Origin of the sequence: Photobacterium sp., assembly GCF_033720175.1 — a bacterium.
GTDB lineage: Bacteria > Pseudomonadota > Gammaproteobacteria > Enterobacterales > Vibrionaceae > Photobacterium.
The window spans coordinates 115,343-173,013 of record NZ_JAWWDA010000001.1 but is presented as its reverse complement, the minus strand read 5'-3'; the positions used below and the strand labels follow the sequence as shown (position 1 = coordinate 173,013).

The window sequence follows — 57,671 nt, the reverse complement described above, 5'->3', positions numbered from 1 at the left end:
ATGATTACAACGTTAATTTGAAGGCGTTCCTTTACAGGTCAACTCAAAATTCTGTTTTATTTATACGCATCAATCAAACCAGAGTACTCATGATTGCCGCCACAATACCGTACATAATCATAGGAACAACGGTACGCTTGATAATGAAGCCTTCTTTGTTGGCAATGCCCAGGATGGTTGAAACCGCAATGATATTATTGATACACACCATATTACCCATCGCGCCACCGACAGACTGAAGGGCAAGGATTGTCGTTTGTGGTAAGCCAACATTGATAGCAATGGTCTGCTGGATTGCTCCAAAGGTCAAGTTTGATACCGTTGCAGAACCAGAGAAGAAGGCGCCTAATGCACCCAGATAGGCCGCGACATACTGCCAGCTGGTGCCCATTAAATCAGAGAAGGCTTGTCCAGTGGTCATAATTGGCGAGTTTTCACCGCCGGTCATCATTAATTTCACCATGATCAATGCACCAACCAGCGCAATGAATGGCATTTTTATGCGGCTTCCAGTTTCGGCAAACATCTGCTTTACAAGATTGCCCCGTAATTTAAACAGCGGGATTGAGATCAGTACAACCAGCAAGAACGGGATCAGCGCCGGAACATAAAGGGTTTTATAAGCCCAAGTAACATCAGTACCCAAAATATGGCTTAGCTTAAGGATCAGTGCCTGGCTGATACTGAACTCGCCAAGCGGCCCCAGCGAGACACTGAACATTTCAGTACCATCGGTAAGCATCGCCTTAATACCAAATTGCTTAATGCGGGTGATAATCAAAATAGCGATAAGCAAAATGGTTGGGGTCATCGCTTTGAATATTTCAAATCCAGTCACCTTTTCGTCAGCAGAAGCAGAAGCTGTTGATGGCTTATCCTGGGTATTACTCACCGCCATGTTAAAGGCTTGATTATCAGCCAGCAGTGCTGCTTCGCCAGCAACTGCGGTTTGTCTTATGGCGACTGGGTCTTTCTTAGTCAGGCCAAGGTTAAGGCGGGCAAATACCACTGATAATGTCAGTCCAATAGCACCGCCGACAAGGGCTGGGAACTCATAATTCACTTGCGCTAAAAGGAAATAAGGCACAGTACATGAGAGAGTACTAAGTAATACGAATAAGTAGTTACGGCGGATATCTCCCCAGCTGACAATAAAGCGTAAGGCCATAGGAGGAATAATAAATGCTGCGACAAAGTGAATTAAAGCGGTAATTCTACCCGTTTCGAGCAGTGTTGCGTTATCCAGCCCGAGGTTAGAAAAACCGAACCAGGTTGGTGTACCAACAGCGCCGAATGAAACCGGCACCGAGTTCATCACTAACGCCAGCATTGCAACTTTGAGTGGATTAAAGCCTAAGCCAACCAGAATCGGGGCTGCAATGGCGGCAGGAGTACCAAAACCGGAAGCACCTTCAAGCATGAATGCAAATGCCCAACCGATAATCATCAGCTGGGAAACCTGGTTGCGGCTGATCCCTTCCAGCCAGCGGCGAATAACATCTTCGGCACCAGAAAGGTAAGTCATACGGTTAAGTAAAATAGCACCGGCAACGATTGAAATTGGGGTGATAGCAGAGAGGATGCCGGCTACGATATTGGCGTTAATTAAGGTGATATCAGTATTGAAATAAAACAGTTGTAATACACCGACCATCAGAGCGGTGATCGGTAAAGCAATATGTGATGGCACGCCGTTTTTTTTCGTCATCATCCAAATGAGGATGATAATCGGCGTTACAGATACAAATAGGGACGTCATTGGTATACCCACTCCGTGTGTTGAGGCCTGCTTCCAGATCACCATCAAGTGCAATGAACTTGTTGGGTTAAGCGGCCTTGCTATCGTTATTGTCGTTTTAGTTACATCGTCAGAAACTGAAGTTGTTTACTGACAAGCTGTTTTCTGTGGGGAAGACATTCTAAAGCGCAATTTCTATAAGGCTATTCCTCTTCAGAGGCCGAAGATTTAAAAAGATGTTGTAATTGTTGTGTTAACACAGATGTTAAATTTTGCCGTTTTCAATAACTTTATATAAAACATATAAATAGAGGTTTGTGTGATGAGGGGGCGTGTTTGGATTGGGTGACGAATGGAAACAGTTATTTTCACAATAGAAGCCAATGGGGTGGGTGGAATATGACCAATCTTCGGCCGTAAACGGCTTGGTTTAGAGTACTGTGAAAGATATGCGGCAATAACGTGAGGTAATATAACTACATTTTTCGACATGTTTCTATTTTTATGCTTTTTTGTGTTATTTACTTACAAGGTAGTGGGCAAGGAGATAATGCTGAAAGAGAGAGCCAGCAGAGATAATGAAGGTGAATAAAAGAGAGACGAAATTTAATCAATGTTACCGGTTTGTTTTATTGTATTTGAAAAAAATGTAGATGATTAGTGTGAAAATCTGCGAGTACCTCGTCATAAGGGGTTTACTGTATAACGAGGTACTCTGGTGGTCTTTGCAATAAGTAACGGGCGGTTTTATTTACCGCAACACTTCTTGAATTTTTTACCGCTACCACAAGAGCAAGGATCGTTGCGGTTTGGTGTTTTATCAAACGTCGTCGTTTTAGGCTTATTCAGAAGCGCTTCCAGATCGACGATATTTTCTTCCACATCAGCATTGACTTCGATGTTAGCAAAAATGCTGTTCTCTTCCAGAATCGCTTCAACTTCAGCTTTTCGTTCTTCACTAGCAACGATCAGAGATAATGGAAAGTCTTCAGAACCAGGCTTAGCAGCACGGTTAGTGTTGAAGCCATAGCTTGAGTGTTTTGGCTTCTTCTCGATACGACCTTTGAAGAAAAATTTAGACATGACGAGTTCCTGTATACCTTGAAGGGACCTAAACGCTTAACATCAAACGAGTTGGGTCACTGAAGTAAGGTGTTAATAGAAAAAGCCTGCGTTGTGGGCAGGCTTTTATAAATTAGGGGAATGAAGCACAGTATCCACTAAATGACATTATAATAGTGGCGCTGTATTTTGCTCATTACCAGAATTGTGCTGAATGGTAGCGGTAACGCCTGTTTCTAGCAAGTGTTTGGTTGCACCTCGACAGTCTTAGCTCGTTTACTGATACAGGTGTAATCAGGCGAGCTAAGAGGCACATTCATAAGCTTTAAAATGGAATTGATAAAACCTTGCAGAGCGCGCAGTGGAAGAGAATAAATCCCTTTAATCATTAAAGCTGTTTCAATAGCAGTATCCGTATACTGAAACCCACGACCACGCTTCCGTGATGTTCGGTGCATATCCAAGAGTCGATAGCAGAGTCATCAACCCAGAATGTAATTGAACCGAGTTGCTCCAGTGCCTTGTTGTACTGCTTCCAGTTTGTGATTTTGTTCTTTAACTTGCCCACTGCTGACACCTGAAACATCTGTGATAGATGATCTGATCACTGATAGCAAAAGAGTTCACTGATTTAGTCAACAACGCTTGTTGAACCTACTGACTAGCTAACAGGTTGTGAAAAACAAAAAGGGTGCCGATGAATGTGTTTTATCGGCATTCTTTTAAGTGGTTTCAATGTTGTTTGTCATACGATATTGGGAAGTTAGCAGTATGGAACGCGATTTCGAAACTGAAATCGTAGGTGTAGAGGAACAACTGAGAGTGGCAATGCTCCACTCAGATATGAATGCACTGAGCAATTTATTGGCGGAAGGATTGGTTTTTATCAGATTGGACCAGCCAATAGAGGCCCACCAGCAACTTCACCTCCCTAGAAATCTGACTGGCCCTGAATAAGGTCACCAGTACACAACCCCACCACCAAGAACCATATGTCTGCAGATTTGTTCCATCAGTCTCCTACCAGATGTCGTTGGAATCGATAAAGTGTGCTGTGTTGCGTCTTGTCCATTCAAAAGATTGCGATAATCTTGTTTGTGGTGGTGCTCATTAAGCAGTCAGCCTGAATTTGGGTCGTTTAAAAAAGAGCAAACCATTCGAAGCCGATCTGTTGTTAAAAGTGGTTTAACTTGAGTGCGGCTTAAAGAGAGCAGATGCAGCATATGATTGAAATTAAATCAGTTATTTCACGCAGACCAATTAAGTTTTAGTTGAAATATGAGGGAATCATTCAGGTTTGGATGTGGATTTGTGTAATAAACTAGCGCTCGCAAAAATTGTTTATTTGAAAATAGTTTCAAAGTAAAAGTTTCTAGCTGCGCATAATGTAATTAAATATTCTTTCAATTTTCTTGGTGAATGAACTCTTGAGTTGTATTGATTACGTTATGGGTTTATCAGGTTTTTTCAGGACGTAAATGTATGACTATGGCAAAAAAAACAGCTCTTCGACAGAAGCTAAGAAAGCTAGACTTTCAGGCACTTGAGGTATTCTACAATATGTACACTTATCAAAGTGTTACTGAGGTTTCAGAGGTCTTGTCACTAAGCCAGTCAACTATCAGTTATAGCCTGAATCGTTTAAGGACGGCTTTTGATGACCAGCTCTTTGTTAGTTCAAGAGTTGGAATGAAGCCGACCTATAAAGCCACTCTTTTAATAGAGAGTATAGGTGAGATTTTAGATAAGATTTCTACCTGTGGCGCCGAAAATCAATCATTTTCACCACACGAAACCAATACGGTATTTACTATTTTTTCTCCAGAGTATTTCGAAATACTCGTAATTCCAATGCTGTTAAAAAAAATCAATGACGAAGACCTTAAAATAAGTATTGAAGTCATTCGGCCAGAAGATAAAGTGCCGTTTGAATCAATAGCAGATCAAAAGATTGATGTTGGAGTTGTCCTTAGTCAGGGTTATTACCCGCATAGCCTCCAACACCAGACAGTTCTCAATGATAAACTGGTGGCTGTTTTTGATGGAAAGGAAAAGGAAAGCGGCAGTTCGGTATTGTCGCTGGAAGAGTTCTCAGAGAGAAAACAGATTTTCCCTTCTCCTTGGCTTAACAGCAACTGCATGATCGACACTTGGCTAAACAAGCAAGACCTTCAGAGAACCATTGCGGTTAAAGCTAACGGTTACTATTCGGGCATAAAAATGCTGACGGGCTCGAAAATGATGATGATGCTGCCAGAGAAAGTTTATAAAAAACTATCGCAGCAACACACTACCTTGCATGCAAGGCAAGCCCCGAAGGGCTTGCCAGGTTTTAGCCTAGATATTATTTGGAGTCCTTCTTCTTCGGATACCCTTGCAAATATCTGGCTACGAGAGCAAATCATGATTGCCTGTAAAGAGATCAATCAGGAGCAAGTGTCCACGTTTTTAAAGTGAATTTCGTATTCCGCGGGTTTGAATCTGATTGCCATAAAGATCATCAGCGCGGCGACAGAAGCTAGAATCGCCCATGCATTAGCAAAACTTGATGAGCTGTCTTTTATGTAACCAGCCACTAGAGGTGACATGGCGGCTATCATATAGCCAATACCTTGTACGAATGAGGTTAGTTTGCCTGCCTGAGACGGATTGTCGACATGATCCATGGTTACAATGAGGCTCATAGGGAAAAGGCCACCAATGCCCAAACCTAGGAGTGTCGCCCATACTAGGGCCAAAGATTTTGGCAGAGTGATTAACCCGCAGAACCCGACGATAATGCAAACGAGCAAAAAGATTAATATACCGCGTCGGTCTATGTTTCTGCTCGCGATGGCAGGAATCAATAGGCCAGCAACAACTTCAATAGATGTTAAAAAGGCGAGGATCAGGCCTGATTCTTTGTTTTCCCAACCAAGGTCAAAATAGTATGGAGGTAGCCAAGCAAGAACACAGGTATAGGCAGAAGTGCCTAGTCCGAAAAATATGCCTAGCAGCCATGCCCTTGGCGTTTTATGAATAGCCTCCTGATTCTTTGTATCTACATCCTGGCCAACTTGATCTTCTGTGTAGGCTCTGACTCCAAACCAAGAAATGAAAGCAACAATCGCTAATCCACCCCAAATAGAAAGCCCGAATCGCCAATTGCTGCTGAACTCTACGATATAGGGTGACGCAGAAGCTGATAGAGCTGCACCGCCCATGATGGCCGTAACATAAACGCCCATAAACAGTTCAATAGAGTTGGAGAAGTGGGTTTTGATGATTTTTGGAATCAAAGCTTGTATCAATGCGATCCCGATACCGGCAACAGTTGCGGTAATCAGTAAGTCAGCTGGATTTTGAGCGTAGTAGCGGTACGACGTAGCAACAGAGATAAGCAGCAAAGAGTATGCAATTAAACGATGTTCCCCTACTTTTTTCCCAAGCCTGATCCCGACAAACATTGCTAGACCCATGGTAAAGACCGGTAACATGGTCAGTAAAGACACCATGGTGAACGACAATGGAATGTCAGAACGAATGGAGCTAAGCACAGGGCCTATAGAGGCCATTGAAGGTCTGAGGTTTAACCCCACCAATATTAGTGCTACTAATATTAGTAACCTGCCTTTGTTTGTTATTTTAGTCAAAATCTTATCTTCCTTATTATAAAAGCCAGCTGCATTAAACCTCATCTTAAGATTAAAGGGTATTTAATTATTAGATAAGCACTTTTAAAATTTGATTTGCGAATTCCATAATTTAAATCAGATAATTCCACTGATTTAATAAGGAATGTTAAGCATGAATTTTCAATTGAACCTTCAGAGCTTATTTTTTGATAGTATGAAGAAAAACAAGGAAAGCTTTGTAGTATATAAAATCGCTTCCAGATATAGCTATGACGAATTAAAAGAACGAGTAACAAGATTGTCATCTTCACTTACTACAATAGGTGTTAAAAAAGGCGATGTTGTAGCAATAGCAGACTGGGATAGCCATAGATACTTAGAGCTCTACTTTTTTGTACCTATGATTGGAGCAACCCTGATGATGTGTAATATCAGTCTTTCCAAGGAAAACATTGAATACACCCTTAATCATAGTTAAGCGAAGTTTTTATTTGTGAATTCGGATTTTAATGAATCCATCGAGAATTCAAGGGAAATATTTTCAAATCTAAAAGACTATATTCTAATTGATGAATTTAACCACAACGCAGGCTTTTATAAATTAGGGGAATGAAGCACAGTATCCACTAAATGACATTATAATAGTGGCGCTGTATTTTGCTCATTACCAGAATTGTGCTGAATGGTAGCGGTAACGCCTGTTACTAGCAAGTATTTGGTTGCTGCTGTTTTCCTGGCGTTAGAATAGAAGATAAGCTCAAGGCATTCATTAAGAAGTCACTAGGGCCTGCTTATTAGACTCATGAACAAAAATCCCATCGCGACCTGCTTTTTTAACCTCAAATAATGCCTTATCGGCACAGCGAAGCAGCTGAGCAAAATCGTATGAAGTATCAGAATTTACGACTCCGATACTTATAGTGACCGATAAATCCTCTGCAATTCGACTGTAGTCTTGCTCTTTAACTAATAAGTTGATTTTTTCACATAAAGAGTACACGTGATGTGGCTGCCAACCAATAATACCCATTACGAACTCTTCTCCTCCCCAACGGGCAATAAAACAGTCATTTTGACTGAACTGCGCAAGCCTCTTACCAACGGTTCGTAAAACCTGATCACCGGCCAGGTGAGTATAGGTATCATTGATTTTCTTAAAGTGGTCGATATCTAACATCACGACTGATAGCGGCTTATTTTGCAAAGGTGATGAAGCAATCTGGTCTATCCACTCATCAAAAGCACGACGATTATACAAACCGGTTAATTGATCTTCCCTTGCCTGTTTTTCAAAAGCCGATGCTTGAACCTGAAGTGCTTGGGTTTTTTGCTCAACCTCATATTTTAGTTTTAATTCAGATTGTCTGAGACGGCGTGTCCGCCACCTGAAGGACTGGGCAAAAGTAAAGAAGACCAACAACGCGATTCCAAGCTGGATGCTCTTTCTTTGCCACCAGTGGGGAAGAATACGAAATGAAAAGCTGGCCTGGTTTATTTCATTCGGGTGGTAAGGGTAATAGGCATTAACCACAAAGCGATAATGCCCGGGGGCAAGGTTTGTATATTCGGCAAAGCCTTGCGTACCTCGTTCAATCCATTCTGATTCTAGCCCTTCTAACTTCGTACGGTAACGTATGTGCTGAGAAGAGATATAACCCAGCCCGACAAAATCAAATGTCATTCGCTGGCTTCCTGCGGGTAAAACAGTGGGCTGCTCATTTGCTAAGTTCAGCCATGTTTGATCACCGCGTACTCGTTCTATGATCGTCGGGAATTTTGGGGACACGAGTTGTTTGAAACGCAGCGGGTGAGTGGATGCGATGCCTTTCGCGGTCGCAAACCATAACTGACCTGAAGCATCGATGGCTGCGGTCGGGTTCGAACCACCATTCAGCTGGGCTGTTGCCATTCCGTCGAGTTCATTATAATGATCGAAATTGATCCGAAATTCCGTACCATCGGCAATGGCATTGGCTTCATCTGTCGATACCCGCCAGAGACCACGATTAGAGGTGAGCCAAAGAGAGCCATTTCGATCAGGGATAACCTGAAATAGCTTATCAATCGGAAGACCATTTTTCTGTCCGATAATGCTTAGTTTTTGGTCGGAAAAGCGGTAACGGATAAGCCCCCTGTCGGTGGCCATCCACATGTACTTTTTTTGGGCATAAAAGCCGAATACGAACTCAGCTTTTTCAAGTGGTTGAAGATTTAGGGTTCTGATCTGGTTTTGATTAATGACAGCGACACCACCCCCGGTTCCAACCCAGACTTGCCCCTGTTCATCCAATGTCAGTGCCATAATGAAATTACTCGGAAGACCATCATTCGTCGTAAAAAGTTGGTGTGTTGTGCCATCACTGGAATACCGGATCAGCCCGGCCATTGTACCGATCCACAGCTGTCCCTGACTGTCTTCCGCAATGGCACGAACAACATTGGATGGTAACCCTTGAAGATCAACATGCCTTAGCGTTTGGTTATCGAAGCTGAACAGGCCGTGATTATAGGAACCGACCCATACACCACCTTTTTGCCGGGGACCTAAGCTCATTACCGAGAGCGTTTCAGGTGTCAAACCGCCTGATGTTGGAGGGGAATAATTACGGAGTTGTTTGTTGTGAATAACACTCAATCCTTTGCTGCTTCCCGCGATGATTTCGCCGGAATCCAAAGCGAGAACGGTTCGGATATAATCGCCTGCCAGTCCTCTGGTTGTCCCCCAGTTACTAAAAGATGCCTGACGTAAGCGGAGAAGTCCGGTGTGGGTACCCACCCAGATTGAATTTTCACGATCCTGATAGAGGGATAAAATCTGGTCATGGGCAACCCCATTGAACTCAGTGAGTGAAGAGACGTTGTTCGCGTAAAAACGATAAATACCCTGGTTAAACGTGCCAAACCAGTAATTATCCTGCTTATCAATAAGGATGTTGGAAACAAAAATATTATTTAAATTGTCATGAAGACGAGAAAGTCGACCTTTTTCATAGCGCCAGACACCGTTTTCGCCACCAAAGATAATTCGTCCCTGTTTATCTTCTACGGCAGAATAAACAGAGAGGTTCTTTAGCCCATTTGACTGGCTGATATTGTCAATATTGCCGGACGAAATGAGGTACAAACCTAGGCTCGTTGATGCCAGCAAATCACCATTTTGACGCAAAGAAAGGTTGTATACTGTCAGTCCAGGTAAAACGACCTGGTCTGCAGCGTGGTCGTGAGCACGAAAAATAAGGCCTTCTCCTCGTAAACCGAGCCAGATACCGCCGTCAGGTTGGCGGATAACGGCGTTGACAAGGCTTTTGACCTGGGGGAGGGGGTGCCAGTTGTAAGGTGTTCTGTAAATCAGGCCCCCTCGGGCATCACCAGCAAGCAACCCGCCATCAGGATCAGCGTAAAGGGCTTGAACACCTGAATCGATCAGCGCGCTTTCAGCGCCTCTGGTAAAGAGTTTAAATTCTCGGCCATTAAAGCGGGCAATACCTTCCCAGGTTGCAAACCACAGATAGCCATCTTGTGTTTGGCTTATCGCATTAATGCTGTTGTGCGGCAGGCCGTTTCGGCTGGTCCACGTTTCGACAAGGTATTCATCCTGCAGGGAAGCGAATGAAGAAGATATCCCTCCCAAATATAGCCCGATCACTAAAAAAGTGTTGATGAGTTTGGCTAATGAAGAATTTTGCAGCATGTCTGTTGGTCCGTTACGACATTATCCCTGCGGATAACAAAGCGAAAAATATTAGCATACTCAATCAATTGAGCATATTTCTGCTCTAATGAAAAATCAAAATATGTGCTGTTTTTACCGAATTTTTTACTCAAGACAACCAAAGAGAGCAAAATATCAGCAAATTCTGTCGATGAAATTTCACGGGCATCCATTGTGATAAGGAGAGAGGCCTTTATTGTTTGGCGTTTGTCGAATCGTGATTACTGTCCTATCGTAGAATAATGAAAAGTAAAAAGAATTTGATATTCAGGGTTACGGGGAAAGGAGTGGGAGATGATTATGCGACGGAATTGGGCATTTGTATTTTGTTTTATGTTAACAAGCGTTCAGCTTGCTGCTTCTGAAGTGATTGAATCTACACACCTTGTCGGATTTGGTGAGGCAAAATACCCCAGTGATTTCTCCCATTTTGACTATGTAAACCCGGACGCACCGAAAGGGGGGATGGTCACTTACGCCCAGGTTGGTACCTACGATAGTTTTAACCGTTACGCGACCCGCGGTGTTTCCGCAGCACGTGCAGAAGCAATGTATGACACGCTGTTTGTTGCGGCGGCTGATGAAATAGACAGCTATTATCCGCTCATTGCACAAAAGGTCCGTTATTCAGATGACTACTCCTGGATGGAAATTGATATTCATCCCAAGGCCCGTTTTCACGATGGGCATCCAATTACCGCAGAAGATGTAGCGTTTTCCTTCAGTAAGTTCATGGCGCAAGGGGTGCCACAATACAAGGTTTACTATAAAGATGTGAAATCGGTGACAGCAGTATCCGCCGGTACTGCTCGGGTCGAGATGGCAAAGCCGAACCGCGAAGTGTTGCTTTCTCTGGTACAGAACCTGACCGTGTTACCCGCTCATTACTGGAAAGATAAAGATCTGGGGGAGCCGCTGAGTGAACCGCCGCTGGGTAGCAGCAGCTATAAAGTGGCTGATTACAAACCAGGACAAAGTGTGACGTATGCGCGGGTGAAGGACTACTGGGCCGAGAACTTACCCGTTAACGTTGGCCGGAATAACTTCGATACCATTCGCTATGACTATTACCGTGATGAAACGGTCACACTGGAAGCGTTTAAAGCCGGCGAGTATGACGTTCGTGAGGAAAACGTAGCGAAGTTCTGGGCGACCATGTATGAAGGGCCAAATTTCGACAAAGGGTATATTCGTAAAGAAGAGATCCCCCATCAGATCCCTCAGGCGATGCAGGCTTTTGTTTTTAATACCGAGAGTCCAGTTTTTAGTGATTCAAGGGTGCGCGAGGCGTTGAACTACGCCCTGGATTTCAAATGGATGAATAAAACCTTGTTCTATGATCAGTACCAGCGTACGCGAAGTTTTTTCCAGAATACCGATTATGAAGCCCACGGGTTACCGTCAGAAGCTGAACTGGCTGTGCTGGAACCGATTAAGGACATAATACCGCCGCGTGTTTTTACCCGTGATTATCAGCCGCCGATGACCGATGGTTCCGGCCGTATTCGGGCCCAGATCCGCAAAGCGTTGCCGCTGCTGAAAGAGGCTGGCTGGGAGCTTAAAGATAAGGTGATGGCCAATGTGAAGACCGGCGAGCCGTTTACATTTGAGCTGCTGATTTATAGCCCGAGTACGGAACGTCTGGCGATCCCGCTACAGAAAAATATGCAGCAGATGGGGATCGAAATGAAAATCCGCACGGTGGATACCACACAATATATTAAGCGGGTGCGCGATCGTGACTTTGATATGGTCTCCGCCGGATATGGTGCCAATCCATACCCCAGCCCAAACCTGTTAATTGCCTGGAATAGCAAATTTATCGACAGTACTTATAACACTGCCGGTGTGCGGGATCCGGCGATTGATTACCTGACCGAAAAAATTGCCGACAACCAGCAAAATCCGGATGCGTTGCTGGCGTATGGGCGGGCCTTGGATCGGGTGCTGCAATGGAACTTCTTTGTCATTCCTCAGTGGCATATCAGTAAGTTCAGGGTTGCAAGCTGGGATAAGTTCTCTCGTCCAGCGATCAGGCCCAAGTATCAACTCGGGCAGGATACCTGGTGGATTGATCAGGAAAAAGCCCTGAAGCTGCCAGAAAAAAGGCGTTAGTTATCATTATTGATACCCATCATGCGTTGGAAATACAGCCTGTAATTTCAAGCATGAAGGGTATATAGCCCTTAAGATTGTGAATATGACAGCATATATTTTTCGTCGTCTGTTACTGGTTATTCCTACGTTGTGGGCGATCATCACGATTAACTTCTTTGTTATTCAGGTCGCGCCTGGCGGGCCGGTCGAGCAGGCCGTAGCACGGCTTGAAGGACACTCGTCCGGCATAATGGAACGCTTTGCCGGCGGTGGTAAGGAAGTTCAGCTTACAGAGCCCGGTGATGCGAGCTCCGGTTATCGCGGATCGCGGGGTCTGGATCCGGAAGTCGTTGAGGCGATCAGGAAGCAGTTTGGATTTGATAAACCTCTGCTGGAGCGCTACCTCGACATGTTGAAAAACTACGCCACCTTCGATTTCGGCGAAAGCTTATTTAAGGGCGGAAACGTGATTGACCTGATCGTAGAACGCTTGCCGGTCTCTGTTTCCCTTGGCTTGTGGAGCACGCTGATCATCTACTTTATCTCGATTCCGCTCGGGATAGCCAAAGCGATAAAGCACGGCTCGCGTTTCGATGTCTGGAGTAGCGCGCTCATTATTGTCGGGTATGCCATACCGGGGTTTCTGTTTGCAATTTTACTCATCATTGTCTTTTCCAGTGGCAATTATTTCAGCTGGTTCCCGCTGCGGGGACTGGTATCACCAGATTTTGCCCAGATGACATGGTATCAGCAGATAGCGGACTATTTCTGGCACATGACATTACCCATTCTGGCGATGGTAGTCGGTGGCTTCGCGACCCTGACCATGCTGACCAAAAACTCCTTTCTGGATGAAATTAATAAGCAATATATCGTCACTGCCCGTGCCAAGGGGCTGGACGAACGCAGCATTCTGTATCGCCATGCATTCCGCAATGCGATGCTGATCATCATCGCCGGTTTTCCCAGCGCATTTATCAGTATTTTCTTCACCGGCGCGATGTTGATCGAGGTAATGTTCTCGTTAGAGGGGATAGGTCTGCTTGGGTTTGAATCAACCATTCAGCGTGATTATCCGGTAGTTTTCAGCTCCCTCTATATCATGACGTTGTTAGGCTTGCTGCTGAATATTATTTCAGATCTCACTTATACCCTAGTCGATCCACGCATTGATTTTGAGGGGCGCTAGCGATGAACCCGATAACAAGGGAAAGATGGTCACGGTTTCGGGCCCATAAGCGGGGTTACTGGTCGCTGTGGATTTTCTCTGTTCTGTTTGTGATCTGCCTGTTTGCTGAGGTGGTTGCCAATGACAAGCCGCTGGTGATTAATTTTAAATCAGACTGGTATTTCCCAATCGTTCAGCAGTACGCCGAGACCGATTTTGGCGGCGAGTTTGAAGCAGAAGCGGACTTTACGGATCCCTATGTGGTCGAGCTGATTGAAGCGGACGGATACATGATTTGGCCATTGATCCCGTTTCATTATGACACCATCAACTACAACTTGTCGGGACCGGCGCCTTCGGCTCCAGACCGGGTAAATTGGCTGGGAACCGATGATAAGGGACGAGATGTGCTGGCCCGCATTATTTACGGTTTCAGGGTATCGGTCCTGTTCGGGTTTGCTTTGACCATTATTTCCACCTTGATTGGTGTCGTTGTGGGCGCTTGTCAGGGCTATTACGGCGGCTGGCTTGATCTGTTTGGCCAGCGGTTTATCGAAGTCTGGTCGGGGATGCCAACCTTATTTTTACTGATTATTCTGTCGAGTTTTGTTGAACCTAACTTCTGGTGGTTGCTCAGCATTATGGTGTTGTTCAGCTGGATGACGCTGGTGGGGGTGGTGCGGGCTGAGTTTCTTCGGTGCCGTAATCTTGATTACGTACGGGCGGCGCAGGCGTTGGGGGTGAGTGATAGCCGGATCATGTTGCGCCATATGTTGCCAAACGCCATGGTCGCGTCACTGACAATGATGCCTTTTATTCTCAGTGGCTCGGTTACCACATTAACATCGCTCGATTTCCTTGGGTTTGGCCTTCCTGCCGGTTCACCCTCACTGGGTGAATTACTGGCTCAGGGCAAAACCAATTTGCAGGCACCCTGGCTAGGGCTCTCAGCCTTTGTGGTGCTGTCGATAATGCTAAGCTTGCTCGTCTTTGTTGGTGAAGCGGTTCGTGATGCCTTTGATCCGCATCATCAAAAATAATACCAGAGAGGTGCTATGACAGACGCATTGTTATCCATTGAAAACTTAGCGGTAGGATTTAAGGGTGGGCAACAGGTTACCCAGGTCATTGATGAGGTAAACCTGACGATTTACCGTGGTGAAACCCTGGCCTTGGTGGGAGAAAGTGGTTCCGGTAAGTCGGTGACAGCCAATGCGATCCTGCGCCTGTTGCCTAAATCGACCACCCGCTACCTTAGCGGCAGTATAAAATATGACAATATTGATATGCTGACGTGCAGTGAGCGGCAGATGCGGGGGCTGCGGGGAAACCGTATCGGCATGATCTTTCAAGAACCGATGATGTCACTGAATCCGCTTCATAGAATTGGGCGGCAGCTATGTGAAACGCTGTCGATTCACCGCGGAACGCGCCAGCGTCAGGCAGAAGAAATTGCGCTGAACTGGTTGAAGAAAGTCGGGATTCGCAATCCCGAAAGCCGCATTAACGCATTCCCGCATGAACTGTCAGGAGGGGAACGTCAGCGGGTCATGATCGCCATGGCACTGATCAATGAGCCTGAATTGCTGATTGCGGATGAACCGACAACCGCACTCGATGTGTCGGTGCAGGCGCAAATTCTAGCCTTGCTGAAAGATCTGCAACAGGAGCTCGGTATGGCGATGCTGTTTATCACTCACGATTTGAGCATTGTTCGCAGCATTGCTGATCGTGTCTCAGTCATGCAGCTCGGCAGCGTGGTAGAGACAAACACAAAAGAGATTATTTTATCGACGCCGAGCCATCCCTATACCCGTCTGCTTATTGAATCCGATCCGAAAGGTGAACCGATTCCGGTTGAGCCAGATTCACCTGTTTTGTTTGAGGCAAACGATCTGCGAGTCTGGTTTCCGGTTAAAGGCGGAATTCTAAAACGGTTAAAAGGGCACATCAAGGCTGTTACCGATATCACTTTTCAGCTTCGTAAGGGCCATAGTGTCGGTCTGGTTGGCGAAAGTGGTTCAGGTAAATCGACCACCGGAATGGCAATATTACGATTACTGAACAGTGAGGGCAGTATTGTTTTTGACGGCAAGGATATCTCCACCTTTGATCGAAAAAAGATGCTGCCATTGCGTCGGCGTATGCAGGTAGTTTTCCAGGACCCATTTTCAGCGCTTAACCCTCGGATGTCTGCAGCACAGATCATCGGAGAGGGGCTGAAAGTTCACGAACCCATGACCCCGGAGCAAGAAGATCAGGCTATTTGTCTGGCAATGGAAGAGGTGGGATTGGATACGGAAACGCGTCATCGTTACCCGAATGAGTTTTCCGGCGGACAACGGCAGCGTATTGCGATTGCAAGGGCCCTGGTGCTTAAACCGGACTTTATTTTGCTTGATGAACCGACATCATCATTGGATCGCACGGTTCAGTTTCAGGTGCTCGATTTACTCAAATCATTACAACAAAAGCACGGCTTGAGTTACCTGTTTATCAGTCATGATCTAAATGTCGTTAAATCGCTGTGCCATTACACCTTAGTACTCAAAGACGGCCAGGTTGTAGAGCAGGGAGATACTGCAACATTGTTCAGCCAGCCGCAAGAGAGCTATACAAAACAGTTAGTTAACTTGTCCAGTCTTTGAATGTTAAATCTGCAGATGACTCTTTTTATCGTCGGTGATAAGTATCGGTAATATCCAGGTAGTATGAATAGCGATGTACCACCCTGGTTAAGTTTTAATCATTAGTTGTTATCGGTATGTTGCCATACCGTGCCCGCGGTCACGTCCTCAGAAGTTAAAAAGACAAAGTGATTAACAAATCGATTACATTCCGACTATTATGCTGCCTGACATTAACCAATAATGTATTCAAGACAGGGAGATTTTAATGCAGTCGTTTGTTGATTTTTTAAATGGAATAATATGGAGCCCGGTGCTGATATATCTTTGTTTAGGCGCGGGTTTGTTTTACTCCGTGACTACTCGTTTTGTTCAGATCAGGCATTTTAGCGAGATGTGGAGGCTTTTACTCTCAGGTAAGAGTTCCGATAAAGGTATTTCCTCTTTTCAAGCTTTAGCAGTTTCTTTATCGGGACGTGTAGGTACAGGTAATATTGCAGGTGTTGCAGCGGCTATCGGTTTTGGTGGTCCTGGTGCAGTGTTCTGGATGTGGGTTGTTGCTTTCCTGGGGGCTGCGACAGCGTACACAGAATCCGCGCTTGCGCAGATCTACAAAGAAGAAGATGAAGACGGTCAGTTTCGTGGTGGTCCGGCTTATTACATCGAAAAAGCGATGGGCCAGAAGTGGTATGCATGGATTTTTGCCATAGCAACGATCTTCGCCTGTGGTGTACTTTTGCCTGGTGTACAGTCAAACAGTATTGGTAATGCGATAGAAGCTGCATTCGGCACCGGTGAAATGATCGAAACAGCCGTTGGCACGTTTAGTTTTGCCAAGATCGCGACCGGGACGATGATTTCAATTATTCTGGGCTTTATCATTTTCGGTGGTGTTAAGCGTATTGCGAACTTCACCCAGATTGTTGTTCCTTTCATGGCGCTGGCTTATATCATTGTTGCTTTCGTTATTATCCTGCTGAACATCAGTCAGGTTCCGACTGTTTTTGCCCTGATTGTGGGTGATGCCTTTACGCCTATGGCTGGTATGGGAGCTGCCATAGGTTGGGGGGTTAAACGTGGCATTTACTCTAACGAAGCGGGTCAGGGTACGGGTCCTCACGCAGCAGCAGCGGCAGATGTACAACATCCTGCTCAGCAAGGTCTGGTACAGTCGTTCTCAATCTACATTGATACACTGTTGGTGTGTTCGGCAACTGCGTTCATGATTATTATCACTGGCGCTTACAATGTTCATGGCGGTACGGAAGGTGTCTTCCTGGTGCAAAACCTTGCTTCAGAAATCAGTGCCAATGGTCCGCTATTTACCCAGATGGCGATTGAAAGCACGATGCCGGGTATCGGCAAGCCGTTCATTGCATTTGCACTGTTCTTCTTTGCCTTCACTACTATTCTGGCGTATTACTACATTGCGGAAACCAACATTGCTTATATCCGCCGTACGTTTAAAGTGCCGGGCATAATGTTTATCCTGAAAATTGTACTGATGGTGGCTGTTTTCTACGGCACCGTTAAAACCGCAAATCTGGCGTGGGCGATGGGTGATGTTGGTGTTGGCCTGATGGCATGGTTGAACATCGTCGGTATCGTTATTATCTTCTTCATGTCAAAACCGGCACTGATAACGCTGAAAGATTATGAAGCACAGCAAAAAGCCGGTGTGACTGAGTTTACCTTTAATCCTGTTAAGTTAGGGATTAAAAATGCTGACTTTTGGGAGAAGAAATATAACGCTCATGAGAGGCCACAAGCTGGTGACGTCGTTGAAGGTGAGCCGGTTAAGTCGCCAGTTTAACCATGTAATCAACACACTTAGGATCTAACAGTTCAAAGAAAGGGTTAGCCGATGGTTAACCCTTTTTTCAGGCCGCAGAAACGCTGGCTGTTTACGGCAAACGCAGCCGCTATTTGGCCTTTTATAGACAATGAAGAATAGATACGGGTAAAATACGTCCCACTGAAATAGAGTGAAAGCGACAAGTGGGTTATATCGCAATGAAAAACAAATTTGAATTATTGGCACCTGGTGGCGATATTGAGTCTATAAAAGCCGCAATTGTAGCAGGAGCTGATGCGATATACTGTGGTCTGGATAATTTTAACGCCAGAAATCGAGCAACAAATATAACATTTGATAATTTAAATGGCATCGTGAGACTGGCCCATAAAAATAACTGTAAAATTTTCCTAACATTAAACATCATTATATTAGAAAGTGAAATCCCAGCGATTATACGATTACTTAATAAGCTGGTAAATACAAAGATAGATGGTGTAATCGTTCAGGATTTAGGTCTTTTTTATCTGTTAAAAAAACATTTCAAAGATCTGGATGTACATGCATCAACACAGGCTAACACTCATAATGAAGGACAAATTTTCTTTTTAAATAAGCTGACTGCAAGCCGAGTGAATTTATCAAGAGAGTTAAATATTAATGAAATAAAACACTTAGCTCAAGTTGGACATGAAAACAATGTCTTAATGGAAGTATTCGTTCATGGTTCCTATTGCATCGGCTTTTCTGGGCTTTGCTACATAAGCTCTGTCCGTAACGGTAATTCAGGCAATCGTGGTCGTTGTAGCCAGCCGTGTAGGGATAAGTATTTAACGACATCGGTAGGTAAAGACTATCCGCTTAACCTTAAAGATAACTCGGCTTTTTCTGATCTAAAAGAACTTGCTGACGCTGGTGTTTACTCCTTGAAAGTAGAAGGAAGAATTAAAAAATCTCACTATGTCTATACAGTCGTGGATAACTGGAGAAAACAGATCCAAAGCTTCTGTGATAATAATGAGTTACTTAGTGATAACACTGAACTATATAAAGTGTTCAACCGGGACTTTTCAAACTCGTATTTAAAAGGGGATATTAATAAAAACATGTTTATTGATAACCCTCGTGATCATTCAGTGAAGCATTTCTCTGAAGTCTATGGTTGTTCGACAGATGAAAGTGTTCAAGAAGTAAAACAAAAACTTTATGACGACAAAACCGAGATCATCACCACGGTTGCGGAAAAAATAAAAGATTTAAATATCGATAAAATTCCATTGACAATTGGTGTTTCTGGAAAGGTTAATAGTCATCTGAAAATATCGGTGAAGACACCAGACTATTCATTTGATGTGGAATCTGAAAGCAAACTGATCGACGCTGATAAATACACTATAGATTATAACAGTATAGAAAAGAGGCTTAAGACCTTAAGCGATGCTGAATATTGTGTTGTTGCATTAGATATTGAAAATCTTCAGAGTGATCTTTTTGTTCCATTTAAAGAGCTGACGAAAATAAAAGACAGAATTGCATTTCTTCTCAATGGATCAAAAGAACGTGTGGCCCCGGTTGAAATGCCGGTCTTAAAGAAACCAGCATTGCCGAAACCGGATCAGTTAAAGGCCAAGCCGACTCTTTCGGTACTCATTTCTGCTAAAAAAGATGTCGAGCTTTGTAATGCCACGTCAGCGAATATCTATTACCAGCTTCCTGAATCTATTCGCGGTGAATATTCTCAGCTTGTAGAACTTTTTTCAAACAATGAGAGTCTAATTCCTTGGTTCCCTTCGATTTTAATCGGAGAAAACTATACCGCGGCGATAGAATTTCTTGAACAGGTAAAACCAAAGCTCATTGTAACGAACAATACCGGAATCGCTTACAAAGCCTATCAAAATGGAATTAACTGGATAGCCGGGCCATACCTTAACATTACAAACTCTTTCAGTCTTTTATGCATGAAGGAAGAGTTTAACTGTTGTGGTTCATTTATCTCCAATGAAATAAATAAAAAGCAAATAAAACAGATTGTGAGCCCAGCTAACTTCACGCTGCACTACAGTATCTATCACCCGATTTTACTGATGACCAGCAGGCAGTGCTTTTTCCATCAGACGACAGGATGTAAAAAGAAGCATTTTGATGCAAAATGCCTTAAAAAGTGTAAAAAATCCGCATCAATTATTAATTTGAAAGAAGCTTCTTTTGTCATCGATAAGCAAAAGGGTGATCACAATTGCATCTATAGCGATAATAACTTCCTAAACACTGAGATTCTCACAGATTTGCCGGAGATGTTTACGAGTTTCTTTATTGATTTAAGGGATATAACAACTGAAACGTATATCGGGAAAGATAAAGCAAGTGTTATAAGGCTTTTTCAGAACCTCTTAGACGGAAAGTCTGGTTCAAAATCAGAACTTGAGCAAGTTGTTTATCCAACAACGAATGGTCAATATATAAAGGGATTATAATCGGATCCAACAGATAAGCATGTAGCGAAGCGGCCGAAAAAGGCCGCATTTGATGGTATGGCCACAATCAACAAGCAGAGAATCTTGGCATGAACACATTTATCAGCTAACTGTCGACGTGTTTACGCTTTTCCTGTGGCGCTTACTGAAAGTGATTTCACTTTTTACATCTCCCTATCGCGGCAACGCATTTCTTCATCAGGGGTCTTCGCGGTTAATCAACCATCTGGTACAAGCGGCGGGGTCTACCGCCGGTATTGTAGTTTAACACGAGGCGGATTGTCCCTTCCGACTCTATAAACTCTAGATAGCGTCTTGCCGTAATACGGCTGACGTTCATGCGTTCACCAATTTCATCGGCAGAGAAGTTATGTAATTTCTCTGTATGCAAAATTGCTTTCAATGACGCGAGGGTGGTGACATCAATGCCTTTCGGTGTCTGGCGTAATTGTTTTGCAGGCGCTTTACGTAAGATTTGATCGATCTCTCCCTGATCAACGGTAGCAGCACGAGAGAGTTGCTGTTTGTATTGTCTGTAATCGTTCAACGCCTGCTTAACACGAGACATACGAATTGGTTTGACTAAATAGTCGATCACACCCAACTGAACGGCTTTTTCGACCGTGGCCGTTTCTCGTTCAGCCGTTGTCATAATGAAATCACAATCTGCGTGTTGTTCACGTAGATGGCGAATAACATCAATGCCACTGCCATCAGGCAATGTTATATCGACAAAGATTAATGCCGGTTTGTATGCCTCGAATTGTGACAAGGCTTCTGAGCAGGTTTCACTGACGGCCACTACCGTAAAGTCAGGGTGTTGATTGATAGTCGATTCGAGGGTATAGCTTGCCCGAAGATCATCCTCAAGCAGCATTACAGTGGTTTTAGTCATAATTAGCGATTTCATTTTTGTCTAAGTAAATGCTGAACAGCGTAGTGTGTTGCTCTGTCCGTTCCCAATCAACACTTCCGTGAAAGTAATTAACCAGTTGTTTGACCAAGTACAAGCCGATGCCGCTTTGCTCGTCGTTATGCTTTGAGCTTACTCCGAACTCTAAAATGTGTTCTGAAATATCTTCGGGTATGCCTGCACCGCTGTCTTGAATCTCTAAAATGATGTGATGACTGCGATCGCTGAGGTACACATGTACTTCGGGATCGGCTTTATCCCGGTTTTGCCATGCTGCGAGCAGGGCATTATCGATCAGGTTACCCAGCATAGTAACGAGTTTTTCCGAGATATTCTTCTCATAACTTGATAGGTTGGTATCTACATCAATAGTGTACTTTACGCCAATCTCTGATGCCTTATTGAATTTTGCCAGCAATAAACCGGCGACGGCACTGTCTGCTACTGACAGCACGATGTTACGGATAATGGATTGATAGCGGTCAGTTTCTTGTTGGATAAAATCAACCGCTTCATCGTACTTACCGATTTGCAGCATGCCTGAAAGTACATTGAGCTTATTGGAATACTCGTGTGTTTTGCTGCGAAGCAACTCCGCGTAATTTTTCAGGTAGGTGACTTCGTGTTCAAGCTCGCTGTGAGCAAGATCGGGGTATAAGACGATAGCATGCCCCAGCAGACCTTTAGCGGTGTTGATTGGATAGACGTTGGCTTTGTATTTCAACTTGCCAATACTGAGTTCTCCTTGGTGGAATACCCCCTGATTAGTGAGAACCAGATGACTTAACTGTGTTGAATAGCGTGACAGTGGGTGATTCACATAGTCGTAGCGGTCGAGTATTCCCATAGAAAGCATCTTGATTGCACTGTTATTAATCGTGGCTATATTCATGTGACTATCGACCGCAATAATGGCGTCACGAATACTGTCAAGTACCATTTCATGTTCGCGGAACTTGTTCACGATAAACTCCGGCTCATAGTCGAGGAAGGTGCGTTTCATCTTGAACACGAACGAGACTGTGGTACCGATACCAAGCAGATAGACGATGCCGATAAGCAGACCGATGTGACCATATTGCTGTAATAAAATATCGAATGTTTTCTCGGATAAATAACCAATACAGATTGCGCCGATGACTTTCCCGTCTAAATAAATAGGGGAAAAGTTACGGATAGCTTTGCCCAGCGATCCTGATGCGACACTACTGTATTCGTTACCGCTCTCCAGCGCCGGATAAATGTCATCACCGATAAAATGCTTGCCGAGTTTATCGAGAGTCGGGTGGCTTAAACGCATGGCATTTTTATCGACGACCACAATAAAGGAGGCATCGGTACGGGCCCGGATATCTTCCATATAGTTTTGCAGGTCGTAATTTTGTTGCTTATTTTTGGCATCAACAGCACGGATAACCATCGGGTCGTGGGCGATCACGCGCGCCAGCTCCAACCCCCTTGCCGCAATGCCTTTCTGATACGAGTTTTGCAGTAAAAAAAAGATAGCGGTGGTTACAACGATAACAATAGCAGAGGTGGTAGCAACGGTGATTAAGGCCAGATAGCTCTTAAGTTTCATGACAGGCCTCAGAATAGCAGCGCTCGTGAAGAGGCAGTATAGCGGGCTCGCTGCCGGAAGTAATGTGTGCTGAATCAGAAATAATGACGTTCAGACCACTTAATGTACGGTACGCCTGATCAAGCTGCCGTGTACAAAAGTTACAAAAGCCAAAGATAGTTACATTAATGGGGCTCTCAATAATCCCATCAATAAGTGTTGTTAGACTGCAGGCATAATTTTAATGCCCCTACGCCTAATAGAGGAATAGTGTCTGTACTGGCTGTTATTTTTGTAATTATGATTTTAAGGATGAAAAAATGTTTTATATTCATATGATGCTGCTGCTCGCTGTCATATTTATCGGAATCCGACACGGCGGCATAGCTTTTGGGCTTCTCGGTGGATTGGGAGTCTCGGTCTTAGCGTTCGTTTTTGGTGTTGCACCTGGCACGCCCCCCATCGGTGTGATGTTGATTATCTTAGCCGTAGTCTCAGCTTCTGCCACCTTGGAAGCGACGGGCGGTTTAAAGCTTTTGGTCAAATACGCAGAAAAAATGCTGCGTAAGCACCCTAATAAAATTGTTTTTCTTGGTCCGCTTAGCACTTATGCATTAACGGTTCTTGTTGGTACAGGCCACTCTGTTTATCCTCTTCTTCCTGTTATTTACGATGTAGCCTACAAAAAAGGGATCCGCCCGGAACGCCCGATGGCGATGGCATCGGTTGCATCACAGATGGGGATTACAGCCAGTCCAATTGCTGCGGCCGCAGCAGTGGTTATGGCCACTGCCGTTGATAATAATCTTGATATAGGCTTGCTCGATGTACTTACGGTGACGATTCCTGCCACTTTGGCCGGTTTGCTCGTTGCCTGTACCTGGAGCCTTCGTCGAGGCAAAGATCTCGACAAAGATCCCGAGTTCAAAGAGCGCTGTCAAGACGAGGAGTTCCGAAAGGAGCTAATCGATAACGATGCGGAAACGGAAGAGGGTTCAACCGAAGATAAAAAGGCGAAAACCGGATTAACTGTCTTCGTTCTGGGTATTGTCTCGGTTATTTTTGTCGCGATGTTTGGTAAAGATCTCGGCTTGCTTCCTGACGGCGTTAAAATGTCTGTCGCCATACAGTTCTTAATGCTGTCGGTTGGCGCAATCATTTTGTTAATTACGAAAGTCCAGCCCAAGAAAATTGTCACCAGTCACGTGTTTATTGCGGGTATGACTGCCGTTATTATCATCTTTGGTATTGCCTGGATGAGTGACACGATTATTAGCTATCACAAGCCTTACTTAATAGAGATGGTACGCGATATCGTTAACCTTCACCCGTGGACATTTGCCATCGCGATGTTCGTGGTCTCTATTTTCTTGAAGAGCCAGGCTGCAGTACTGACCATCATGCTGCCACTGGGCTTTTCTCTCGGGATACCCGCTGAAGTTATCATCGGTGTATTGCCGGCGTGCTACGCCTATTTCTTCTTCCCGTTCTACCCAAGTGATCTGGCGGCAATTACCTTCGACCGCTCGGGCACAACCAGAATCGGTAAGTATATTTTGAATCACAGCTTTATTATTCCAGGCTTTATCGGGGTAACGACGGCTACAGTTGTCGGCTACTTCCTGTCAATCGCGATTAATTAATCGTGGATAAACCTATGCCGTGAATGACGAAGCGGCCTTCATTTGAAGGCCGCTTTTTTTATACTCGCATCCAGAAACTCGCTTCTGGAATCTTACTCTTAAGCCATTTTCTCTGTCGGCTTCCAGCGTGCAAGTTCGGCCGGCAGTCTGATGCCTTGTGAAGCCAGCAGGTTGATCCGTGCAAGATAGGCGGCACCGTGCATCAGGTGCTTGGCGAGATCGACGGCACGACGATCCTGATAGTTATCAAGGTAACTGCCTTTTGCCCAGGCGTTGAATGCGCCCAGTGCAGGGCCGGCCCAGATTTGATAATCCATCTCGCGGCCTGCTTCACCGGTGTTTGACCAGCGGCTTGAAAGGCCAAGATACCAGCGGAAGATCAATGCCATCTTACGTTTTGGATTGCCTTCGGCACGAGCGATTTGCTTTGGATCGCGCTCGTTAAAGTGAGCCACCGTACCGGCCCAGATCTCATCAAGGGTCGAGCGGAAAACCTGAGTTTCCAGCTTATGGCGCTCATCGGCAGGGATCGCTTCGATAGAATCGTAACGGGTGTAGATGTCATACAGCTTGTTGGCACGCATCGGGAATAAGGTGCCGCGTTTAACCACCTGCAGCTTCACGCCCATTTCGAACATATCGGCAGCCGGTGCCATGGCGACATCGGCCATTTCTGTTGTCGCAAGCAGTTTACGCGTGTGCTCACTCGCGCCCGCTTCGATACAAGCCTGGTTGATAGAGCCTGTGACGATATAAGCAGCCCCCATGTTAAACGCTGCCAGTGCCGCATCAGGGGTACCGATACCGCCACCCGAACCCACGCGTAGCGGAGTTTTAAACTGGTATTGAGCCTGGATTTCTTCTTTCAGAGCCAGGATCGTCGGCAGAAGCGTTACCAGCGGGCGGTTATCGGTATGACCGCCTGAATCGGCTTCAGCGGTTATATCGTCAGCCATTGGTACGAGCTGAGCCAGTTCCATTTGTTCAGCAGTAATACGGCCTTCATTGACCAGAGCCTGAAGGAGCTTCGCCGGAGCCGGTTCCATAAATTTACGGGCAACTTCGGTACGGCTGACTTTCGCAATCACCTTGTTGGCAATTTGGATTTCACCTTTTGCATCACGGCTCAGACCTGCGGCACGGTATTGCACGATTTGCGGGGTAAGACCTAAGAAGGCAGATGCTTCAACAGTACGTACTTTATGTTTCAGGAACAGCTCAACACTGCCACGCTCCAGTGCGGGCTCGCTCGGGCTGTGGATCAGGTTAAAGGCATAAGGGCCGTTCGGCAGTGCAGCCTGAATACGGTTAATTGCTTGTTCCACCCGTGACGGGATCAGGCCTGCAGCACCAAATGAACAGAGGATCCCCGCCTGGCCCAGCGCAATAACCAGTTCTTCTGAAGATATCCCATTGGCCATCGCACCGGCATAGTAAGCGTATTTCACGCCATGAACACGGCGGAAGTCACTGTCACCTAAGCTTTGGGTGCCAAGGGCCGGCGCAAAAGCGCTGACCGGATGGGTGTTAGCAGCACTGGCGCTTTCGCCAGAAACCAGTTCGGCCTGCTGACTGATCCCCAGACCTTGTTCCGGGTGATTAACCAGATAGCAGCCCCGGCTAAGATCTTTCAATATCTTCGCGATTGAGCCTGTGTCGAAGTGAATAGCATTTTCTCCAACCTGCCACGGCCACGGTGATAGCTTTTCGTTATTTATGGTTGTTTGCATTGTCATATTGTTTATTCCTAACTCAAGCTTCTTCAATACAGATAGCGATGTCTTTCACTTCGTAAATACGCAGGCCGTCTTTACTTAGGTTGGCGTCACCAATGATGATCTTCTTACCGTCTTCATCTTTAATCGCGGTGATATGGACATCCAGTGACATTTGCTTGTTAAGCGGGTTGATCTGACCGCGATATTTCCATTTCACTTCTGACTGGATCTGGCCAAATTTCGGTGAACGGAATCCGGCACCCAAATCTTTGTTCAGGGCGTAGGTTTGCATCAGCTCGATAATCGCTTCAACACCTAATGATCCCGGCATAACCGGATCTTGATGGAAGTGGAACTGGAAGAACCAGTCACTCGGGTCGATAGTACGCTCGGCATACAAGTAACCTAAGCTAGCTTTACCGCCATCGCTGGTGATATCCACTTTGTCGATGAAGTTCAGGCGACCGCCGGCTAGCTGGTAGTGTGGTTGTACTTCGCCAGCAGCTGAAAGCGGCGCGTTGAAGTAACGGCTTTCTTTATCCAGCAGGTTGATGCTCACATCTGGCGTACGGTTGTTTTCGATGTGCCATGGTTGCGTCACTTTACCGTTATCCAGCCCCAGTTGATCTTTCAGTGCTGCGCCTTTGAAGTAACCAAATACCGCTTTACCTTCATAGAAAGGTATACCGTCAGTACTTAGCTCAAAGCTGAAGCTTTGCACGATGTTGGTACCCATCATGACCGTTGAAAGCAGGCGAGAGTCGTTAACGATAGTTTTGCCGCGTAAGTCGACATTGCGCAGCATTTTGCCGCTGCCATCCAGGTTACGGAAAAACAGCTCTTGTCCCGGGAAGCCCAAGGTCGTGCCCATGTAGCCAGAAATGAAGCCGTTTGGCTGCAGTGAGATCTCCATTAATACCGAGTAAGGCATCAGTGCCTGATGGCTGTTTTCGTCAAAGTACCAGGCATTTTCAGGGACTTCGTATTCAGCAATACATGACGATGGTGTTTTGAAATCACCACGGGTACCGTTCACTTCAATGACACGGGTAGTCAGCTGCAGATCACCACACGGGGTACGTGGCGGGATCATGCCGCGATAGATTGAGAAGTCAGGGCCGAAACATTTTTCGATGTCACCGGTTGCAAACTCAAACATGTGGTACGGCGTGAACGGTACCGTGTCTGGCGTGCGGTTCGGGTAATCAGGTGTCATTGGTGCTTCAACGTGCTGAAGCGGAATAACACCTTTGTTCGGTGCTGTGTTCAAATCTGCAATTTGTGCCATCAGCGGCGCATTGGCAGAAGCTTGTTGCTGAACGGCTGGCTTTTGACGAATTTCTTGAGTAACAGCGTCTTGAACAACTGCTGTTTGAACAGGCGCAAAAGTCGTTTGCTGTACATCAGCCTCGGTGGCTTCAATGTAGCGGGTACATTCTGTTTCTTCTTTGATCATTACACCCAGGTTCTGGAAATCAACCACGACTTTGCCATTAAGCAAGATATCGATATTTGCTTTCGCGTAAGGACGCGGGCTCAGACCAATTTCAGTTACTTCCATACGGTAGATCAGTACAGCAGATTGTGGCAGAACCTGACCGCGGCAACGTACTTGCTGTGGTGCATTTTCAAGCGGCTGGAAACGGCCATTCTGTACTTGTGTATGCATACCCAGGTACATCATGTAGAACTGAAGCAACTGGCCACAGCCTTCCGCCATCAATGAGCCAGCCATTACTGAGTCATCTTTGAAGTGGCAAGGGAAGTACCAGTGATCCGCTTCTAGTTGCTTGTGACCTTCAATCAGACCAAGCCCCCATGTACCACCTTGCGGATCTACATGACTGACTTGCTCGATCATCATGAATTTTTCTGAGCTGAAACACAGTGAAGGCTGTGCACGATCTGAAACATGACTGTCACCGAAGCAACCCGCAATATTGGCGCTAAGCAGATTATGCAGTGTCTGGTAATCGAACTGGGTCTTCTGGCAGTGCAGAAGGGGGTTAAAGCGCTGCTTAACCGCCAGGTTTCTGGCTTTAATTTCGTCTTCGGTGCGGATGACACCTTTACCGTCGGCAAGCTCTTCGTCAGTAAAGAAGCCAGCACAACCGTTGTCCATTTTCAGGATCATCTTATCGCCGACGAAGCATTCGTAAGAGAAGAAGAACAGTAAGGTATCGCCGTTGCGGGCAAAGTTGTTGATCGAAATATCGTAGCGCAATGTATCGCCACCACGAGGCAGGTCGCCCAGGAAGGTGAGGGTACAATCAAGCAGACGGTAAACACGCTCGCCTTTGTTTTCAAAGTCGATACCCAGATAGCTGATCAGCATCAGGTCGCACTGGCCTGATTCTACAGCAACGGCCCACGGGATCTGACCGTCTACCAGGTACGGTGCATCGACAGGAATATCGTATTCTGTGGTCATGGTACTTGGTTTGTACTCAAGCATGGTGGCATCAAGCTTGGTGACGCGCGATACCAGCAAGTAGTCTGTGGTTGGCAGCCTTACACGACGAGAGTAGTTATCGATAATCGCGTAATCCGGACCAAACACATTGGCGATATCGCCTTCAGCGTATTCCACTAGGTCGTCGTAATCCCAGATACAAGGCTTACGTACAGGTTTAGCGATCGGCGTTGCCATTACATTCTGTGATGGTGTCGCGACTGCTGGCTGGTGATGAATGACCTGACCGGTTGCCGCGCCCATTTGCGCGGTGACTTCGTTAAGCTGCGCCTTTAGCAGGGCATCAGCCATCTTCAGCCCTTGCTCTCGGTTTTGCAGAAAGGCTTGATGTACCTGTTGTGCCAGCAGCTGATTTTCAGCAAATGAAGGGCTCTGGAATGAAGTTAAATCATGCTGGTTTTTAGCGGATAGGACCTTTGTCATATTGCGTTGAATACCTGTAATCGGCGTCTGGTCTGATGTTGCCAGAATCGGGGATACTGATGGAGTTGCAGCGGCTTGCGCGATTGTTTTAGCCTGTGTCTGTACACGCGGCTTCGCGTTAGCGACTTTCTGCTGGATCTGCTGAAGTTCAGGCAGATCCGTTGCCACGATATGTTGATAGATATCACGGCCACCGAGGGTAACTTGCTTGATCAGCTGACGCTTTGAATCTGCCGGCAGTTCACTCTCAAGACGTACTTGAAGCGACGATCTCTCTGTGGCGGACTGCGTTAGCAACAGTTGTGAACACTGATTTTCACTGACGTTGGCGACAATGGCGGCTTTGCTATCAAAGTCAGATGCTGTCTGATTAAGGCTTAACAAGCCATGAAGCATGCTCGCCATACCTGATGCGGCATAACAGTGTCCTAAACGTTGATTCGCCTGAGTTTGCGAAGCACGAGCCAGCGGGAACTGCACAGTGTCTGTGCTTTCTGGTGCCTGGTTTAGCTCCAATAAACTAACGTTATTGGCAGCAATACCAGTCTGCGACAGTAAGCGATCAGTGACTAAACGACTTTTACTGGTTGCACTAAAGCCTAGTGCACTGATTTCGCCATAGCTTGCACTATTGCTTGTGTTTTGGCTCCGCTGCGTTTCTTTGTCGACCAGAACAATGGCACCGGCACCTTCACCCACGTTCCAGCCACTATCTTGCGAGTTAGCAGCAACGGGTGTGATGCTGTTTTTCAGAATAACCTGTTCAGCACTGCCGCTCAGATCGACGGCGGCAATAACCACCGCATCCAGTGATTCCTGCGCCATCATATTCTGTGCGACATCGATACAACGTGCGACCGATTGTTCAGCGGCAGAAATCGTAAAGGCCGGACCGTTGAAGTCCCACAGCGAGGCAATGCGAGATGCCATGATATTACCGATGAAGCTGGTGTACTGGTTCAGCTTGGCAGCATCAAGCACACTGTCCATTGCAATGGCTTCAAGTGCCTGGTATTCGCTATCACTCAACGCTACACCCATGTTGCTCAGACTGTCGGCAAGTTGGGTATGTAAGTTAACGCGGCCACGGAACTGGTGCATTTCAAGCTCGGTTTCCATTGCAACCAGAACGGCAACTTTCTGCCCTACTTCAAGCTTGGCATCCCGGATCGCTTCATCTGCGACTTTCATCAGTAAAAGCTGCTGAGAAATCAGGCGGTCATCTTCATTCGGCGGTACTTTAAAGCGTAAGAAATCCAGCTCGAACTGATCAATGTACGCACCGTGCGGCACGGTATGTAAGCCAAATTGGCTCAGTAGTTCCGGGTGTTGATCTAAGCCCTTCCAGCGTTTCTTCGGCAGTGCAACGAAAGCATCAGCCCCGGTTTCAATCGCATGATTAAGCGCATTGATGGTTTTTAACGAACCAAAGTGGGACGCTAAACCGGTGATTTTCAGATGAGGCGGTGATGCCGGTTCGCCAGAGGCTTGAGCGACTGGTTTTGCGGGCGAATCTTTCCATGCTTCTAACAACAGGTGAGCGTTACAGCCTCCGAAACCAAATACCGACACACCAGCGCGTCGCTCAGGGTTACCTGCTTTATCCGGCCATGGCTGAACCTGGGTTGGCAACGTGTGCGAACCGAACAAGCCGTCAGGTGAAGAGAGCGGGGTTGAGAGGTTGATACTCGGTGGCAGTACACCTTCTTTCATTGCGAAGATCATCTTCATGATCCCCGGCATGCCTGCCGCCGTCAGCAGGTGACCTAAGTTGGATTTTGCCGAACCAATTAATGGTGCTTGTGTGCCGTTCAGCTTGCCAGTAAAAAAGCGCTCCATCGACGTCATTTCGACTTTGTCACCCAGCGGCGTACCTGTCGCGTGACATTCAATGACTTCGATACTTTCTGGTGACAGGTCGGTAGCTTCATAAGCCCGTTCGAAAGCTTGTACCTGTCCCTTGCTGTTCGGGCTTAGGACAAACTGACCTCGGCCATCATTCGATAAACCAATGCCACTGACAACCGCATAGATATGGTCGCCATCGCGCTCTGCATCTTCAAGGCGTTTTAGCACTAACACCCCAGCGCCTTCGCCGGCAAACAGACCTTTACTGTTGGTATCGAATGGCACCGATACACCGTGATCCGGGTAGGCGTGGAAGATTGAAAAACCCATATTGATGAAGAAAGGGTCGGCACCCGAAACAGCGCCAGCCAGCATCATATCGGCTTTGCCTGTGCTCAGATAATCACAAGCTAATTTCAGGGAATAGACCGAGCTGGCACATGCAGCATCAAGGCTTAACTGCGCGCTACCAAGGCCCAGAGCATCGGCAACCAGCTTAGAAGCATTATGCGCCGCCGCACCATTGGCCGGGTTCAGGCTTACCGCGTGATCGTTCGATGGGCTTAATGAAAAGTGGTTATTCGCCAGTTTCGTTTGTAGTGCCTTCTCTACCGCCGAGTGGTAAAGCGGCAGGAACAGATCATTAGAACGCGTTGTCGGGAACGAAAGGGCACCCATGATCACGCCGGTACGCTCAAGTACTGCAGCATCTAACGGGATACCCGCATCGGCTAATGCTTTGCGGCTGGTGTCTAGCGCCCAAAGAAAACTTTCATCTAAGCCGACAAATTTTTCAGCAGGTAAACGGTAACCGCTGGCATCAAACGTGAAGTTCTGGATGTAGCCGCCTTTATCACAGTAAAAGCGGTCTGATTCGCCTTGCTGGCCCTGGTAGGCGTCAGGATTGGCGCCTAATTTTTCAGGGCTTAACACGCTGCGGGAATCTTTTTTGTCCAGCAGGTTTTGCCAGAAAGCCTTCGGCGTATCCGCATCAGGATACTGGTTGGCTAAACCAACAATGGCGATTTTTGTTTGCGTACGAGAACTCATACTGGCTCTCCTTTTAAAGTTATCTCTGGTGTCGACGCCTTCACTTGATGTTGTTCCAGCCCCTTCAGAAGGGGATCAAGTGACAGAGGAACCTGGTGGCTGATTAACTGACCGATACATTTGAGCAAGGTGAGAATATCGTCGCCGCCCTTGGCGTTGGCCGCGACAGTACAGCTTTCGGTCGTCACATGATCGGCGCGATTAATTTTATCGATCAAGGTGCAGGTTTGTCTGTCTGCACCAATCTCAACAAACAGACGGGCACCTTGTTCACGCGCACTACGGATCAACGCGGTAAAGTCAAGCGTCGAGCAGAACGTATCGGCAATCGAATCGGCAATACTCTGGCTATCAATATTAACAAGAGTATTATGACCAGCGGCGGCACTGATAAAGCGAATATGCTCAGGTAGCGCTTCACACAAAGGCTGGTTATAAAACTCAGTCACTTGCCGGTGTTGGCTTAATGCCGGCGTGGTGTGCATGGCAGTTACCCGGTTGGCTGCAATACCGCGTTTACCGAGTTTCTTGAGCAGGGCCCGGCAGTCATTTTCACAACCGGCCAGTACGCAAGTATCACCTTGAATAATCGCAAGATAAGCGTGCGGGAACTCAGGAAGCAGTGCTTCAATGGCTGCTGGTTCACTGCGAACCACAAAGCTGTTCCAGGTGATTTCGTCACCGTCGCTTAACTGCCAGGCTTCACGTACTGCTGTTAATTCACCTGAGATAGCGGTGGTAAATATCGGGCTGGTTTGAGTCATTTCAATTAATGCGTGAGGATTTTTCCAGACGCCTAAACTTGCCCACATCGATGCTTCGCCTTTGGAGTAACCCAATGCGAAATCCGGTTTAACCGCGAATTCTTCGCACAATAGCTGGGTTAACAGGTAACTGCTGCCCACACCGGCAATGGCGAGTTCGCTCAAACTCATCTCGGCAGCAATGTCGCCGTATGTCTTCTCGGCTTGCAGCATCTCTTTGAGATTGCCTTCTCGTTCAAGGCGAGCGAAAAGCTCGGGGAAATACTGATGAAATTGGCGGAACATACCAGGGTAAACGGTACCAACACCCGGATACACAAAAGCTACGCCGCCTTTGCTGTTGGGTGCCGGTGAAAAACTGCTACCTGCGGGTGTTTTATAATGACTTTTCTCAGCCATTATTTTTGGCAGAGCATGACTAATCGCGGTAATTTCCTGCTCAATAGCGGCGACGGAAGCACCTTGCAATACGATGGCAGGCAGCGACGGAGACGTTGAAGCATCAGCCTGAAACTGTCTCAGATTTGCAGCCATCAACTCAATCAGTGAATACGAATCATCTGAGAGTTTATTCAAGCGTGTTGTTAACTGTGCCAGCTGAGTTGATAACACTGCTTCATTATGACCGGTTATGACAAAGAAAAGTCGAGACGCTGAGAGCAGTGATTGAGCTGTTTGTAGCCCAGTTGCTTGCGTTAATACCAAGCTGCTTGTGCATACATCTGCATTGAACGTTAAACTCGTTACACGAGCTTGGTGCGGCTCAGTAAACCAGTAATGGCTGATGTTATCTTTATCAGAGCGAGTGTTAAGCGTGCGACTGGCAAGAGCTTCAACCATTTGGTACAACGCAGAAAATTTTTGCTCTGCAGTGAGTGCATCAAAAGTCTGTTGGTTGCTTAAACTGGCTTCCTGGCGACGTGATTGAGCCAGCGCTTCTTCTATGCAGTCAACAGTTCTATGTGCTGAACTGGCACTAAAACCAGACAAGTAGGCATGAGGATGAATTTTGTTTTGTGCTGCCGTTAAACCCGCAAGCATCAATAACTTTGATTGTGCTTCACCGTGTTCGCCATTTACGCAAAATTGAACGACATTGCCTTGGCTGATTACTTGAATAGCGGTTTGAAGGGCTGTTTCAAAATTATCACCGACTGAGATGATTTCAACGGGTGGTAATGTAGAAAAGCAATCGGCAGAAAGCCCAGCAGCATGCGCTGGCTGGGCTAAAAGAGCGATGCGCAACGGCATCGCTTTATTAGAAGAGTCGGCCACTATGACAGAAGCTCCTTTTCTGGCTCAGACTTCACCAAAAATGCCTCGTTTAGGCCTTTGCTGATCGTTACTTTTGCGCCATTCATTACGGCACTTAAACGACCATCTTGATGGTAAAGCGAGATGTTAGCTTGTAGTGAACGCGAAGTATGTTTAATCACTTCTAGTTCTAACCAACCCTTGTCACCCGCTTGCATGGGTTCATAAGAAACAAATTCACCAATCGCAGAAGGCAGGCTGGCTGCGCCGTACTTCAATCTTGCCCAAACCAGCATGGCCTGTAGCAAGTAGTCTTCAGCAAAAGGCTGGCAACCGCCCGTATGCTGAGTCGGTACAAAAGCACCACAGTCGGCATCAGTAATGGTTGGCAGCTGGCACTGTGCCAGTAAACCTGCGTCATCAAAACGTTCAACCGTCTGGATACCTTGCAGCCTTGGACCATGGAACAGGGTGCCATTACTGTACAACGCATCAGCCGTTGTGACGGGGTTGTTTGAACCCGCCGCAAAGGTTTTAGCCGGTGCAGGTTCAACCGAACCAGCGGTGTGTTCTAAGACCAACATTGCTTGATACTGTGGTCGACCCTGGCAGCTGATCAATGCGTTGATTTGATCGTCAGCTTTAGTTTCAGGTGTCAGTGTCAACGTCAGTATTTGCACCTCATCGGTATCAAAAATTACGCCTTTAAGCAGTTTGTAGTTGCGAACGCTGACGTTCGCCCCTACCAGTTGTTCTGCTGTTTCACGCATCCATTGGATGGCACACACTGTCGGTAACACGGGGTTACCGGCAATGCAGTGGTCCTTGAGGAAAGGCATCGCCTTTGGGTCAAGGTCTCGTGTCACAGTGATGCTTTTATTCAGCGGACTCTTTGCTACCAGCACAGACTCCGCATCAGGCTTTTTTACAGCGTTTTCCTTGTTCTCTGAACCTTGCATGCTCGTACCTACAAGCAGTTGAATACCTGTTTCACTCAGAATCTGCGAGCTGAAAAGCTCAGCGCCAGCTTGTAGAGGGATCACGTACACACCACGGTCGGTGAACATTTTCTTAAGCGCCGGATTAACCATGCCGCCATCCCACGGTCCCCAGTTGAAGCTCATTACTTTCGCTTCAGGGTAACGAGCCGAGAACTGAAGTGCTGCTTTGTTCAGGATGTCATTAGACATCGCGTAATCGCTCTGGCCTTTGTTGCCGTAGAATCCTGCCGCAGAAGAGAACATCGCTAACAGTTTCAGCTTGCTGCTATCTAATGCATTGAGTACCGCTTCAAGACCGCCAACTTTGGTTCCGTAAACGAGGTTCAGCTCATCCAGTGTTTTGTCTTGAATATGTCGGTCAGCCAGTACGCCAGCGCCGTGGATCAGGCCGGTGATATCACTGAACTGAGACAATGTTTTAGTCACAGATCCACTGTCTGATACATCAAGGCTCAGGTACTCAGCGCTTGCGCCAACATTGGTAAAGGCTTGTAGGGCACTGTTGATTTCAAAGCTGCTTAAAACAGGCTTAAGCAATGCATCCACTTTCTTCGGTGTTGGTTTATCACCCGAGGCCTGAAGGTTAGCAATAGCAGCCACTTTCAGTTCGCTCTCCTGCTTGCCTTGTGCCCATTTCGGCAGTTCGCTCGCCGTGATGTGCTTACTACGACCTGCAAGGATGAAGTGTGACCGGCACTTTTTAGCCAGTGTCAGTGCACATTCAAACGTGACGCCTTTTGCGCCGCCCGTTACCAGAACCTTATCGGATGTGGTGAGCTTTGCCGCAACATTTTTCGTCTGAGCTGTACCTGCTTCTGTAGCAATTAGCGTTGAACGTCCAGATTCGCCCTTTTGGGGTTCACAAAGCCCGATCTCAACCGTGTGAGTATTGATATCAAATAGCTCAGCAGTGACGGCTTCTGCCAGATGGCGAGCATCAAGAGCAGGTGCAACATCCAAAGCACGACAGAACACGTTCGACCATTCGTGACTTAACGTTTTAGTCAAACCGGACAGTGCCGCCTGGTTTAGTTCAGCATTAACTAGCTGCTCGGTATCAAGGTAGCCAAAGCCACCATCAATACGGCTGACAGTGAAGAAGCTACGACGGCTTGATGCTGATGCCGTGTTTAACTGATCGTGAAGCAATTTAGCGAACAAGAACGCAATTGAAATGCTTGATTTCGCATCGGCATTCAATGCAATGTCTGCATTGTCAGATTGCATGTCAGTTGCAAGAGGTTGCAGGTGAATGAACCCGCCAATCGCTTTGTGCGCGCTTTCAATCTCAGCAATAACAGCTTTCACGCCAGTTTCATCAACACTTGCTAGCGGGTAGCTGGTGATTTCGCTGTTCAGTGGTGAAGCGGCAGATAGAGGACTACGTACAACGGCGACTTGAAGGCCGTGAGCACTTAGTTTTTCTGCCAGAACGCCGGCATTATGACCATCATCGGTGATCACGATACATGCGTCTTTGGAAAAACAGTCAGCTAATTTATCTACCGCTGGTAACTTTTTTAGCGCCACCTCGCTGTGAGGAGGAAGTTCTACCGTTGCAGTTTCGACCACGTTTTCAGGAGCAGCTTCAACGACTGGAGCCGCTGTTGCAGATGACGTGCCTGCTAGTTTGCTTTGCATGTAAGTAACGATTTCGCCCAGTGTACGACACTCAGCCAAATCTTCAGGATTCAGTTCAGGTAAGCCAGGTAGCTGGTCTTGAACGGTACCCAGAATTTCAACCCGCTTGATAGAATCGATACCTAAGTCCGCTTCCATATCCATGGCAAGATCGAGCATTTCAGCCGGGTAGCCGGTTTTGTCTGCAACGACATCTAACATGGTGCTTTGCACGTGTGCAGCATCGAGGCCACTTGCCGCAGGTGCTGGTGTGGTTTCAACCGCAATGACCGGTGCTGCAGGCAGCTTGCTGTTCATGTAGTCAACGATTTCACTCAGTGTACGACACTCAGCCAAATCTTCAGGATTCAGTTCAGGTAAACCTGGCAGCTGATCTTGAACCGTGCCGAGAATTTCAACCCGCTTGATGGAATCGATACCTAAGTCCGCTTCCATATCCATGGCAAGATCAAGCATTTCAGCCGGGTAGCCGGTTTTGTCAGCAACAACGTCAAGCATAGTGCGTTGAACTTGTGCAGCGTCCAGACCGCTTGATGCAGGAGACGATACCGCCGCCGAAGCTGCAGATACTGTTGCTGCAGGCAACTTGCTGTTCATGTAATCAACGATTTCGCCGAGTGTACGACACTCAGCCAAATCTTCAGGATTCAGTTCAGGTAAACCTGGCAGCTGATCTTGAACCGTGCCGAGAATTTCAACCCGCTTGATGGAATCGATACCTAAGTCCGCTTCCATATCCATCGCCAAATCAAGCATTTCTGTCGGGTAGCCGGTTTTGTCTGCAACCACTTCCAACATGGTGTTCTGAACTTGCACAGCGTCTAAGCCGCTTGTTGCTGCTGGTACCGCTGCGGCAACTGGAGCAACGACAGATACTGTCACTGCAGGCAGTTTGCTGTTCATATAGCTGACGATTTCGCCCAGTGTACGACACTCAGCCAGATCTTCAGGATTCAGTTCAGGCAGAGTAGGGAGCTGGTCTTGAACCGTACCCAGGATCTCAACGCGCTTAATGGAATCGATGCCTAAATCGGCTTCCATATCCATTTCCAGATCCAGCATTTCTGTTGGGTAGCCCGTCTTGTCCGCAACAACGTCAAGCATGGTGCTTTGAACTTGAGCCGCATCTAAACCGTTAGAGCTTGCTGCTGGTGTGATAACTGGGGCAGCTTCAGCAACAACAGGCGCAGGTTGAGCACCTAGCTTGCTGTTCATGTAAGTGACGATTTCGCCAAGCGTACGGCATTCGGCTAAATCTTCAGGGCTGAGTTCTGGCAGGTTAGGCATTTGATCCTGAACCGTCCCTAGAATTTCAACGCGCTTGATGGAATCGATACCTAAATCGGCTTCCATGTCCATTTCCAGATCCAGCATTTCGGTAGGGTAGCCCGTTTTCTCAGCAACCACTTCCAGCATCACTTTTTCAGCATCGGCTGTTTGTACCGGAGGAGCTGGTGCAACAGTTGGAGCCGGAGCTTGTACCGGAGCAACTGCCTTCACTGGTGCAACAGCAGGCGCTGCTTGTTGAACCGGTGCCGTAGCAACAGTCTGCATTGCTACGGCTTGAACTGGTGCTACTGGTTGAGCCGTCACTGTTGGTGCAATCGTTGATTGCGGAGCTGATGTTGTCAGTGTGGAGATAACCGCCTGTGACGTCAGCATACCCAACGCAGAGTTGTTGCTGTTCGCTTGAAGCTCAAGGTAATGTGCGTGAGCTTTCAGGGTCTCAGCCTGATGCTGGTGGAACATTTCCATTGAACGTTGCAGGCTATCTGGAATAGCGATACCAGACGCAGCCATTTTGGCTTGTTCTGTCATTAACGTAGTGAAAGTGTCGCCGTATTGCTGCGGGATCGCGAGGAACTGCTGATGAAGCTCTGCCGCTTGTTGTTGAGCAGCAAAAAATGCATGCAGTGACGCATCACCGACAGGAAGTTGTGCTGTTGTTGCCTGTGCAGTTGTAACGGCTTGACGAGGCTCTTGAGCGACAGCTTGAGTAACAACTTGTGTTGCTTCTGGAGCAGTAGCTTGCGCGCTAGCAGCTACAGGCACTTCGCGGATTTCGGTTTTAATCACTTCTTTTTCCACAATCTTCTCAACGACTTTTTCAACGATTTCAGTTTGCTTGCTGACGGTGCCCGTTTCTAATGACTTAGCCATTTTTGCTCGGGTCGAAGCACTGATGTAGTTCGTTGCATTCAGTTTGATATTCATTGGTGATGCAGCAGCAGGCTGGGCGATATCGGCCTGATACGGGTCGATATTGCCTAGCGAGATCCCCGCAACGGCCAGCTGTACCGATGCCAGACGCAGTTGCTGATCACTGTCGCCTTTAGGGTTCGGGTTGATACTGATCGTACAAAGCTCATCGGCTTTATCAGTTAGCGTTTTTTCAACCAGTTTCTGCAGAATATTCTTAGGTCCGAATTCTACAAAGACACGTGCGCCGGCGTCGTACATTGCTTCAAGCTGAGTGCTGAAACGTACTGACTGTAGCATGTGCTGTTTAAACGCTTTCTTAATGACTTTGCCGTCATTCTTATAAAGCTCGCCTGTTGCGTTTGAATAAAGTGGCAACGCAGGTTTGCTGAATGTCGACTTATCAATGGCGGCAGCGAATGGTTTCTGCGCGTGGGCAACCAATGGTGTGTGGAAGGCACCAGATACCGGCAGTGGAATGGCTTTGAAGCCTTGTTCGCCTAATGCTTTAGCTGCAAGCTGTGCCTTTTCAGTCGGGCCTGCAATAACCAGCTGAGTCGGTGCGTTATAGTTGGCGATGCTTACGCCATCAAATTCGCTGATACACGTTTCAACCGCTGCTAGTTTATCTGCATCAAGAATAACGGCGTACATAGTACCGCTATCGCCTTCTGCTGGCGTTGCTGCCATGGCGTTGCCACGAGCAAAAGCAAGCTGGTAGTAATCATCTTGAGAGATAACACCAGAAGCACATAGGGCACTTAGCTCACCAAAGCTGTGGCCCGCAACCATGTCTGCTTTAAAACCAGCCTGAGTCATTAGCTCATACTGGCCCATAGAAACCACGCCAATAGCGCTTTGTGCATTCGCAGTATTGGTTAATGTCGCTTCTTGAGCTGCAGTGTCTTGCTGAGTAAACGCAGGAATTGGGAAAAGCACCTGTGATAGCGGCGTCTTGTTGTTTTCACCAAATACCTTATCGGCATTTGCTAGCTGCTGGCGCATTTCTGGATAATGACAAGCCAGTTCACGACCCATATTAAGGTACTGTGACCCCTGGCCTGCAAACAGTGCAGCAACTTTGGCAGAACCGTTTTCAACCACAAGGCCAGATTCACGGTAGCTTGTACCGCTTGGTAGCTGCCAATGTGCTTTAGTCTGACTTTCAAGTGTCGAGATGGCCTGAGCCAGCTGAGCCTGAAGCTCTTCATTAGTTTTAACCACTAAGCCTAAACGTGCATGAGATGCTTCAATGCTGCGTAAGCCATACGCGTCAGCAAGCGCCGCTAAATCCGTTTTCTGGCCAGAGATGTTGGCTGATGTTTCTTTCAGGCTTGCGATCAGTGCACCGCGAGAAGCGGCGCTGAACAGCAGTGTTTGTGGCACCTGGCGCTGACGGTACTTGTCACCACGGGCATGTTCTGGTGTGTATTCTTCCATCACAACGTGGAAGTTTGTGCCACCAAAACCGAACGAACTGATCCCCGCGCGACGAGGAGTACCATCAACACGCTGCATCCACGGACGAGTCTGGGTGTTGAGGTAGAAAGGAGAGTCCTCAATATTCAGTTTAGGGTTCGGGCTAGTGACGTTGATTGTTGCAGGCAATACTTTGTGGTGCAGGGCAAGCGCTGCTTTGATTAAGCCTGCTGTACCTGCGGTAGATTTGGTGTGACCAATCTGAGATTTTACCGAACCTAATGCGATGTGCTGTTTGGTGTCATTGCCATCGCTAAATACAGAGTTCAGGCCATTAAATTCAGCAACATCACCTGCTGCCGTACCTGTACCATGCGCTTCTAGCAGGCCAAGCGTATGCGGGGCAAAACCGGCATCATCATACGCACGTTTGAGCGCTTTTGCCTGACCTTCAGGGCGTGGCGCATAGATACTCTTGAACTTACCGTCTGAAGAAGCACCTACGCCTTTGATCACAGAGTAGATACGGTCGCCATCACGCTCTGCGTCTTCAAGACGTTTTAGGGCAACCATACCGATACCTTCACCAATCATCATGCCTTTAGAATCAATGTCGAATGGCTGGATAGTTTCATTGGTGGTGAAAGCCGGGGTTTTTGAGAAGCTCATGTACATGGTTGGTGAGTTATCGGTACACACACCACCGGTGATCATCATTTCGCTGCGGCCTTCGACCAACTCGCTCAGGGCCATCCGCAGCGCCGCAAGAGAGCCCGCACAAGCGGCATCAACGACACAGTTCATGCCACCTAAGTCGAAACGGTTTGCGATACGGCCAGCGATAACATTACCAAGAGAACCCGGGAAAGAGTTTTCTTCCCAGTGAATGTATTGATCCTGGAACTTCTTGATCAGCATTTCGCTGTCTTCGTCGTTAATGCCGCTGCTTTTGAATACTTTCTTTAGAACAGGGTATTGAAGACGCGCATTCAGGCTCTGGCTGATCTTCTGACCACCGCCTACACCTAATGTAATACCGATTTTGTCTCGGTCGTAGCCTTCAGGAAGCTTGGCATCAGCCAGTACTTCTTTGGCAACAATCAGAGAAAGCAGTTGTGACGTATCCGTTAACTCAAGAATGTTTGGCGGAAGACCGAACTCCATCGGGTTGAAGTCGACTTCTGGCATAAAGCCACCGCGCTTACAGTAAGATTTGTCCGGCGTGCTCTTATTTGCATCATAGTAATCTTCAGGACGCCAGTGGGTATTAGGGACGTCGGTTATTGCGTCAATTTTCTCACTGATCAGATCCCAAAATTTATTCAGGTAACGGGAGTTGGCAAAGATACTTGCCATGCCGACGATGGCGACAGGCATATCTTTAAGGCGTTTATTGAGTCGCTTATCTTCTTGCGACTCGGGTGTTGATTTTGGGGTTTGGCTCATAATGAGTCTCCACTGGACATCCGTGGGTCGGGTGTCATATTTTCGGGCTGGGCTTTAATACGAACTGAGCGGTAAGTTGAGGTAGCTCCGGAAAAGCACGGCCAAAAGGTGAGCTTGCTGCGGGTAAGCAACAATCGTGAGTATAATGCTCGCGAGAACAGTGCTCGTGAGTAAAGTTGTCGTAAGTGCTGCGACTCGTGCGGAATTACACCAGTCATGCGGTAGTAGCGCTTTCAACCGTAAAGGTAGTGTTCATTACAATCCTGCTGAAATTTCTGCTTCGATTATCAAAGAAGGAAATACCTATCATTTGCAATGAAAACCAGCTAAATCTGTTAATGGTTGAGCAGAGTACCTGAGGTCGCATTTTGATACAATCGGCTGATACTGAGGTTGTACCTCTTCCGACCAGTTAAAAATGTTAAATTTCGATTTTTTGTAATAAGTTGATAATTAAGTTATTGATTATATTTTAATTATTATCCATTTTTAGTGTAAATACTCAAGTTTCAGTGAAAATGTGATGCACGCCTCAATTAAGTGAATAAGTATGATGTAATGCTTGTTGCCTGCGGCTCTGTGCGAGTGGAGAAAGAAAAATCGGCTAGAAACAAAAGTCGTAAATTAAGCCTTTTGTACCCCTGCTTGTTGTTGAAAGCTGCGCATGCTTTAGTACATAGGACCGGCTTAGCGCTGTTGTTTCAAAAGCAAAACAGTCACAATAGAACCCACTATAACCTCGCAGGATTCTCTCTTTGTCATCTTTTCCTCTTGTTCAACTCTGGTTTTGTCCACTTACTCAGCTTGATGATGCCGGTCCTTATATTGACAGCCTGCGACGTTGGCTAACAGAAGACGAGCTGACGAAGGTGGATCGCTACCGGCTGCAAGATGCGAGGACTCGGGCGCTCTATGTCCGCGGTGTTCTGCGGGCGGTATTGTCACGCTATGCGGCACTTTCACCGGATGAATGGCGATTTGAATATGGAGAGAAAGGGAAACCAAGGTTGTGTGCAGAGCTGCGGGATCAAACCGGGCTGGAATTTAATCTGAGCCACAGCGGAGGCTATCTGTTATTGGGAGTAATAAGAGCGGGAAGTGAAAATGTAGAATTGGGGGTGGATATAGAGCATGCCAGAACGAGTACTGATATTTACCCGATCCTCAGTCACTACTTTTCGCCTCAGGAGGTTACGGCGTTATTACATCTTCCGGAAAATCGACAAAGGCCGCGCTTTTTTGACCTATGGGCATTGAAAGAATCGTATATTAAGGCGACGGGGCTGGGGCTTGCGACATCGTTAAAATCTTTTGGTTTTGACCTTTCTGCAGCAAGCAAAGAGACTTTGCCAATACAGTCTGCTGCAGGGCCTGACTCTCCCTTTTATTCAGAACCTGTTGTCAGTCAGCTTGAACTGTATCGAGGGATTGGATTGAACTTTGCTGATAATGGCTCTGACCACAGTTCCGCCAAAAAAGTCGAACCGGACCCGTGGCAATCCTGCCTCGGTCGTCTGAATGAAGAGTATCGTTTTGCCGTGACGCTGGGTGGCAGTGCCAAGGCAATGGCATTAGAAGCAAGGTTAATCAGCCCAAAGGATCTGCTCTAAACGATGGCGGGGATGACAGTTGTTAGGCCATTCCCGCAAAAGGGGGACATCTTGTTGTGTGAAATGGGGGCCGCTAATCCGCCATCATCGATGCCAAAATCTCTTCTGGAACAGGCTGCAACCGTTTCTCTTTATCGAGACAGACCATTTCAATATCACCGATAACCGCAGGTCTGCTTGCACCCGGACGCCAGACTTCTTGTCGCCACAGGGTCTTATATTTACCGTCTAACTGGTAAGAAGTTCTAATATCACAGATTTCGGCAAACTCGACACCGTCCTGAAACGTCATATTGGCTTTATACACCGCAAAACCTAACCCTTGCTCATTCCAAAGTCTGGCTAGCTTGTCGCTATCAATCACATGCTCACGTGCGCGTTCGAAATACTTAAGAAAATTAGGGTGATATACCACACCTGAATGGTCGGTATCTTCATAATAGATTTGCACGGGGTGATGATATATCTTGCTCATTATGGGTTATATCTCTCAATCTAATCAGGCTGGGATGCCAAGACTTATCTTGCTAATGTTAAATCAACAAGCAATAAGACGTGCACTTTACCTTACGCCTGTCATGAACTTAATATTTTTTATACTGGTCATATGAGACTATACCAAATACATCAATGATCAGATCAATTCAGCGAGAGTTAACCTACTTTTAGGCAAGGCAATAAATTGCCAATATAGTGGCTCTAAACTGATATTTATCAATGTAGTATAAAAACATTTTAAACGCGCCCAGTGGTGTTCTGAATAGTTAGATAATTCATGGAATTGATATTACACCCTGTAATATGACATTTTTATTGAATCATCTCCTTTTTCTTGCTCAAATGGCGCACTAATGACGAAGATCGGTACTGATTTTGCCGAGATAGTGAGTAGTTATATAGTTGAATGAAATATTCCCGCGTTTTTATCAATAGTCTGGCTTACGAGCTAGCACCACAAGTGGTATTGAGCTCTGAGTTAGAATCCCGTTTAGCTCCCTTATATCAGAAATTTCGTATTCCTATGGGGCAGCTTGCCGCACTGACCGGTATAGAAGAGCGCCGCTGGTGGCCCAAAGGACATAAATTGTCGGATGGTGCTCTGGCCGCAGCCCGCAAAGCCATTGATGAAACAGGTATTCAGGTTGGCGATCTTGGGGCTGTTGTCTACACCGGGGTATGTCGCGATCAACATGAACCCGCAACAGCGTGCCGCATCGCGGCTGAACTGGGTGTCCTGAACGACACCGCTATTTATGACATCAGCAATGCTTGTCTTGGGGTACTGTCTGGGATTTTAGATATAGCAAACCGTATTGAACTGGGTCAAATCAAAGCAGGCCTGGTGGTTTCTTGTGAATCCGCCCGCCATATCGTTGATATCACGATTGATCATATGCTGGCTGAGCCAACTATGCAGAATTTTGCCCAATCTTTAGCCACCTTGACCGGAGGCTCTGGGGCGGTTGCAGTTCTACTGACGGACGGTAGCCTGCCTCTGCACAATACCCGTCAGCATCAATTGCTAGGTGCCAGCCATTTATCTGCACCTGAACATCACCAGCTTTGCCAATGGGGCCTGCAAGAAGTCGGACCTCAGCTATTTCGTGAATTTATGCGTACTGACGGTGTTACCTTGCTCAAAGAAGGCGTGAAGCTGGCACGTGACACATGGGATCATTTTCTCGATCAGCGCGGCTGGGTAGTCGAGCAGGTTGATAAAGTGATCTGTCACCAAGTTGGCGCATCAAACCGCAAACAGGTGCTGAATGCGCTGAACATTCCTGTCGGGAAAGAATTTCCGACCTATAAGCTGATGGGCAATATGGGCACGGTTTCTTTACCTGTTACTGCTGCGATGGCACACGATCATGGTTTCTTGAAATCAGGCGATAACGTGAGCTTCTTAGGTATAGGCAGTGGGCTTAACTGTATGATGTTAGGTCTCAAGTGGTAACAATTAATCTCTTAGCTATTTTGTTCAATATCGGCATCGAAAGTGCTCATTTGTACTTACAAACTGCGCGCTTTCTCTTTGCTCTTAAACAAAATAGCGTTGAGCTGAATCGTTACCTGTTACGCTGAAATAGTTACAAAACACAGGATGGTTCATTTCCATGCTGAGGATAGTTAGGATTAGTCATGTTAGACACGTTATTTCCCTTTAAGCGCAATTTTCTCAGCAGAAATGGCCATAAGCTGCATTATGTGAATGAAGGGCAGGGCGAGCCGGTTGTTATGGTTCACGGTAACCCGAGCTGGTCATTCTATTACCGTAATCTGGTCACTGAATTAAGTCAGAACCACCAATGTATCGTGCCTGATCATATTGGCTGTGGTTTATCTGATAAGCCAGACGATGCTGGCTATGACTACACGTTAAAAAACCGCATTGATGACTTAGAAGCATTACTTGAGCATTTAGAAGTGCGTGAAAACATAACCCTGGTTGTTCATGACTGGGGCGGTATGATTGGTATGGGGTATGCAGCGCGTTATCCTGATCGGATTAAACGTCTGGTGATCCTGAATACAGGCGCTTTTCATCTTCCAGAATCAAAGCCATTTCCATGGCCTTTGTGGATCTGCCGCAATACACTGTTGGGTACATGTTTAGTGCGTGGCTTTAACGCTTTCTCATCTATTGCCTCTTATGTGGGTGTTAAGCGCAAACCGATGAGTCCGGAAGTTCGTCAGGCTTATGTGTCGCCATTTAACTCTTGGACGAACCGTATTTCAACATTACGTTTTGTGCAGGATATCCCGTTAAGAAAAGGCGATAGAAACTATGAGTTAGTCTCTGAGATCGCAGCAAGTTTACCGAAGTTCTCCCAAGTACCGACTCTGATTTGCTTTGGCTTAAAAGATTTTGTGTTTGATAAGCATTTCTTAGCGGTTTGGCGTAAAAAAATGCCACACGCAACAGTCCACGAATTTGCAGACTGTGGCCACTATATTTTGGAAGATGCGAGCGAAGAGGTTGTACCGCTAATTGCAGAATTTATGAAAACTCCAGACGCTATGTCGAGTGAGTTACATTCTTGAAGGTTAGAGGGCATGAAATTGGTGCCCCTTTTGATTCAAGTGAGGCACCCGATTTGGAACTAACCGACTCAAACCAAGCAAATATCTGTCGCCACTTAAGGCAAGCAGCGGTTGAAACACCCTCAGCACTGGCTGTGGCGGTACAGAAACGATCATTGGCAGGAAAACTGCGTTATGAAGAGCTGAGCTTTGGTCAGCTTGATGCTGACAGTAACTGTATTGCCCAGGCTTTAAATGACTACGGCATCAAACGTGGTATGAAGGCGGTGTTGATGGTAACGCCGAGCCTCGATTTCTTTGCCCTGACGTTTGCATTATTCAAAGCAGGTATCATTCCTATTCTGGTTGACCCTGGAATGGGGGTTAAGAACCTTAAACAATGTTTTGATGAGGCCATGCCTGATGCGTTTATTGGTATTCCGAAAGCGCATATTGCGCGTTGTCTGTTTGGTTGGGGTAAACCGGATGTACGTCGTTTACTGACGGTTGGCGGCAGTGACATTTTTGCTAACATATTCGGCGGAACAACGCTAAAAGCGCTGCTTAAACGTAATCGGGTGATCAAGCCCCGTAGTCAGATGGATCAAGCAACCGATTATGATATTGCCTTGCTCCAAAATGATGAAATAGCGGCTATTTTGTTTACCAGCGGTAGTACCGGTACGCCAAAAGGCGTGGTTTATACCCATGCAATGTTTGAAGCACAAATCAGGGTGCTGAAAAACGATTACGGTATTTCTCCCGGCGAGCGAGATCTTGCCACATTCCCGTTATTTTCCCTCTTTGGCCCGGCATTAGGCATGGCCTCTATTGTTCCTGATATGGATGCGAGCAAGCCTATCACGGCTAATTCGGAGAGCCTTTTTGCGGCTATTGAGCAGTATCACTGCACCAATATGTTCGTCAATCCAGCGTTGATTGAGCGATTAGGACAAGCGGGTGCAAGTCGAGCTACCCCCCATCGCTTACCAAGTATTAAACGTGTTATTTCTGCGGGCGCACCCGCTACCATTTCGTCTATTTCACGTTTTAGTAAAATGTTGAGTGATGGCATCGAGGTACTTAATTCTTACGGTGCGACGGAATCATTGCCACTTACCATGATCGGTAGTGAGGCGTTAATGACAACCACTGACGTGACCGATAGCGGCGGCGGGATTTGTGTCGGGTTGCCCGTTCAGGGCGTGGATATTGCGATCATCGCGATCACCGACGATCCGATTGCTGATTGGGATGACAGTCTGAGGTTGCCAGTCAATCAAATCGGCGAAATTGTGGTTAAAGGCCCGATGGTGAGCGGACATTACTATCACCGTGACGCTGCCACTGAGCAGGCCAAGATCGTAGATGGTACGGTGGTCCGTCATCGTATGGGTGACTTAGGTTATCTGGATGAGGAAGGGAAACTCTGGATGTGTGGCCGTAAGGCGCATCGCGTTGAAGCAAATCGTGCCAATTCTGAGTATGACCAACAGCCTTATTTCTCTATTCCGTGTGAGCGTATATTCAATACTCATCCTCGTGTGAAACGTACCGCGCTGGTCGGTGTTGAACGAAATAGTGCAAGGGTTCCTTTGTTGTGTGTCGAGTTAAAGAAAGGGGTAAAGATAGACGATATTGCCGCTTTCTTTGAGGAGTTGAAAGTCATTGGAGCAAAATATGAACAGACACGCGGCATTGCTGATTTCTTAATTCATCCCGCTTTCCCTGTTGATATCCGCCACAACGCAAAGATTTTCAGAGAAAAACTGGCAGTTTGGGCACAAAGAATGCTGTCTGAAAAAGAACCGAACAAGGAGTCACCTGCTGGTGTTAAATGATAAAACAGATGATCAGCCAACACCGGATGAGATGAAAGTTCTGACGGCCTTGGCCTCTTCGGCTAGACACGCTTTTGTTACCGGTGCTGGCGGGTTTCTTGGCAAAGCCATTTGCCGGTATTTGCGGAAAGCAGGTATTGCGGTAACGGGATTTGCCCGCGGTGATTATCCCGAACTTGAGCAAATGGGTATCACCATGGTCAAGGGCGATATTAGCAATAAAACGATGTTGATGAAGGCGATGCAAGGCTGCGATCTGGTTTTTCATGTGGCTTCAAAGGCGGGAGTCTGGGGCTCAAAAGAGGATTATTACTCCCCCAATGTCGATGGTGCACGTAATATTCTCGATGCCTGTCAGGCACTGCGTATCAATAAACTCGTCTATACCAGCACCCCAAGCGTGACGTTTGCGGGTTTTGATGAAGCGGGAATTGATGAATCCGCCCCTTATGCCGATAATTATCTGAATTATTACGCTGAATCGAAAGCGATTGCCGAGCAGATGGTGTTAGTCGCGAATGGCCGTCTTCTTGAAAATGCAAATTGTCTTGATGTTATAGATAGCCTTGAAGGCAGTGCTTGCCTTAAAGGAACAGAGCGACAGTTAAAGACCGTGGCATTGCGTCCCCATCTAATCTGGGGGCCGGAAGACCCCCATTTAGTCCCAAGGGTGATTGACCGCGCTCGCGCTGGCAGGCTCAAGCTGGTGGGGCGTGAAGATAAGCTGGTTGATACTATTTATGTCGATAATGCCGCCTACGCGCATATTCTGGCAGCGCTAAGGCTGAGTGATCCCCAAGCGGTGTGCGCGGGGAAAGCGTATTTTCTCAGTAATGATGAGCCGATCACCATGGCAGCCATGCTCAACAAAATCCTCTCCTGTGCCGATTTACCGCCTGTTCGCAAGCGAATACCAGCATCACTTGCCTATGGGGTAGGTGCCTTACTGGAATGGATTTATGGCTGGTCAGGTAAAAAGCAGGAACCTGTGATGACCCGTTTTGTTGCCCGCCAGCTTTCGACCTGCCACTATTTCGATATCAGTGCCGCGAAAAGGGATTTGGGCTACGTGCCTGTTGTCAGTATTGAGCAAGGAATGAAGCGGCTTAAAGCATCCCTGAACAGTTGTTAAACGGCTTATTTGTGATTGCCATAATACAAAAAAACCTGCTCGATGAGCAGGTTTTTTAGTTTGTGGAGCTGCTGAGTCTAATTAACTAAATCCTAGTCAATTAAACCCTAATCAACCAAACCATAGTCTTGGCGAAGAATCGCCACGATTTCCGCTTTAGGGTTTTCACTCAAGGTAATCTTATTGCCAGTGATTTTTTCCGCAATGCCGGTGTAGATTTTAGATACCTGCATCAGCACTTCCTGAGGCAGCGCATTGTCACGGGCAAGCGCTGCACGCTCTTCCATACGATCTTTATTGAGAAGAATATCGGGATCAGGGAAGTGGTTAAGCAGCAGTTGACGGAAATCCTCTTTGGAGTTCTCAATGATTTTACCGTCACGGTAAGCGGCTGCGTCCCAGATACGCGATGAATCAGGGGTACCGACTTCATCCATATAGATCAGCTTTTCCTTGCCGCTTGCATCTGTCACGTAACCAAATTCAAATTTTGTATCAACGAAGATCTGGCCCAGTTTTTCCAGCTCATTGCTGATGACGTTGAAGCCTTCTTTAAGCAGGGTTTCATAATAATCGATATCAGCAGGGTTGCGGAAGTTGAAAGCCGCAAAATTTTCTTCGATATTCTTACGGGTGATATTCACATCATCAACGGCCGGAACACCGGGTATGCCTTCTAGAATGCCCTTAGTCGACGGTGTGATTAATAGCTCTGGCAGCTTCTGATCTTTACTCAAGCCTTCTGGTACTTCAATACCACAGAAATCACGTTCGCCTTTTTCATACGCACGCCACATTGAGCCCGTGATGTACTGACGACAGATAGCTTCAATCATGACCGGCTTTGCTTTCTGAACAATCCAGATAAACGGGTGGGGAATGTCTAAAATATGACTGTCAGCTAACCCATTTTCGCGGAACAACTTAAACCAGTGATTGGATATAGCGTTTAATGCCGCGCCTTTACCGGGAACGCCCTTCAGACCGCCCTCGCCATGCCAGATGCAGTCAAAGGCTGAAATACGGTCACTGATCACCATGATGGCCAGCGGCGCATCGGGTGCCACATCGTAGCCTTTTTCTTCAATCAGGCGGCGGCTGTCGGCGTCAGTCAGCCAGTAGACCGAACGCACTTTACCGCTGTGAACAGGTTTGTCGGTACGGATCGGCAGATCATCATTTACAGCAAGGACTTGATCAGCAAGGCTCATGGTGAAATTCCTATTTTCAAAAATCAATACGATGGTAAAGCATGCGATTAACGGCTAACAACCGACAGAGCGGTTAGCCGACTTCTGAGGCAAATGATACCAGAACTAGCCACCGCTGCCAGTAAAAAAGCAAACGTTTGCTTTTTTGTTTCGATCAGAGTGGAAAAGCATTGTTACTATTTGTAAAAAGATGACTAATACTCCTCGGATCGTCGAGGAGAAATTGGACGCTCTCGACGTTTATATATTATTCAGCCTATTACCGAAGTGCTTGGGTAACAAACTGATATATTGGATTTGTCACCTGTGGATCAGTGATCGCAGGGCTTATCAGTTTAGGTGCGAGCAATATATCTTGTTCAATAAGGCGTTTGATTTGAGGGATATATTTCAGTTCGGTCTTACCGCACAGCAGATAGTTAAAGTCGCTCCCCATTTCGTTGTATGCATTGAGGATTTCACTGAAGCCTTTTAGGTATAAGTAGTCTTTCGTGAAGCCACCGCCCCGATAAACCCTTGCAGTGATCGTAAATGCTGTTAAGTCATCGGTATTATAATGCTCTTTAAGGAGTAGGAAGGTGGACCGAAAATCTCGCTCTTTAATCATTGATTCTACTGCGACGACGCGTAGTGCCAATGTTCTCAGGCGCTTGATACTAAAGTGACCGGAAAGGTATTCACATAAGATAGCTAAACCTTCTTGGGTGGTGGTGTTCACGGGACAGCCTAAATTCAAGAGCTTGAGGGGTTGAGATCTTGCGTTTAATGTTGTGAGCAGATGTACACCCAGCTCATGATGGGCAAGCGCATTGAGCTCTTGACGTGATAGCTTGGCTGCGCTGTTTATTTTGACGTTGTTGCCTACCACGAGCGCATTTGCGATCATGTTATCACTGATAATCAGATTGTATTCATAGCCGTGTTGCTCTGCAAAATCACGCATGAACGCTTCAATTTTTTTTGCATCGTAGCTGGCAGCGTCTTCTTCTTCATTCGGCAAGTGCAACAAAAAATTAGCGTTCTTAATATCCTTAATGCTCGGTTCACCATAGTATCGGAGTGAATTATACAAGAAGTCATTTTCACCTATCGAGCTGAGCTGATCGAGCTTATCAGCGTAGGACTGAATGATGTCAGTATAGAGAAGTTTAAGGTCGTCATTGAGGATCCTTTCGACTGGCAATTCATACAACGCACGCTTGGCTTGATGAGCATCAAACGGGTTACTTTGATAGCAAAAATTAGGTTCAATAGAGTAGTGGTGAGCAAAAAAACGTTCGCGCTCTTGTTTATAATTGCTTGGGGTAACACTGTTTAGAATATCGAGGTCTTGTACCAAATTACAAAGTTGGTCATCGATTTCAGTTAACACTCGATGTGGTTGCTTGCCGGAAATAATCTCGTCCATTATTACTCTCCATCCTTTGGTTGCATATCGGCCGTTTGTATCAGTTGGTTACTGTTTGCACTTTGTTTTTCATATAAAAATAACGATGAAAGGCGGTTATTTTAAAACTAAAAAATCTGGAAATCTGACATGCTTTACCACCACATATAGCCGCATAATGACAATGAGTGTCATACAAAAAATGGATGCGATATAATCAATAAACCCTATATTGTGCATCACAATATACAAGCTACTGCCCAAAATAACGGGAGTCGCATAGAGTTCGGTGTTGTTAAACATGTTCACGCGATGGGCGAGAATATCTCTGATCACGCCACCAAAAACGGCGGTGACCATTCCCATAAAGATGGCAACATAAGCGGCATAGCCTGTTGAATGCAATTTAGCGGTTACCAGAACAGAAAACAGCGAGACACCGATGGTGTCGAATAAAATCACCATCTTTTCTATTTTTGACTTTCGTATCTCGGTTATGAGAAAAAAGCCGGCACAGCTGCTTCCCAGTGCAACCCAGAAATAGGTAGGATCACGAATCCAAAAGACTTGATCGGCATTAATGATAATGTCACGAAGCGTTCCGCCACCGAGGGCCGTTACCCAGCCTAGCAGCAATACGCTGAGAATATCTTTCCCCCTGTTTGATTCAACCATTACGCCACTGAGTGCAAAAGCAACAATGCATACCATTTCAAGGATATAAGCCAACACATTCAGACTCTCTCTTATTTGTTATAACATCAATTTACGCCTCAATATCAGAATCATCAACCATTGATGGATAGTTGAACTGCTGACTATTGTTAAAAATACGAACGTGAAAAGAGGGACATATGGGTGGGTGCAGGCATGAGCGCGGGCAAAGAATAACGATAGTAAAAAAGCCGCCTGTATTAAAGAACAGGCGGCTTTTTCGTTAGCTACATAATATCAGGTTTGCCTTAATTAACTTCTAGTGGGCCACCGAATGCAGTCACCGGGGGAACTACGCCAGTATATTTCTCAAAATTAACCAGACAGGTATTTGCACTGGTTGCCTGCGCAAGCTCTGATGAAGGGATATCCTGAGTCAGGGTATTCGGATCGCCATACGTACAGATGGCACCGACTTTTTCGTTCAGCGGACCATACCAGGCTCCTTCCTCAATTCGAACCACCCCCGGCGCGTAGCTGTCGGTAAGAACAGCGCCAGCCAGCAGTTGGCCACGGTCATTAAATACGCGCACCAGATCACCGTCTTTAATGCCTTTAGCGGCTGCATCTTTCGGGTTGATGTAAATTGGCTCACGGCCTTTAACGGCGTAGGTTGCACGGTATTGTTCCGATTCACACATCTGTGAGTGCAAGCGCTTGTCCGGGTGGCAAGACTGCATCCAGAACGGGTGTTTCTCCGATCCGGGACCACCGTGAGAACGTTCGCTCTTTTCGAACCACATTGGGTGGCCCTGACACTCTTGGTAACCAAAGCGGTCGATCTTACGGCTGAAGATTTCGATAAAGCCTGATGGGGTACCTAGTGCATTGATTTCCGGATCTTCGCGGAAGTCAGCATGGCGAACCCATGGTTTACCTTCGCCAAAGTCGAGTACCCCTTTTTCCCAGAACTCATCGAATTCAGGCATCTCAAATTTGCCTTTGTTCGCATCGCGGCAGTCGGAGTACAGTGAGCGTACCCATTCCATCTCGTCCATACCACGGGTGTATTCCTTGTGGCGACCGAAACGGCGGGACAGTTCGGTGAAGATATCAAAGTCAGTTTTTGACTGATACAGAGGATCAACCAGCTTTTGCATCGCAAGCAAGCCGCGGCCGCTGTATGAGCCGTAAACGTCGATATCATTGCGCTCGAACTGGGTACAAGCCGGCAGAACAATATCAGAGAAACGGCATGTTGCGGTCCAGGCGAAATCAACCGTTACCACCGTCTGCAGCTTCTGGAAAGCCTGCTTCATGCGGTTACGGTCCTGATGGTGGTGCCAAGGGTTGTTACCGCTGATCACCATCATTTTGTAATCGGGCAGTTTTACTTTTGAGCCGTTGTATTTGATCTCTTTGCCGGGCTCAAGCAAACAGTCGATCCAACGCGCGACCGGGATAGTGCGGCTGTAGCCGTTGAAATCGTTGTTGTCCCACTTTGGCTTCTGGCCCTGATCCACGTTACGCGGGAAGCCGCCGGGTGCGGCAAAGCCTGTCGACGGAACGCCGATTGAACTGTAGTGGTGACCATAAGAGACACCGCCGCCAGGCAGACCAATCTGGCCAACCATTGCCGCGATAACGGCACCCATCCAATATGGCTGTTCACCATGCTGCTGACGTTGAATAGACCAACCAAACAGGATCTGAGTGCGATCAGACACCAGCATACGGGCAAAGTCGCGAATTTCATCAGCGGTTACGCCACAGATCTCGGCTGCCCATTCAGGGGTTTTCTCGATCTTATCTTTACTCTCACCCGTCAGGTAAGGGACAAAATCATCAAAACCTAAGCAGTAAGTTTGAACAAACTTTTTATCATAAAGATCTTCAGTGTATAGCGTATGCGCAACGGCCAGCATGAATGCGACGTCAGTCTGCGGGTTAATGAACATGTGATCGTTACCTAAGTAACGTTGCGTTTTGTTCTTAACCGGGTCAACCGACAGTACATTGATTTCGCCTTTCGCCACTTTGTCTTTCAGTTGCTCCAGGTATGCAAATGACTCGTGGGTTTCACAGTTCCAGCCGACCTGCAGGTTCTTAACCGGATCGGTTGCCCAAAGCACAATGTTCTTACTGTGGTCGAGAATTTCAGACCATGAGGTACCCTGGGCATAGACTTCCGTTGAGCCTAAAACATACGGCAGTACAGTCTGGCCGGCACCGGTAGAGTAATCACCGACTTTAGTGATGTAGTTACCGTGCATACCCACAGCGCGCTGCATGTGACTGGTACAACTGTGGAACTGACCGGTCTGGCGCCAGCCGGTTTGACCTGCGTGAAGTGCCCAAGGACCGTAATCTTTCTGAACGCGCTCAAGCTCACGGTAGAACAGGTCTAATGCCTCATCCCAGGTAACGCGGATGAAACGGTTATTACCGCGGGTTTCACCGCTGTACTTGTGCTTCTTCAGCCAGTCAAGGCGCACCATCGGGTAACGAACGCGCGACGGGCTGTAAATGATCCCCTTAATGCCATCCAGCATTTCGGTCGGGTATTTATCCATTTCCAGCGGTTTGATTTCCTGCACCTTGCCCGCATAGATGTGGGCACGGAACGCACCCCAGTGTGAACCTGATACTTTCCAGGTTCCGGTTGTTTCTGCGGCAATTGCTTTTGACGAAGCTAACAGGCTCGGGCCAATGACAGATACGGCGCTGGTTGTTGCAATGCCTTTAAGAAAACTTCTTCTGCTAACAGACATACTCTTATTACTCCATCAATCGCTTAGTGTTTAGCTTCAGAAAAATCTGATGAGTGTTTTTGCAGGTACTTCAATACCAGGGCTTTGCTGTCGGTGTCGAAGTTCACAAAGGCCATCATGCCGTTGAACATTCCTGGCCAGGTGTTAGCATCGAAGTGATCTTCTGCTGGCTGGGTGTGACACACTGAACAGTTGGTCTGATAAGACTGCTTTGCTTGTTCCCAGACAGGTTGAACATCAGCAAGCAGCGCTTCTTTCTTCATCCACAACTTGGTATTAATGCGCTGCCAAGGAAGACCGGTCAGTTCGTCTTCTTTGATTTCAAATTTCTCGATCAGGGCATCGTTTTGTGCTGTTTCTTTGAGTAAAGATCCAACCGGGATGTTCATACCGAAGTCTTCCTGGATCACACGACCAAAGCCTTTTACTTTGCGCCAGCCTGCGACTTCTACCAAAATAGCATCACCGGATTGATCAACAACTTTGACACTTGACGCCGGGTTCAGCAAACCAGCCTCCGTTGCCATGGCTTTGTCTTCATACAGAGGAAGATGACGAACGCTGACGTAGTCCCTGCCTTCTTCGTACTTGGTATTTGCTGCAAGCTGTTCAAGCTGGTCGATCATGCCGCCGGTGCTGTCCATATTATGAGGAAGGTTATGGGCGATACCCTTATGGCAATCCAGACAGCTTTGGTCACGTTCAGCCGCTTGTTTCATCTGGATACGGGCAGTTGGTCTCATCTTCTCGAAATCCATGCTGTCATAGTTATGACAGTTTTTGCATTCAAGAGATTTGTTGGCAGAAAAGCGATCCCATTCGTGCTGAGCAAGCGTAATTCGTTTTTCTTCAAACTTTTCACGAGTGTCGATGACACCAAATACTTGGGCGAAAACTTCTTTACTTGCTTGCATTTTACGGGCGATTTTTGCTGTCCAGTCATGGGGTACGTGACAGTCAGGACAAGTCGCGCGCACACCGGAATTATTTTTCCAGTGAACCGTTTCTTGCAGTTCCTGATAGACATTGTTTTCCATGCTATGGCAGCTAATACAAAACTCTTCGGTATTTGTTGCTTCTAGCGCGGTATTAAATCCTCCCCAGAAGATAACACCGGCGATGAAGCCGCCTAAGGTCAGTACACCCAGGCTAATATGCAGACTAGGGCGAGAGACTGACGCCCAGACTTTGGTTAAAAATGATTTCATGATCTGTTCTCTTTAAAATAATTTCAGTAAATCCAGCATGTTTTTTTGATTAACCATGACCAGGAGGACCTAAGAGAAAGATCTGCATCATCCAGACAATAAAACCGTACCCGCCTACAGCCATTATGCTGAGAATAGGGAAGAGGAAAATGGTTATGAAAAGGAAGGATTGCCACTCCCTTGAGCGCTTTTCCCCGCTTTCTTGATTCGTAACACTACTCATAATACCACCTGCTATTTTTATTTATAAATAGAATCTTTAAGTCGCTTTATATTTAACAAATCTATCTGTAACGAGATCATAGAGTAGTCATTCAGTGGTATTCAATTAGTACTTAAGTATTAAATTTAATATTTGTTAACTTTTTGACCCCATACAAAAATATAAATGAGTTAATACTTGGTGTTAATATTTATTGCAATTATAAGTAAAATAAAGAGTGAATATGAATAAATGTATAAGTGGTGACTTGTTAGGGTTTGGTTAATTTCGATCTGATTTTGTAGCGTTTTCGTGTGCAGGAAATATCTGCTATTTGAATAATAAAAAAGGCCGATACTCGGCCTTTTTTATTCGCTAGTCGATAAGTTTAATTAGACGATAAACTTATTCATGATGCTATCTTGTTCCCGTACAGTATTAATCTGAATGTCCATCGCGGCGTTGGCACCATCTGCCGCGTCAGCTACTTGCACCGAAAGATCTTTAATCTTAAGGGTATTACTGTTTATCTCTTCGGCAACAAGGCTTTGCTCTTCAGCGGCAGAGGCGATTTGCATATTCATATCGCTGATCTGCTGAATCGCAGTTCGGATACGCTCCAATGCTTCGTCAGCCTCTTGTGCTTTGATCACAGTACTACTTGCTGTTTCTTTACTTTGTCCCATCACCGCCACGGCAGAACTTGCCCCCGATTGCAGTTGCTCAATCATCTGGCGAATTTCTGTGGTCGACTGCTGAGTACGCTGAGCCAGGGTACGAACTTCATCAGCAACCACAGCGAAGCCACGGCCAGAATCACCCGCACGTGCAGCTTCAATGGCCGCATTCAGTGCCAGCAGGTTGGTTTGATCGGCAATCTCGTTAATTACTTTTAAGATGGTTTCAATATTCCCGGTGGCATGTTCGAGCTGTTTAACCACCTCGACGGCCTGGTCGATTTGAATCGACAGGTCAGAAATCGCTGTTGAGGTGT

Annotated in this window: 33 protein-coding genes and 1 pseudogene (1 of these 34 cut by a window edge); 15 read left to right on the top strand and 19 right to left on the bottom strand. The window is 46.6% G+C overall.

Annotation, left to right across the window (positions count from 1 at the left end; translation table 11 throughout):
* Positions 1 to 73: 73 nt before the first annotated feature.
* The 3 genes and pseudogenes from R3289_RS00635 to R3289_RS00625 form a co-directional block, all read right to left on the bottom strand.
* A complete protein-coding gene (locus R3289_RS00635; protein WP_318923366.1) occupies positions 74 to 1,759 on the bottom strand; it encodes an L-lactate permease in 1,686 nt (561 codons plus the stop codon).
* Positions 1,760 to 2,485: 726 nt separating this feature from the next.
* Positions 2,486 to 2,821, bottom strand: coding sequence for a PBPRA1643 family SWIM/SEC-C metal-binding motif protein (locus tag R3289_RS00630; protein ID WP_318923364.1), 336 nt, complete (start codon positions 2,819 to 2,821; stop codon positions 2,486 to 2,488).
* A gap of 230 nt (positions 2,822 to 3,051) precedes the next feature.
* Positions 3,052 to 3,368 (bottom strand): annotated as a pseudogene (locus tag R3289_RS00625) (transposase); the annotation flags it as partial.
* A gap of 203 nt (positions 3,369 to 3,571) precedes the next feature.
* Between R3289_RS00625 and R3289_RS00620 the strand changes: the two are divergent.
* On the top strand, positions 3,572 to 3,757 hold the full coding sequence (locus R3289_RS00620; RefSeq protein WP_318923362.1) for a hypothetical protein: 186 nt from the start codon (positions 3,572 to 3,574) through the stop codon (positions 3,755 to 3,757).
* Between the two features lie 525 nt (positions 3,758 to 4,282).
* Complete coding sequence (locus R3289_RS00615; protein WP_318923359.1) at positions 4,283 to 5,257, top strand: LysR family transcriptional regulator; 975 nt, start codon at positions 4,283 to 4,285, stop codon at positions 5,255 to 5,257.
* Here R3289_RS00615 and R3289_RS00610 read toward each other — a convergent pair.
* Positions 5,227 to 6,432 carry a cyanate transporter gene (locus tag R3289_RS00610; RefSeq protein ID WP_318923358.1) on the bottom strand — a complete coding sequence of 402 codons (1,206 nt, stop codon included), beginning with the start codon at positions 6,430 to 6,432 and terminating at the stop codon, positions 5,227 to 5,229. The genes R3289_RS00615 and R3289_RS00610 overlap by 31 nt on opposite strands.
* A 154-nt stretch (positions 6,433 to 6,586) precedes the next feature.
* Between R3289_RS00610 and R3289_RS00605 the strand changes: the two genes are divergently transcribed.
* Positions 6,587 to 6,892 (top strand): AMP-binding protein, encoded by a 306-nt coding sequence (locus R3289_RS00605; RefSeq protein WP_318923356.1) that lies wholly within the window; start codon positions 6,587 to 6,589, stop codon positions 6,890 to 6,892.
* A gap of 291 nt (positions 6,893 to 7,183) precedes the next feature.
* On the opposite strand, the gene R3289_RS00600 is transcribed toward R3289_RS00605, so the two are convergent.
* Complete coding sequence (locus tag R3289_RS00600) at positions 7,184 to 10,105, bottom strand: diguanylate cyclase (RefSeq protein ID WP_318923355.1); 2,922 nt, start codon at positions 10,103 to 10,105, stop codon at positions 7,184 to 7,186.
* A gap of 321 nt (positions 10,106 to 10,426) precedes the next feature.
* Between R3289_RS00600 and R3289_RS00595 the strand changes: the two genes are divergently transcribed.
* From R3289_RS00595 to R3289_RS00570, 6 genes are all read left to right on the top strand, one after another.
* Positions 10,427 to 12,241, top strand: a complete 1,815-nt coding sequence (locus R3289_RS00595) for an extracellular solute-binding protein (RefSeq protein WP_318923354.1) — start codon at positions 10,427 to 10,429, stop codon at positions 12,239 to 12,241.
* An 85-nt stretch (positions 12,242 to 12,326) separates the two neighbouring features.
* Complete coding sequence (locus tag R3289_RS00590; RefSeq protein WP_318923353.1) at positions 12,327 to 13,412, top strand: microcin C ABC transporter permease YejB; 1,086 nt, start codon at positions 12,327 to 12,329, stop codon at positions 13,410 to 13,412.
* A 2-nt stretch (positions 13,413 to 13,414) separates the two neighbouring features.
* Positions 13,415 to 14,431 carry an ABC transporter permease gene (locus R3289_RS00585; protein ID WP_318923351.1) on the top strand — a complete coding sequence of 339 codons (1,017 nt, stop codon included), beginning with the start codon at positions 13,415 to 13,417 and terminating at the stop codon, positions 14,429 to 14,431.
* 15 nt (positions 14,432 to 14,446) lie between these two features.
* Positions 14,447 to 16,039: an ABC transporter ATP-binding protein gene (locus tag R3289_RS00580; protein WP_318923349.1), complete on the top strand. Its 1,593-nt coding sequence runs from the start codon at positions 14,447 to 14,449 to the stop codon at positions 16,037 to 16,039.
* A gap of 247 nt (positions 16,040 to 16,286) precedes the next feature.
* Positions 16,287 to 17,831 carry an alanine/glycine:cation symporter family protein gene (locus tag R3289_RS00575; protein WP_318923348.1) on the top strand — a complete coding sequence of 515 codons (1,545 nt, stop codon included), beginning with the start codon at positions 16,287 to 16,289 and terminating at the stop codon, positions 17,829 to 17,831.
* A gap of 200 nt (positions 17,832 to 18,031) precedes the next feature.
* Positions 18,032 to 20,290, top strand: a complete 2,259-nt coding sequence (locus R3289_RS00570; protein ID WP_318923347.1) for a peptidase U32 family protein — start codon at positions 18,032 to 18,034, stop codon at positions 20,288 to 20,290.
* A gap of 214 nt (positions 20,291 to 20,504) precedes the next feature.
* On the opposite strand, the gene R3289_RS00565 is transcribed toward R3289_RS00570, so the two are convergent.
* Both R3289_RS00565 and R3289_RS00560 read right to left on the bottom strand, forming a co-directional pair.
* A complete protein-coding gene (locus tag R3289_RS00565) occupies positions 20,505 to 21,185 on the bottom strand; it encodes a response regulator (protein ID WP_318923346.1) in 681 nt (226 codons plus the stop codon).
* Entirely contained in the window at positions 21,178 to 22,782 is a 1,605-nt protein-coding gene (locus tag R3289_RS00560; protein ID WP_318923345.1) for a sensor histidine kinase, read from the bottom strand. The genes R3289_RS00565 and R3289_RS00560 overlap by 8 nt, the downstream gene beginning before the upstream one ends.
* Before the next feature lie 299 nt (positions 22,783 to 23,081).
* Here R3289_RS00560 and R3289_RS00555 point away from each other — a divergent pair, with 299 nt between their 5' ends.
* Complete coding sequence (locus R3289_RS00555) at positions 23,082 to 24,404, top strand: anaerobic C4-dicarboxylate transporter (protein WP_318923343.1); 1,323 nt, start codon at positions 23,082 to 23,084, stop codon at positions 24,402 to 24,404.
* Between the two features lie 98 nt (positions 24,405 to 24,502).
* Here the strand turns inward: R3289_RS00555 and pfaD are convergent, their stop codons facing one another.
* The 4 genes from pfaD to R3289_RS00535 are packed head-to-tail and all read right to left on the bottom strand — an operon-like array spanning position 24,503 to position 41,640.
* On the bottom strand, positions 24,503 to 26,140 hold the full coding sequence (gene pfaD, locus R3289_RS00550; RefSeq protein WP_318923342.1) for an eicosapentaenoate synthase subunit PfaD: 1,638 nt from the start codon (positions 26,138 to 26,140) through the stop codon (positions 24,503 to 24,505).
* A 16-nt stretch (positions 26,141 to 26,156) separates the two neighbouring features.
* Positions 26,157 to 31,916: a beta-ketoacyl synthase N-terminal-like domain-containing protein gene (locus R3289_RS00545; RefSeq protein ID WP_318923341.1), complete on the bottom strand. Its 5,760-nt coding sequence runs from the start codon at positions 31,914 to 31,916 to the stop codon at positions 26,157 to 26,159.
* The gene (locus tag R3289_RS00540) at positions 31,913 to 33,955 is read right to left on the bottom strand and encodes a PfaB family protein (protein ID WP_318923339.1); all 2,043 of its coding nucleotides are present in this window, start codon (positions 33,953 to 33,955) and stop codon (positions 31,913 to 31,915) included. The genes R3289_RS00545 and R3289_RS00540 overlap by 4 nt, the downstream gene beginning before the upstream one ends.
* On the bottom strand, positions 33,955 to 41,640 hold the full coding sequence (locus R3289_RS00535; RefSeq protein WP_318923338.1) for a phosphopantetheine-binding protein: 7,686 nt from the start codon (positions 41,638 to 41,640) through the stop codon (positions 33,955 to 33,957). The genes R3289_RS00540 and R3289_RS00535 overlap by 1 nt, the downstream gene beginning before the upstream one ends.
* Positions 41,641 to 42,395: 755 nt before the next feature.
* Here R3289_RS00535 and R3289_RS00530 point away from each other — a divergent pair.
* Positions 42,396 to 43,250 carry a 4'-phosphopantetheinyl transferase family protein gene (locus R3289_RS00530; protein ID WP_318923337.1) on the top strand — a complete coding sequence of 285 codons (855 nt, stop codon included), beginning with the start codon at positions 42,396 to 42,398 and terminating at the stop codon, positions 43,248 to 43,250.
* 73 nt (positions 43,251 to 43,323) lie between these two features.
* On the opposite strand, the gene R3289_RS00525 is transcribed toward R3289_RS00530, so the two are convergent.
* Positions 43,324 to 43,725 (bottom strand): thioesterase family protein, encoded by a 402-nt coding sequence (locus tag R3289_RS00525; RefSeq protein ID WP_318923336.1) that lies wholly within the window; start codon positions 43,723 to 43,725, stop codon positions 43,324 to 43,326.
* 429 nt (positions 43,726 to 44,154) lie between these two features.
* Here R3289_RS00525 and R3289_RS00520 point away from each other — a divergent pair, with 429 nt between their 5' ends.
* From R3289_RS00520 to oleD, 4 genes are all read left to right on the top strand, one after another.
* Complete coding sequence (locus R3289_RS00520) at positions 44,155 to 45,204, top strand: 3-oxoacyl-ACP synthase III (RefSeq protein WP_318923335.1); 1,050 nt, start codon at positions 44,155 to 44,157, stop codon at positions 45,202 to 45,204.
* 185 nt (positions 45,205 to 45,389) lie between these two features.
* On the top strand, positions 45,390 to 46,292 hold the full coding sequence (locus R3289_RS00515; protein ID WP_318923333.1) for an alpha/beta fold hydrolase: 903 nt from the start codon (positions 45,390 to 45,392) through the stop codon (positions 46,290 to 46,292).
* A gap of 53 nt (positions 46,293 to 46,345) precedes the next feature.
* Positions 46,346 to 48,112, top strand: coding sequence for an olefin beta-lactone synthetase (gene oleC / locus R3289_RS00510; RefSeq protein WP_318923331.1), 1,767 nt, complete (start codon positions 46,346 to 46,348; stop codon positions 48,110 to 48,112).
* Positions 48,102 to 49,244 carry a 2-alkyl-3-oxoalkanoate reductase gene (gene oleD / locus R3289_RS00505; protein ID WP_318923330.1) on the top strand — a complete coding sequence of 381 codons (1,143 nt, stop codon included), beginning with the start codon at positions 48,102 to 48,104 and terminating at the stop codon, positions 49,242 to 49,244. Before oleC ends, oleD begins: the two co-directional genes overlap by 11 nt.
* A gap of 107 nt (positions 49,245 to 49,351) precedes the next feature.
* Here oleD and purC read toward each other — a convergent pair whose 3' ends face one another.
* The 7 genes from purC to R3289_RS00470 all read right to left on the bottom strand — a co-directional run.
* Positions 49,352 to 50,455 (bottom strand): phosphoribosylaminoimidazolesuccinocarboxamide synthase, encoded by a 1,104-nt coding sequence (purC, locus tag R3289_RS00500; RefSeq protein ID WP_318923329.1) that lies wholly within the window; start codon positions 50,453 to 50,455, stop codon positions 49,352 to 49,354.
* Positions 50,456 to 50,714: 259 nt separating this feature from the next.
* Complete coding sequence (locus tag R3289_RS00495) at positions 50,715 to 51,863, bottom strand: flavohemoglobin expression-modulating QEGLA motif protein (RefSeq protein WP_318923328.1); 1,149 nt, start codon at positions 51,861 to 51,863, stop codon at positions 50,715 to 50,717.
* A 96-nt stretch (positions 51,864 to 51,959) separates the two neighbouring features.
* On the bottom strand, positions 51,960 to 52,574 hold the full coding sequence (locus R3289_RS00490; protein WP_318923326.1) for a trimeric intracellular cation channel family protein: 615 nt from the start codon (positions 52,572 to 52,574) through the stop codon (positions 51,960 to 51,962).
* 230 nt (positions 52,575 to 52,804) lie between these two features.
* Complete coding sequence (torA, locus tag R3289_RS00485; RefSeq protein WP_318923324.1) at positions 52,805 to 55,267, bottom strand: trimethylamine-N-oxide reductase TorA; 2,463 nt, start codon at positions 55,265 to 55,267, stop codon at positions 52,805 to 52,807.
* 23 nt (positions 55,268 to 55,290) lie between these two features.
* A complete protein-coding gene (gene torC / locus R3289_RS00480; protein ID WP_318923322.1) occupies positions 55,291 to 56,475 on the bottom strand; it encodes a pentaheme c-type cytochrome TorC in 1,185 nt (394 codons plus the stop codon).
* A 49-nt stretch (positions 56,476 to 56,524) separates the two neighbouring features.
* Positions 56,525 to 56,698, bottom strand: coding sequence for a trimethylamine N-oxide reductase system protein TorE (gene torE / locus R3289_RS00475; RefSeq protein WP_318923320.1), 174 nt, complete (start codon positions 56,696 to 56,698; stop codon positions 56,525 to 56,527).
* A gap of 371 nt (positions 56,699 to 57,069) precedes the next feature.
* Positions 57,070 to 57,671: the 3' portion of a methyl-accepting chemotaxis protein gene (locus R3289_RS00470; RefSeq protein ID WP_318923318.1), read on the bottom strand. It continues 1,267 nt past the right edge of the window; 602 of the gene's 1,869 nt are visible here — the last part of the coding sequence; its start codon lies off the right edge, out of view — the gene reads right to left on this strand; it ends in the stop codon at positions 57,070 to 57,072.

What these genes read in the sequence shown, in the direction of transcription:
- R3289_RS00635 (WP_318923366.1), bottom strand. Translation starts at nt 1,759, where the DNA reads ATGACGTCCCTATTTGTATCTGTAACGCCGATTATCATCCTCATTTGG.
- R3289_RS00630 (WP_318923364.1), bottom strand. Translation starts at nt 2,821, where the DNA reads ATGTCTAAATTTTTCTTCAAAGGTCGTATCGAGAAGAAGCCAAAACAC.
- R3289_RS00620 (WP_318923362.1), top strand. Translation starts at nt 3,572, where the DNA reads ATGGAACGCGATTTCGAAACTGAAATCGTAGGTGTAGAGGAACAACTG.
- R3289_RS00615 (WP_318923359.1), top strand. Translation starts at nt 4,283, where the DNA reads ATGACTATGGCAAAAAAAACAGCTCTTCGACAGAAGCTAAGAAAGCTA.
- R3289_RS00605 (WP_318923356.1), top strand. Translation starts at nt 6,587, where the DNA reads ATGAATTTTCAATTGAACCTTCAGAGCTTATTTTTTGATAGTATGAAG.
- R3289_RS00600 (WP_318923355.1), bottom strand. Translation starts at nt 10,105, where the DNA reads ATGCTGCAAAATTCTTCATTAGCCAAACTCATCAACACTTTTTTAGTG.
- R3289_RS00595 (WP_318923354.1), top strand. Translation starts at nt 10,427, where the DNA reads ATGCGACGGAATTGGGCATTTGTATTTTGTTTTATGTTAACAAGCGTT.
- R3289_RS00590 (WP_318923353.1), top strand. Translation starts at nt 12,327, where the DNA reads ATGACAGCATATATTTTTCGTCGTCTGTTACTGGTTATTCCTACGTTG.
- R3289_RS00585 (WP_318923351.1), top strand. Translation starts at nt 13,415, where the DNA reads ATGAACCCGATAACAAGGGAAAGATGGTCACGGTTTCGGGCCCATAAG.
- R3289_RS00580 (WP_318923349.1), top strand. Translation starts at nt 14,447, where the DNA reads ATGACAGACGCATTGTTATCCATTGAAAACTTAGCGGTAGGATTTAAG.
- R3289_RS00575 (WP_318923348.1), top strand. Translation starts at nt 16,287, where the DNA reads ATGCAGTCGTTTGTTGATTTTTTAAATGGAATAATATGGAGCCCGGTG.
- R3289_RS00570 (WP_318923347.1), top strand. Translation starts at nt 18,032, where the DNA reads ATGAAAAACAAATTTGAATTATTGGCACCTGGTGGCGATATTGAGTCT.
- R3289_RS00565 (WP_318923346.1), bottom strand. Translation starts at nt 21,185, where the DNA reads ATGACTAAAACCACTGTAATGCTGCTTGAGGATGATCTTCGGGCAAGC.
- R3289_RS00560 (WP_318923345.1), bottom strand. Translation starts at nt 22,782, where the DNA reads ATGAAACTTAAGAGCTATCTGGCCTTAATCACCGTTGCTACCACCTCT.
- R3289_RS00555 (WP_318923343.1), top strand. Translation starts at nt 23,082, where the DNA reads ATGTTTTATATTCATATGATGCTGCTGCTCGCTGTCATATTTATCGGA.
- pfaD (WP_318923342.1), bottom strand. Translation starts at nt 26,140, where the DNA reads ATGACAATGCAAACAACCATAAATAACGAAAAGCTATCACCGTGGCCG.
- R3289_RS00545 (WP_318923341.1), bottom strand. Translation starts at nt 31,916, where the DNA reads ATGAGTTCTCGTACGCAAACAAAAATCGCCATTGTTGGTTTAGCCAAC.
- R3289_RS00535 (WP_318923338.1), bottom strand. Translation starts at nt 41,640, where the DNA reads ATGAGCCAAACCCCAAAATCAACACCCGAGTCGCAAGAAGATAAGCGA.
- R3289_RS00525 (WP_318923336.1), bottom strand. Translation starts at nt 43,725, where the DNA reads ATGAGCAAGATATATCATCACCCCGTGCAAATCTATTATGAAGATACC.
- R3289_RS00520 (WP_318923335.1), top strand. Translation starts at nt 44,155, where the DNA reads ATGAAATATTCCCGCGTTTTTATCAATAGTCTGGCTTACGAGCTAGCA.
- R3289_RS00515 (WP_318923333.1), top strand. Translation starts at nt 45,390, where the DNA reads ATGTTAGACACGTTATTTCCCTTTAAGCGCAATTTTCTCAGCAGAAAT.
- purC (WP_318923329.1), bottom strand. Translation starts at nt 50,455, where the DNA reads ATGAGCCTTGCTGATCAAGTCCTTGCTGTAAATGATGATCTGCCGATC.
- R3289_RS00495 (WP_318923328.1), bottom strand. Translation starts at nt 51,863, where the DNA reads ATGGACGAGATTATTTCCGGCAAGCAACCACATCGAGTGTTAACTGAA.
- torA (WP_318923324.1), bottom strand. Translation starts at nt 55,267, where the DNA reads ATGTCTGTTAGCAGAAGAAGTTTTCTTAAAGGCATTGCAACAACCAGC.
- torC (WP_318923322.1), bottom strand. Translation starts at nt 56,475, where the DNA reads ATGAAATCATTTTTAACCAAAGTCTGGGCGTCAGTCTCTCGCCCTAGT.
- torE (WP_318923320.1), bottom strand. Translation starts at nt 56,698, where the DNA reads ATGAGTAGTGTTACGAATCAAGAAAGCGGGGAAAAGCGCTCAAGGGAG.